The sequence below is a fragment of the Rahnella perminowiae genome (assembly GCF_019049695.1).
Classification (GTDB): Bacteria; Pseudomonadota; Gammaproteobacteria; order Enterobacterales; family Enterobacteriaceae; genus Rahnella; species Rahnella perminowiae.
In genome coordinates this window covers 1-57671 of the sequence record NZ_JAFMOT010000184.1, presented here as the reverse complement: position 1 = coordinate 57671, position 57671 = coordinate 1, and the positions used below count along the sequence as shown (strand labels likewise).

Annotated in this window: 58 protein-coding genes, 1 tRNA gene and 1 other RNA gene (1 of these 60 running past the window's edge); 40 read left to right on the top strand and 20 right to left on the bottom strand. The window is 52.6% G+C overall.

Translation table 11 applies throughout. The features are described from left to right. The 3 genes in view from phrB to J1781_RS18445 are tightly spaced (at most 33 nt apart) and all read left to right on the top strand, a layout consistent with a single transcriptional unit that may run on beyond the window. On the top strand, positions 1-622 hold the 3' end of the coding sequence (phrB, locus tag J1781_RS18455) for a deoxyribodipyrimidine photo-lyase (protein ID WP_217220830.1). The gene continues 809 nt to the left of window position 1, outside the view; 622 of the gene's 1431 nt are visible here — the last part of the coding sequence; the start codon falls outside the window, past its left edge; it ends in the stop codon at positions 620-622. 33 nt (positions 623-655) lie between these two features. Further along, positions 656-1639 carry an MBL fold metallo-hydrolase gene (locus J1781_RS18450; RefSeq protein WP_129952027.1) on the top strand — a complete coding sequence of 328 codons (984 nt, stop codon included), beginning with the start codon at positions 656-658 and terminating at the stop codon, positions 1637-1639. Between the two features lie 26 nt (positions 1640-1665). Further along, positions 1666-2409, top strand: a complete 744-nt coding sequence (locus J1781_RS18445; protein ID WP_129952026.1) for a type 2 GTP cyclohydrolase I — start codon at positions 1666-1668, stop codon at positions 2407-2409. On the opposite strand, the gene J1781_RS18440 is transcribed toward J1781_RS18445, so the two are convergent. Further along, on the bottom strand, positions 2406-3839 hold the full coding sequence (locus tag J1781_RS18440; RefSeq protein WP_129990573.1) for an MFS transporter: 1434 nt from the start codon (positions 3837-3839) through the stop codon (positions 2406-2408). The genes J1781_RS18445 and J1781_RS18440 overlap by 4 nt on opposite strands. Positions 3840-4062: 223 nt before the next feature. On the opposite strand from J1781_RS18440, the gene pxpB reads away from it, so the two are divergent. The 5 genes from pxpB to nei are packed head-to-tail and all read left to right on the top strand — an operon-like array spanning position 4063 to position 7848. After that, entirely contained in the window at positions 4063-4728 is a 666-nt protein-coding gene (gene pxpB / locus J1781_RS18435; protein ID WP_129952024.1) for a 5-oxoprolinase subunit PxpB, read from the top strand. Next, entirely contained in the window at positions 4722-5651 is a 930-nt protein-coding gene (gene pxpC / locus J1781_RS18430; RefSeq protein WP_129952023.1) for a 5-oxoprolinase subunit PxpC, read from the top strand. Before pxpB ends, pxpC begins: the two co-directional genes overlap by 7 nt. Beyond that, entirely contained in the window at positions 5641-6378 is a 738-nt protein-coding gene (gene pxpA, locus J1781_RS18425) for a 5-oxoprolinase subunit PxpA (protein ID WP_129952022.1), read from the top strand. Before pxpC ends, pxpA begins: the two co-directional genes overlap by 11 nt. Positions 6379-6403: 25 nt before the next feature. After that, positions 6404-7054, top strand: a complete 651-nt coding sequence (gene pcp / locus J1781_RS18420) for a pyroglutamyl-peptidase I (RefSeq protein WP_217233993.1) — start codon at positions 6404-6406, stop codon at positions 7052-7054. Continuing rightward, positions 7054-7848, top strand: a complete 795-nt coding sequence (gene nei / locus J1781_RS18415; RefSeq protein ID WP_129952020.1) for an endonuclease VIII — start codon at positions 7054-7056, stop codon at positions 7846-7848. The genes pcp and nei overlap by 1 nt, the downstream gene beginning before the upstream one ends. Positions 7849-7910: 62 nt before the next feature. Here the strand turns inward: nei and J1781_RS18410 are convergent, their stop codons facing one another. Beyond that, on the bottom strand, positions 7911-9194 hold the full coding sequence (locus tag J1781_RS18410) for a citrate synthase (protein ID WP_217233992.1): 1284 nt from the start codon (positions 9192-9194) through the stop codon (positions 7911-7913). Positions 9195-10064: 870 nt separating this feature from the next. Between J1781_RS18410 and sdhC the strand changes: the two genes are divergently transcribed. From sdhC to pnuC, 23 genes are all read left to right on the top strand, one after another. Next, entirely contained in the window at positions 10065-10454 is a 390-nt protein-coding gene (gene sdhC / locus J1781_RS18405; RefSeq protein ID WP_129952017.1) for a succinate dehydrogenase cytochrome b556 subunit, read from the top strand. Beyond that, the gene (sdhD, locus tag J1781_RS18400) at positions 10448-10795 is read left to right on the top strand and encodes a succinate dehydrogenase membrane anchor subunit (RefSeq protein ID WP_129952016.1); all 348 of its coding nucleotides are present in this window, start codon (positions 10448-10450) and stop codon (positions 10793-10795) included. The genes sdhC and sdhD overlap by 7 nt, the downstream gene beginning before the upstream one ends. A gap of 3 nt (positions 10796-10798) precedes the next feature. Then, positions 10799-12565: a succinate dehydrogenase flavoprotein subunit gene (gene sdhA / locus J1781_RS18395; RefSeq protein ID WP_217233991.1), complete on the top strand. Its 1767-nt coding sequence runs from the start codon at positions 10799-10801 to the stop codon at positions 12563-12565. 19 nt (positions 12566-12584) lie between these two features. Continuing rightward, the gene (locus tag J1781_RS18390; RefSeq protein WP_129952014.1) at positions 12585-13301 is read left to right on the top strand and encodes a succinate dehydrogenase iron-sulfur subunit; all 717 of its coding nucleotides are present in this window, start codon (positions 12585-12587) and stop codon (positions 13299-13301) included. 402 nt (positions 13302-13703) lie between these two features. Continuing rightward, positions 13704-16511: a 2-oxoglutarate dehydrogenase E1 component gene (gene sucA, locus J1781_RS18385; protein ID WP_129952013.1), complete on the top strand. Its 2808-nt coding sequence runs from the start codon at positions 13704-13706 to the stop codon at positions 16509-16511. Between the two features lie 46 nt (positions 16512-16557). Continuing rightward, on the top strand, positions 16558-17787 hold the full coding sequence (gene odhB, locus J1781_RS18380; RefSeq protein WP_015698112.1) for a 2-oxoglutarate dehydrogenase complex dihydrolipoyllysine-residue succinyltransferase: 1230 nt from the start codon (positions 16558-16560) through the stop codon (positions 17785-17787). Between the two features lie 100 nt (positions 17788-17887). Further along, on the top strand, positions 17888-19054 hold the full coding sequence (gene sucC, locus J1781_RS18375; protein ID WP_129952011.1) for an ADP-forming succinate--CoA ligase subunit beta: 1167 nt from the start codon (positions 17888-17890) through the stop codon (positions 19052-19054). Then, positions 19054-19926, top strand: coding sequence for a succinate--CoA ligase subunit alpha (gene sucD, locus J1781_RS18370; protein ID WP_013576436.1), 873 nt, complete (start codon positions 19054-19056; stop codon positions 19924-19926). The genes sucC and sucD overlap by 1 nt, the downstream gene beginning before the upstream one ends. Positions 19927-20645: 719 nt before the next feature. After that, positions 20646-22214 (top strand): cytochrome ubiquinol oxidase subunit I, encoded by a 1569-nt coding sequence (cydA, locus tag J1781_RS18365; protein ID WP_129952010.1) that lies wholly within the window; start codon positions 20646-20648, stop codon positions 22212-22214. A 14-nt stretch (positions 22215-22228) separates the two neighbouring features. After that, entirely contained in the window at positions 22229-23368 is a 1140-nt protein-coding gene (gene cydB / locus J1781_RS18360) for a cytochrome d ubiquinol oxidase subunit II (RefSeq protein ID WP_129952009.1), read from the top strand. A 10-nt stretch (positions 23369-23378) separates the two neighbouring features. Next, positions 23379-23492, top strand: coding sequence for a cytochrome bd-I oxidase subunit CydX (gene cydX / locus J1781_RS18355; RefSeq protein ID WP_013576433.1), 114 nt, complete (start codon positions 23379-23381; stop codon positions 23490-23492). 2 nt (positions 23493-23494) lie between these two features. Beyond that, the gene (gene ybgE, locus J1781_RS18350) at positions 23495-23788 is read left to right on the top strand and encodes a cyd operon protein YbgE (RefSeq protein WP_129952008.1); all 294 of its coding nucleotides are present in this window, start codon (positions 23495-23497) and stop codon (positions 23786-23788) included. A 149-nt stretch (positions 23789-23937) separates the two neighbouring features. Then, positions 23938-24342: a tol-pal system-associated acyl-CoA thioesterase gene (gene ybgC / locus J1781_RS18345; protein ID WP_015698108.1), complete on the top strand. Its 405-nt coding sequence runs from the start codon at positions 23938-23940 to the stop codon at positions 24340-24342. Further along, positions 24339-25028: a Tol-Pal system protein TolQ gene (tolQ, locus tag J1781_RS18340; protein ID WP_013576430.1), complete on the top strand. Its 690-nt coding sequence runs from the start codon at positions 24339-24341 to the stop codon at positions 25026-25028. The genes ybgC and tolQ overlap by 4 nt, the downstream gene beginning before the upstream one ends. A gap of 11 nt (positions 25029-25039) precedes the next feature. After that, positions 25040-25471: a colicin uptake protein TolR gene (gene tolR / locus J1781_RS18335; protein ID WP_013576429.1), complete on the top strand. Its 432-nt coding sequence runs from the start codon at positions 25040-25042 to the stop codon at positions 25469-25471. A gap of 113 nt (positions 25472-25584) precedes the next feature. Beyond that, complete coding sequence (gene tolA, locus J1781_RS18330; RefSeq protein WP_129952007.1) at positions 25585-26817, top strand: cell envelope integrity protein TolA; 1233 nt, start codon at positions 25585-25587, stop codon at positions 26815-26817. A 130-nt stretch (positions 26818-26947) separates the two neighbouring features. Next, positions 26948-28240, top strand: coding sequence for a Tol-Pal system beta propeller repeat protein TolB (tolB, locus tag J1781_RS18325; protein WP_013576427.1), 1293 nt, complete (start codon positions 26948-26950; stop codon positions 28238-28240). A gap of 47 nt (positions 28241-28287) precedes the next feature. Continuing rightward, entirely contained in the window at positions 28288-28800 is a 513-nt protein-coding gene (gene pal, locus J1781_RS18320; protein WP_013576426.1) for a peptidoglycan-associated lipoprotein Pal, read from the top strand. A 9-nt stretch (positions 28801-28809) separates the two neighbouring features. Then, the gene (cpoB, locus tag J1781_RS18315; protein WP_129952006.1) at positions 28810-29601 is read left to right on the top strand and encodes a cell division protein CpoB; all 792 of its coding nucleotides are present in this window, start codon (positions 28810-28812) and stop codon (positions 29599-29601) included. A gap of 197 nt (positions 29602-29798) precedes the next feature. Next, a tRNA-Lys gene (locus tag J1781_RS18310) sits at positions 29799-29874 on the top strand. Between the two features lie 14 nt (positions 29875-29888). Next, positions 29889-30008: non-coding RNA, RtT sRNA (locus tag J1781_RS18305), on the top strand. A 393-nt stretch (positions 30009-30401) separates the two neighbouring features. Further along, a complete protein-coding gene (gene nadA / locus J1781_RS18300) occupies positions 30402-31466 on the top strand; it encodes a quinolinate synthase NadA (protein WP_129952005.1) in 1065 nt (354 codons plus the stop codon). Positions 31467-31522: 56 nt separating this feature from the next. Further along, positions 31523-32245 carry a nicotinamide riboside transporter PnuC gene (gene pnuC, locus J1781_RS18295; RefSeq protein ID WP_129952148.1) on the top strand — a complete coding sequence of 241 codons (723 nt, stop codon included), beginning with the start codon at positions 31523-31525 and terminating at the stop codon, positions 32243-32245. 65 nt (positions 32246-32310) lie between these two features. On the opposite strand, the gene zitB is transcribed toward pnuC, so the two are convergent. Both zitB and J1781_RS18285 read right to left on the bottom strand, forming a co-directional pair. Continuing rightward, on the bottom strand, positions 32311-33264 hold the full coding sequence (zitB, locus tag J1781_RS18290) for a CDF family zinc transporter ZitB (protein ID WP_129952004.1): 954 nt from the start codon (positions 33262-33264) through the stop codon (positions 32311-32313). Positions 33265-33398: 134 nt separating this feature from the next. Then, entirely contained in the window at positions 33399-33728 is a 330-nt protein-coding gene (locus tag J1781_RS18285) for a protein YbgS (RefSeq protein WP_129952003.1), read from the bottom strand. Between the two features lie 202 nt (positions 33729-33930). Between J1781_RS18285 and aroG the strand changes: the two genes are divergently transcribed. Continuing rightward, positions 33931-34983 carry a 3-deoxy-7-phosphoheptulonate synthase AroG gene (aroG, locus tag J1781_RS18280; RefSeq protein ID WP_129990570.1) on the top strand — a complete coding sequence of 351 codons (1053 nt, stop codon included), beginning with the start codon at positions 33931-33933 and terminating at the stop codon, positions 34981-34983. 66 nt (positions 34984-35049) lie between these two features. Here aroG and J1781_RS18275 read toward each other — a convergent pair whose 3' ends face one another. The 8 genes from J1781_RS18275 to J1781_RS18240 all read right to left on the bottom strand — a co-directional run bounded on the left by J1781_RS18275 (position 35050) and on the right by J1781_RS18240 (position 42490). Next, on the bottom strand, positions 35050-35523 hold the full coding sequence (locus J1781_RS18275; RefSeq protein WP_129952001.1) for a GNAT family N-acetyltransferase: 474 nt from the start codon (positions 35521-35523) through the stop codon (positions 35050-35052). Between the two features lie 89 nt (positions 35524-35612). Next, positions 35613-36365 carry a 2,3-diphosphoglycerate-dependent phosphoglycerate mutase gene (gpmA, locus tag J1781_RS18270; protein WP_129952000.1) on the bottom strand — a complete coding sequence of 251 codons (753 nt, stop codon included), beginning with the start codon at positions 36363-36365 and terminating at the stop codon, positions 35613-35615. 204 nt (positions 36366-36569) lie between these two features. Then, positions 36570-36905 carry a PsiF family protein gene (locus J1781_RS18265; RefSeq protein ID WP_129951999.1) on the bottom strand — a complete coding sequence of 112 codons (336 nt, stop codon included), beginning with the start codon at positions 36903-36905 and terminating at the stop codon, positions 36570-36572. 162 nt (positions 36906-37067) lie between these two features. Beyond that, positions 37068-38114 carry a galactose-1-epimerase gene (gene galM, locus J1781_RS18260; RefSeq protein WP_129951998.1) on the bottom strand — a complete coding sequence of 349 codons (1047 nt, stop codon included), beginning with the start codon at positions 38112-38114 and terminating at the stop codon, positions 37068-37070. After that, positions 38108-39256: a galactokinase gene (galK, locus tag J1781_RS18255; RefSeq protein ID WP_217219916.1), complete on the bottom strand. Its 1149-nt coding sequence runs from the start codon at positions 39254-39256 to the stop codon at positions 38108-38110. Before galK ends, galM begins: the two co-directional genes overlap by 7 nt. After that, entirely contained in the window at positions 39253-40305 is a 1053-nt protein-coding gene (gene galT / locus J1781_RS18250) for a galactose-1-phosphate uridylyltransferase (protein WP_129990567.1), read from the bottom strand. The genes galK and galT overlap by 4 nt, the downstream gene beginning before the upstream one ends. Positions 40306-40324: 19 nt before the next feature. Continuing rightward, positions 40325-41341, bottom strand: a complete 1017-nt coding sequence (gene galE, locus J1781_RS18245; protein WP_129951995.1) for a UDP-glucose 4-epimerase GalE — start codon at positions 41339-41341, stop codon at positions 40325-40327. Between the two features lie 243 nt (positions 41342-41584). Next, positions 41585-42490, bottom strand: coding sequence for a LysR substrate-binding domain-containing protein (locus J1781_RS18240; RefSeq protein WP_217139308.1), 906 nt, complete (start codon positions 42488-42490; stop codon positions 41585-41587). Positions 42491-42627: 137 nt separating this feature from the next. Here J1781_RS18240 and J1781_RS18235 point away from each other — a divergent pair, with 137 nt between their 5' ends. Next, positions 42628-43458 carry an MFS transporter gene (locus tag J1781_RS18235; RefSeq protein WP_217233990.1) on the top strand — a complete coding sequence of 277 codons (831 nt, stop codon included), beginning with the start codon at positions 42628-42630 and terminating at the stop codon, positions 43456-43458. On the opposite strand, the gene modF is transcribed toward J1781_RS18235, so the two are convergent. Next, positions 43412-44881 carry a molybdate ABC transporter ATP-binding protein ModF gene (gene modF, locus J1781_RS18230; protein ID WP_217219917.1) on the bottom strand — a complete coding sequence of 490 codons (1470 nt, stop codon included), beginning with the start codon at positions 44879-44881 and terminating at the stop codon, positions 43412-43414. The two genes, J1781_RS18235 and modF, sit on opposite strands and share 47 nt — an antisense overlap. A 122-nt stretch (positions 44882-45003) precedes the next feature. Further along, a complete protein-coding gene (gene modE, locus J1781_RS18225) occupies positions 45004-45786 on the bottom strand; it encodes a molybdenum-dependent transcriptional regulator (RefSeq protein WP_129951991.1) in 783 nt (260 codons plus the stop codon). A 189-nt stretch (positions 45787-45975) separates the two neighbouring features. On the opposite strand from modE, the gene J1781_RS18220 reads away from it, so the two are divergent. The 4 genes from J1781_RS18220 (at position 45976) to modC (ending at position 49026) form a co-directional block, all read left to right on the top strand. After that, positions 45976-46131 carry an AcrZ family multidrug efflux pump-associated protein gene (locus J1781_RS18220; RefSeq protein ID WP_129951990.1) on the top strand — a complete coding sequence of 52 codons (156 nt, stop codon included), beginning with the start codon at positions 45976-45978 and terminating at the stop codon, positions 46129-46131. A 191-nt stretch (positions 46132-46322) separates the two neighbouring features. Continuing rightward, positions 46323-47096 carry a molybdate ABC transporter substrate-binding protein gene (gene modA / locus J1781_RS18215; RefSeq protein ID WP_217233989.1) on the top strand — a complete coding sequence of 258 codons (774 nt, stop codon included), beginning with the start codon at positions 46323-46325 and terminating at the stop codon, positions 47094-47096. 177 nt (positions 47097-47273) lie between these two features. Beyond that, positions 47274-47963, top strand: a complete 690-nt coding sequence (gene modB / locus J1781_RS18210; RefSeq protein WP_129951988.1) for a molybdate ABC transporter permease subunit — start codon at positions 47274-47276, stop codon at positions 47961-47963. 1 nt (position 47964) lies between these two features. Further along, positions 47965-49026 carry a molybdenum ABC transporter ATP-binding protein ModC gene (gene modC / locus J1781_RS18205; RefSeq protein WP_217233988.1) on the top strand — a complete coding sequence of 354 codons (1062 nt, stop codon included), beginning with the start codon at positions 47965-47967 and terminating at the stop codon, positions 49024-49026. Positions 49027-49038: 12 nt separating this feature from the next. Here modC and J1781_RS18200 read toward each other — a convergent pair whose 3' ends face one another. Next, positions 49039-49302, bottom strand: a complete 264-nt coding sequence (locus J1781_RS18200; protein ID WP_217139303.1) for a helix-turn-helix transcriptional regulator — start codon at positions 49300-49302, stop codon at positions 49039-49041. 144 nt (positions 49303-49446) lie between these two features. On the opposite strand from J1781_RS18200, the gene J1781_RS18195 reads away from it, so the two are divergent. After that, positions 49447-49719, top strand: a complete 273-nt coding sequence (locus J1781_RS18195; protein ID WP_129951985.1) for a helix-turn-helix domain-containing protein — start codon at positions 49447-49449, stop codon at positions 49717-49719. A gap of 51 nt (positions 49720-49770) precedes the next feature. Here the strand turns inward: J1781_RS18195 and J1781_RS18190 are convergent, their stop codons facing one another. Next, complete coding sequence (locus J1781_RS18190) at positions 49771-50592, bottom strand: pyridoxal phosphatase (RefSeq protein WP_129951984.1); 822 nt, start codon at positions 50590-50592, stop codon at positions 49771-49773. 234 nt (positions 50593-50826) lie between these two features. Between J1781_RS18190 and pgl the strand changes: the two genes are divergently transcribed. Both pgl and J1781_RS18180 read left to right on the top strand, forming a co-directional pair. Continuing rightward, complete coding sequence (pgl, locus tag J1781_RS18185) at positions 50827-51825, top strand: 6-phosphogluconolactonase (RefSeq protein ID WP_129951983.1); 999 nt, start codon at positions 50827-50829, stop codon at positions 51823-51825. 255 nt (positions 51826-52080) lie between these two features. Further along, a complete protein-coding gene (locus J1781_RS18180) occupies positions 52081-53592 on the top strand; it encodes a methyl-accepting chemotaxis protein (protein WP_129951982.1) in 1512 nt (503 codons plus the stop codon). A 79-nt stretch (positions 53593-53671) separates the two neighbouring features. Here the strand turns inward: J1781_RS18180 and J1781_RS18175 are convergent, their stop codons facing one another. From J1781_RS18175 to J1781_RS18160, 4 genes are all read right to left on the bottom strand, one after another. After that, positions 53672-54952, bottom strand: a complete 1281-nt coding sequence (locus tag J1781_RS18175) for a putative acyl-CoA thioester hydrolase (protein WP_217233987.1) — start codon at positions 54950-54952, stop codon at positions 53672-53674. 122 nt (positions 54953-55074) lie between these two features. Continuing rightward, entirely contained in the window at positions 55075-55557 is a 483-nt protein-coding gene (locus J1781_RS18170) for a kinase inhibitor (protein WP_129951980.1), read from the bottom strand. Positions 55558-55594: 37 nt separating this feature from the next. Beyond that, a complete protein-coding gene (locus tag J1781_RS18165; protein WP_129951979.1) occupies positions 55595-56290 on the bottom strand; it encodes a type 1 glutamine amidotransferase domain-containing protein in 696 nt (231 codons plus the stop codon). Positions 56291-56331: 41 nt separating this feature from the next. Next, positions 56332-57369: an NADPH-dependent curcumin/dihydrocurcumin reductase gene (locus tag J1781_RS18160; RefSeq protein WP_217233986.1), complete on the bottom strand. Its 1038-nt coding sequence runs from the start codon at positions 57367-57369 to the stop codon at positions 56332-56334. Positions 57370-57671 lie beyond the last annotated feature (302 nt).

Below are 57671 nucleotides of genomic sequence, written 5' to 3'. Positions count from 1 at the left end.
CGGCGCATTTGGCTGGCTGAATGAACTGGTGTGGCGCGAGTTTTATCGTCATCTGATCGTCGCCTGGCCGAAACTTTGCAAACATCAGCCCTTCCTTGAATGGACGGATAACGTGCGGTGGCGTCACGCCCCGGATGATTTACAGGCGTGGAAAGAAGGAAAAACCGGTTATCCCATTGTGGATGCGGCCATGCGGCAACTGAATACGACGGGCTGGATGCATAACCGTCTGCGGATGATTGTCGCCAGTTTTCTGGTGAAGGATTTACTGATCAACTGGCGCGAAGGCGAGCGCTATTTCATGTCGCAACTGCTGGATGGCGATCTGGCGGCTAACAACGGCGGCTGGCAATGGGGCGCTTCTACCGGCACAGATGCTGCGCCGTATTTCCGTATTTTCAATCCGACAACTCAGGGCGAACGTTTTGACAAAGCCGGACGCTTTATCAAAGCCTGGGTGCCGGAACTGTCGGATGTGCCGGAAAGAGACATTCATCAACCGCATCGCTGGGCGGAAAAATACCGGCGCGTGTTAGACTATCCGCTGCCGGTTATTGATCACGCGCGGGCGAGAAAAGACACGCTTGCAGCCTTTGAGGCGGCAAAAAACCGGTCAGACTGACTTTACTCTCTCACCACGACAAGGAGCGATGTGATGAAAAAATACCTGCTGGCGCTGATGCTGGCATGCTGGACGGGGCAGGCGAGTGCGGGGTTTGATGTCGTGGCGCTGGGTGTGAATGGCGGCGTCGAAGAAGGCAATCTCACCTCGTACCTGATCCGCAGTGATGATCAAAAACTCTATCTCGGTCTGGATGCCGGCTCTGTTTTGCCCGGCATTCGCAAGGCGCTGGAGAAAGGCAGTTTTCCACAGGTGACGGCTGAAAATGCTGCGCCGCTGACCCCGCAGGGCGCGGTTTTCCGCAACCTGATTGGCGGATACTTTATCAGTCACGGCCATCTCGACCACCTGGCGGGGTTGATCATCAGTTCCCCGGAAGACAGCAAAAAACCGATTTACGGCACAGCGGATACCATTGGTACGCTGCGTCAGCATTACTTCAACGGCCGCGTCTGGCCTAACTTCACCGACTCCGGCAGTGGTTTACGCATCGGCACCTATCGCCTGAACCAGCAGCGCCCGGCGCAACGGTTCTCCCTTGGCCTGACCGGCCTGGACGGCAATATTTACCCGCTCAGCCACGGCGGCACACCCTCGGCCATGATTCTGGTGAGCCGTAATAAAGCGTCGTTTGCCTTCTTCGGCGATACCGGCCCGGATGAAGTCGAAAAATCAAAAAATCTCGATACCGTGTGGCGCGTGCTGGGCGATGAGGTGAAAGCTAAACGGCTGAAAGGCATCATCATCGAAACGTCTTATCCGGATGGTGTGCCTGACAGCAAACTGTTCGGACATCTGACGCCGGACTGGTTGCTCAAAGAGCTTGGGCGGTGGCAGGAATATGCCGGAGGCGAAGGGGCGCTGAACGGCATCACGGTGATTATCAGCCACGTTAAACCGAGCCTGAAAGCCGGTGCTGATCCTGAAAAAGAGATCATGGCGCAGCTGGAAAAAGGGAATAATCTGGGCGTGAAGTTTGTGCGGATGGCGCAGGGTGATAAATTAGAGATCAAATAGACCATCCATTAATAACGAGAAACGTCATGAACAACCTCCAGCTTGAAAAGCTGATTAATCAGAAACTGGATATCAGCAATTACAAAGATTACGCACCGAACGGATTGCAGGTCGAAGGACGGCGTGAAGTGCAGCGTGTGGTGACCGGCGTAACGGCGTCACAGGATCTGCTGGATGCCGCGATTGCTGTCGAAGCCGATGCGGTTCTGGTGCATCACGGTTATTTCTGGAAAGACGAACCGGCTGAAATCCGTGGCATGAAACGTAACCGTCTTAAAACATTGCTGGCAACGGATACCAATATGTATGCCTACCATCTGCCGCTGGATGGTCATCCGGAACTGGGGAATAACGCGCAGCTGGCGAAATTGTTCGGTATTAACGTACAGGGCGAAATTGCGGTGCTGTTGCCCTGGGGAGAACTGGAAAAACCGCTGACCGGTGAAGAATTCCGCCAGCGCATTGAAGTCACGCTGGATCGCAACGTGTTGCACAGTTCACAGAATGCACCGGCCGAAATCCGCCGTGTCGCATGGTGCTCCGGGGGTGGTCAGGGTTACATTCAGAAAGCGGCAGAATATGGCGTCGATGCCTTTATCAGCGGCGAAGTGTCCGAGCAGACCATTCACATTGCCCGCGAAATGGGGCTGCATTTCTACGCCGCAGGCCATCACGCCACCGAACGTTATGGCGTGAAAGCACTGGGCGAATGGTTAGCTGCTGAGCATAATCTTGATGTCATGTTTATCGATATCGATAACCCGGCCTAATTTTTCTTTTCGCTAGTCTCTTCAGAAACGCTGTCTTCCAGCAGGGTAAATGCCCGCTGTAATCCGGTATCCACTTCAGGGTCTGCGCCCTGGGGTGGGTACTTGCTTTCCTCTTCTTCCTCTGTGGCTTCGCTTTCGTCAACCACGGGTTCCACCACATTTTCCGGCGCGGGCATGGTTTCCTGAATCATCTGTTCGTCAAACGCCGGGTTCAGGGCAGGCGAGAGCGGGGAACTGCTCAGACTGTCAGGTATGGCGATGTGCGGAACCGGCGCATCGGTGGCCATTTGCATGGCTTCTTCTTTTCTGGAAGTGCGGCTCAGCGCCACAATACCTACACCACACAGCGCGAAAAAGGCGTAAAGAATGTTGCCGCCCAATGGCTGGATCAGCGCACCGACCGCCAGCGGGCCGATACAGGCACCGACGCCAAAAGCCATCAGCAGACAGGCTGAAAGCGAGACACGACGCTCCGGTTCGATCATGTCATTGGCAAGTGCGACAATCAGCGGGTACAGCGTGAACTGCATCAGGCTGACGACAAAACCAATGGCGAGCAACAGCGGGAATGAAATGTGGCTGAACAACGCCAGCGGCAGGGCGGTAATGGCCAGCAGGATGGCGTTTATGCGCATCAGCATGTTGCGGTTATAGCGGTCGGAAAGCCAGCTGAGCGGGAACTGTGCCAGCAGACCGGCGAAAATCGCCAGCGCCATAAACAGACCGGTTTGTTGAGTGGTCAGCGCTTGCTGACTGGTGTAAATCGGTGCCATCCCGTAAAACGAGCCGACGACCATGCCGATAACCAGTGTAATCGCCAGCACCTTGGGGATCGTGCCGATAAAGAATTTAAGCTCCATCGGTGCCGGAGACATATGGCCGACGTTAGTGCGCGTGGTCAGTGCAATCGGCACAAGGCACAGGGCGAAACACAGGGCAATAACGATAAGCGTACTCACGCCTAAATCGCTGTTGAGCATCAGTACGACCTGACCGAGCGCCATCCCGAGATAAGAGGCCACCATATAAAAGCCGAATACCACGCCGCGCTGGTTGGCTTCAGCCTGATCGTTGAGCCAGCTTTCCAGCACCATATATTGCACCATCATGCATAAGCCGATGATCAGACGCAGTACCACCCAGACCGGGATGATGTCAGTCAGGCCATGCCCCAGCACGGCGGCGGTGATGATACCGGAGCAGGAAACGTAGGCACGAATATGACCTACGCGGGCGATCAGGATATGGCCAACCTTGCCGCCGATCACCAGTCCGATGTAGTTAGCCGCGATGATCGCCCCGATCATCGCACCACTGACATGAATGGCGGAAAGACGCAGGGAAATGTAAGTCGTCAGCAGGCCGGAGCCCAATAACATCAGTAATGTCGTGGTATAAAGCGGAAAAAAGAGTGCTAATGGTTTTCTCACAGGCCATCCCTATTGTGTAACGAAGGCGTTATCCAAACGCTAAAAAACAGCAACGTTTCTGAGAGTAGCAGGTGAAGGCGGCGGGCGAAACCTCAGTGTCCCGCACAACAGGGAGATGAGTTGACATCAGTACTCTGTTTCACGCATAACTGATAACAAATCTCACGCTATTGATTCGATGAATAACCCGATGATCCACAACCCTTCTTTAAGGAGTATCTGAGTGCAACGAGCACGATGTTACCTGCTGGGCGAACGCGCGGTAGTGCTGGAACTTGACCCCCCGGTGTCGCTGGCAAGCCAGCAGCGGATCTGGGGACTGACGCAACGTTTACAGGATCGCGCCGTGTATCCGGGCGTGCGTGAAGTCATTCCCGGTATGAATAATCTGACGGTATTACTCACCGAGGCGCAAAGTTCGGCGCTGGATGCAATTGAGCGACTGCAAAACTGGTGGGAAGAAAGCGAAGCCATCGAGCCGGAATCGCGGCTGGTTGAAATTCCTGTGATTTACGGCGGTCTGCAGGGGCCGGATTTAGACAACGTGGCACGCCATACCGGTATGACGCCGGGTCAGGTGGTTGAATGCCATGCGGGTGTTGACTACACCGTTTATTTTCTCGGCTTCCAGCCCGGTTTTCCTTATCTGGGCGGCATGCCATCGAAACTTGCCACGCCACGTCACGGCGAACCGCGTCTGTCGGTGCCTGCGGGCTCTGTTGGCATTGGTGGCAGTCAGACCGGCATTTATCCTCTCTCGACGCCGGGCGGCTGGCAACTGATCGGTCAGACGCCAGTCGCGATGTTTGATCCCCTGCGTGCATCACCGACATTACTGCTGCCGGGTGACAGCGTACGCTTCGTGCCACAGAAGGAGGGCGTATGCTGAAGGTTTTACGCGCCGGGATGTTGACCACGGTGCAGGACTTGGGTCGCAACGGTTACCGCCAGCAGGGCGTGAGTCAGTCGGGTGCGCTGGATGCCCCGGCACTGCGGTCTGCCAATCTGCTGGCCGGCAATGACGAAAATGCGGCGGCGCTGGAAATCACACTCGGCCAGTTCAGTGCTGAATTTTACCGTGAAGGCTGGATAGCGCTGACCGGGGCCGGTTGTCATGCACAGCTTGATGGGAAAGAGGTATGGACCGGCTGGTGTTACAAAGTGAAGCCGGGCCAGATACTGACCCTGAAAATGCCCACCCGTGGTATGCGCAGCTATCTGGCGATTTCCGGCGGCATTGATGTGCCTGAAGTCATGGGATCGCGCAGTACCGATCTGAAAGCCAAATTTGGTGGCTTTCACGGGCGGGCATTGCAAGACGGTGACAGGTTGCCCACCGGCGATTCGTTTGGGCAGCCGAAAAAATCCTGTGGCATTAAACAGCTACTGTTTGGTAACCGTATTCGTGCATTGCCGGGGCCGGAGTATCAGGAGTTCAGCGAGACGTCGCGCGGGGAGTTCTGGCGCGCCGCCTGGCAGCTGAGCCCGCAAAGTAACCGTATGGGATACCGGCTGCACGGTCACACACTGAAACGCGAAACTGACCGTGAAATTCTGTCGCACGGCTTATTGCCGGGTGTAGTTCAGGTGCCGCACGGGGGGCAGCCGATTGTGCTAATGGCTGATGCCCAGACCACCGGCGGCTATCCGCGTATTGCCTGTGTCATTGAGGCGGATTTGTATAATCTGGCGCAAATCCGGCTGGGCGAACCGGTGCATTTCGTCAAATGCACACCGGAAGAGGCGCAGAAAGCCTTGCGTGAGCAATCGCTCTTTATCGAACAGATTAAACGGGGGCTGCATGATCGTTGATCTTAATGCCGATCTAGGCGAAGGCTGTGCACATGATGAGGCACTGTTACAACTCGTCAGTTCGGCCAATATTGCCTGCGGATTTCATGCCGGAGATGCGCAGACCATGCGGCAATCCGTACGCCATGCGCTGAAATACGGTGTGGCAATTGGTGCGCACCCAGGTTTTGCGGATCGCGAAAATTTTGGCCGCACTGCCATGAACGTGCCTGCCGAAACCCTGTATGCCCAGGTGGTGTATCAGTTGGGTGCACTGGCTGCCATCACCCGTGCCGAAGGCGGGCATATGGTGCATGTGAAGCCGCACGGCATGTTGTACAACCAGGCAGCAACCGACCCCGTACTCGCGGATGTTATCGCCCGGGCGGTGCATGCGGTAGATCCGGCATTGCGTCTGGTCGGGCTGGCGGGCAGCGAATTAATTCATGCCGGTGAACGCCTGGGATTGCAAACCCGTCAGGAAGTATTCGCTGACCGGCGTTATCAGAGCAACGGTACGCTGGTGCCACGCAGTCAGCCGGATGCAATGATCGAAAGCGATGAACTGGCGCTGGACCAGACGCTGTCGATGGTACAGCAACAGAAAGTACTCAGCCGTGAAGGCGTCTGGGTGCCGGTTAAAGCTGACACTGTTTGTCTGCATGGTGATGGTGAACATGCACTGACGTTTGCCCGGCGGCTGAGGAATGCGTTTGTTGAACAGGATATTCAGATCAGCGCAGGCTGATTTTGGCAGAATCTGAGGAGCATCTATGCGTAAAGTTTTAGTCACCGGTTTCGAGCCCTTTGGCGGCGAGCGCGTTAATCCGTCATGGGAAGTGGTCAGGCAACTGGGTGACCTGGAATTGTCGGGTGCGCAGATTGTGGTGCGTCAGTTGCCGTGTGTGTTCGGCAAAGCCATTGATGCACTCAATGCGGCCATTGATGAAGTGCTGCCTGAAATGGTGATCTGCGTCGGGCAGGCCGGTGGCCGGAGTGATTTCAGTATCGAACGCGTAGCGATCAATGTCGATGATGCGCGTATTGCCGATAACGAGGGTAACCAGCCGGTGGATGAAACCATCGTCAGCACGGGCCCGGCAGCGTATTTTTCCACCCTGCCGATCAAGACGATTGTCAACGGATTGCGCGAGTCAGGGATCCCGGCATCGGTGTCGCAAACCGCCGGTACTTACGTCTGCAATCATGTGATGTACGGCCTGTTACATCGTCTGGCGCAGCCTGCCTGCAAAGTGGTGAAGGGCGGTTTTATCCATATTCCTTATCTGCCGGAACAGGCCGCACATCATCCGGGTGCGCCAAGTATGTCAGTACATACTGTTCTGAACGCCCTTGAGCTGACTATCGCCATCGCGCTGCATACGGAGCAGGATTTGAAAATTGCCGGGGGTGCAACTCACTGATGCCTGAAGGTCCTGAAATCCGCCGCGCAGCTGATGTGCTGGCTGCTGCGGTAGTGAATAAGCCCCTGACCGATGTCTGGTTTGCGTTTCCGGCACTCAAACCCTATCAGTCAGCGCTCAGGGGCACGAAAATCACGTCAATTGAAACACGCGGAAAAGCACTGCTGACGCACTTTTCCAACGGTCTGACTCTTTATAGTCACAATCAGCTTTACGGGGTCTGGCGGGTAGTGAAGGCCGGCGAAGTCGCCAGGGAAACCAAACGCTCGCTGCGGGTCATGCTGGAAACCACGGAGGCGGCGATCCTGCTGTACAGTGCATCCGAAATCAGTATTTACGATACGGCGGAGATCGAAAATCATCCGTTCCTGCAACGTATCGGCCCGGATGTGCTGGATGAGCGTCTGACTGTCGAGCAGGTACGTGAGCGGTTATTGTCCCCTAAATTTTGCAACCGTCAGTTAGGCGGAATGTTGCTGGATCAGGCCTTTCTGGCGGGATTGGGCAATTATCTGCGGGCGGAAATTCTCTGGCTGGCGAAACTGCTGCCGGATCATAAACCCAAAGAGCTGAACGAAACGGAACTGCAGGCGCTGGCCGATGCCTGTTTATCTGTTGCGCGCTTATCGTATGCCACGCGCGGCACGATGGATGAAAATGTGCATCACGGTGCGCTGTTTCGTTTCAAGGTGTTTGGCCGGACAGGCTTACCCTGCGAACGTTGCGGCGATCCGATTATGAAAACCAGCGTGTCATCGCGACCGTTCTTCTGGTGTCCGGTGTGTCAGGTATAGCAAACGCACCGAAATGAAAAAGGCTCCCCCGGGAGCCTTTTTGTCATCCTTGAAAAGGAAGATTACTTTTTCAGCTGAGAATGGAAATCGCGTTTGTCATAGCCGGTATAAAGCTGGCGCGGACGGGCGATTTTGACGCCTTCCTGATGCATTTCGCTCCAGTGAGCAATCCAGCCGACAGTACGTGCCATCGCGAAGATCACGGTGAACATGGAAGACGGAATACCCATCGCTTTCAGGATGATGCCGGAGTAGAAATCGACGTTCGGGTACAGTTTCTTCTCGATGAAGTAAGGGTCGTTCAGCGCGATATGCTCAAGCTCCATCGCCACTTCCAGCAGGTTGTCTTTCAGATCCAGCTCTTTCAGGACTTCATGACAGGTTTCACGCATCACGGTCGCGCGCGGGTCATAGTTTTTATAAACACGGTGACCAAAGCCCATCAGGCGGAAGGAATCATTTTTATCTTTCGCGCGTTTCACGAATTCAGGAATGTGATCAACGCTGCTGATTTCTTCCAGCATTTTCAGTGCAGCTTCATTCGCGCCGCCGTGGGCCGGTCCCCACAGGGATGCGATACCCGCAGCAATACAGGCAAACGGATTAGCGCCAGAAGAACCGGCGGTACGCACGGTGGATGTAGAGGCGTTTTGCTCGTGGTCAGCGTGCAGGATCAGGATACGATCCATCGCGCGTTCCAGAATCGGGTTCACTTTGTATTCTTCACACGGAGTGGCGAACATCATGTGCAGGAAGTTACCGGCATAGGACAGGTCGTTGCGCGGATATACAAACGGCTGGCCGATAGAATATTTGTAACACATGGCGGCAACGGTCGGCATTTTGGACAGCAGACGGTAAGCAGCGATTTCACGGTGACGTTCGTTTTCTACATCGATCGAGTCGTGATAAAACGCTGCCAGTGCGCCGGTGACACCACACAGAACAGCCATCGGGTGAGAGTCGCGACGGAAGCCGTGGAACAGACGGGTGATTTGCTCATGCACCATCGTGTGACGGGTAACATTGGTTTTGAATTCATCATACTGTTTCTGAGTCGGCACTTCGCCGTTCAGCAGCAGGTAGCTCACTTCAAGGAAAGTGGACTCTTGTGCCAGCTGGTCAATCGGGAAACCACGGTGCAGCAGAACGCCTTCGTCACCATCGATATAGGTGATTTTGGACTCGCAGGATGCAGTAGAGGTGAAGCCGGGGTCATAAGTGAAAAGACCTTTGGAACCGAGGGTGCGGATATCCACTTCATCCTGGCCCAGCGTGCCGGACAGCACATTAAGTTCAATCGGGTCGTGACCTTGTAGGGTAAGTGTCGCTTTCTTATCAGCCATTTACAGTCTCCTTAGCGCCTTATTTTTAAAAATCAGTAACAACAGAAATGCCTGGAAGCGACGCCTTGTAAGGTCATTATTATTGTCAGCCTTAGCTCTGCGATCGAATGGGAAGGGAACGTAGAGCTGAGTCGAAGTGCAGTCTCAGACTGCTCTGTGACAAACAAGCGGCGTTTCATCGTTGTTAACGATTCGGTAAATCATTACTGTTCTGTCACTCAGTACCGGTGAAGAGTATGAGGATTTACACAATCACCACTTTTGCATAACTTGGGCCATCAGGGAAGACCCCGACTTGCGATTGTGTGATCCGCTGATTCTTCAGAAACTTTCACTATTTTGGTGCGTGAAGGCGAAGCCGGTATGTGCTCAGAATCACAGTCCTATTGGAATAGTTCTTTTGTAATAGAAATGTTGATCAAATGTCAAACCAGATAATTTATTTTGTGTCTTTTATGAAAAGTGAGAGATAACTCACTGTTTCGCAGAAATGTGAATAAAGCATTTGTAGGGCAATTGTAATAAGAATGTGATCAACCTATACTCCTACAAGGTCTCCGGACAATCCGAAGTAGGAGCACCCAGCATCATTTTCTTCGCCCTTCACGTTACGGCTACGAAAATACTTTTATCGCGCCTTTTAAGCACACTGGATGTCGTCCTTTGAGCGCGAAAAATGATGAGCTTTTAGCTCAGCTTTCCAAAGTTATTGGTGTTGTGGGAAGGCGGCAAGCAACCGAATCCTTATGAGCTGACACAGGTTAGTGATTAGGGTGAGCGCGCAGCCAACGCACCCACAGCGACAAGAACAAAGGAAAGGGTGCTGTCTGACATACTGCTCCGGACCGGAGGGAAAATAATAAGAGCTGTGTGGGCAAAACCGTGAAAAAACAAAGACCTGTCAATCTGGATCTGCAAACGATCCGATTTCCTGTTACTGCGATAGCGTCCATCTTACACCGAGTCTCTGGCGTAATTACCTTCGTCGCCGTCGGTATCCTCCTCTGGCTGTTAGGCCTGTCTCTCTCTTCTCCTGAAGGGTTTGCACATGCTGCCGCCATCATGAATAGCTTGTTCGTAAAATTCATCTTTTGGGGAATACTCACTGCGCTGGCCTATCACGTTTGCGGTGGCGTCCGCCATTTGCTGATGGATTTTGGCTATATCGAAGAGAGTTTGGCTGCCGGTACCCGTTCTGCCCAGGTGGCAATCGGTCTGACCGTCGTGCTGTCAATTCTGGCTGGAGTCCTCGTATGGTAAGCAACGTTTCTGCGTTAGGGCGTAATGGTGTGCACGACTGGCTGTTACTGCGTGCTTCCGCAATTATCCTCACCTTGTACATCCTCTATATTCTGGGCTTTGTGGTTCTGGCTCAGGAACTGACATTTGATGTCTGGCATGGCTTCTTCTCTTCCTCCATCACCAAAGTATTCACACTGCTGGCGCTGCTCTCAATTCTGATACACGCGTGGATCGGCATGTGGCAGGTGTTAACGGACTATGTGAAATCGCTGGCTGTCCGACTGGTGCTGCAACTGGCTATTGTCGTGGTGTTAGTGGTTTACCTACTTTACGGAACAATTGTTGTTTGGGGAGCGTAGTAAATGAATCTGCCAGTCAGAGAGTTTGATGCTGTCGTTATCGGTGCGGGTGGCGCCGGTATGCGTGCCGCGTTACAAATTTCGCAAATGGGGCTGTCTTGTGCCCTGATTTCAAAAGTCTTCCCGACCCGCTCCCATACGGTGTCAGCGCAGGGCGGTATTACCGTTGCGCTGGGTAACACCCATGAGGATGACTGGGAATGGCATATGTACGACACCGTAAAAGGTTCCGACTATATCGGTGACCAGGACGCCATTGAATATATGTGTAAAACCGGGCCGGAAGCGATTCTGGAACTCGAACACATGGGGCTGCCTTTCTCCCGTCTTGAAGACGGCCGTATTTATCAGCGTCCGTTTGGCGGACAGTCGAAGAACTTCGGCGGCGAACAGGCGGCACGTACCGCCGCCGCAGCCGACCGTACCGGTCACGCCTTGTTGCATACGCTGTATCAGCAAAACCTGAAAAATGGCACCACAATTTTCTCAGAATGGTATTCGCTGGATTTAGTGAAAAACCAGGACGGCGCGATCGTTGGCTGTACCGCAATCTGTATTGAAACCGGTGAAGTGGTGTACTTCAAAGCCAAAGCGACCGTGCTGGCGACCGGTGGTGCAGGCCGTATTTACCAGTCCACCACCAACGCCCACATTAATACCGGCGACGGTGTCGGCATGGCGCTGCGTGCAGGTGTTCCGGTGCAGGATATGGAAATGTGGCAGTTCCACCCGACCGGTATCGCCGGCGCAGGCGTTCTGGTAACAGAAGGCTGTCGTGGTGAAGGCGGTTATCTGCTTAATAAAGACGGCGAGCGTTTCATGGAACGTTATGCGCCGAATGCCAAAGACCTGGCGGGTCGTGACGTGGTGGCGCGTTCCATCATGATCGAAATCCGCGAAGGCCGCGGCTGTGAAGGTCCGTGGGGCCCGCACGCCAAACTGAAACTCGACCATCTGGGTAAAGACGTTCTGGAATCCCGCCTGCCGGGGATCCTTGAACTGTCGCGTACCTTCGCCCACGTTGATCCGGTGAAAGAGCCAATCCCGGTTATTCCGACCTGCCATTACATGATGGGCGGTATTCCGACTAAGGTGACCGGTCAGGCACTGCGTGTTAACGCACAGGGCCAGGACGAAGTGATCCCAGGCCTGTTCGCGGTGGGTGAAATCGCCTGCGTATCGGTACACGGGGCTAACCGCCTTGGCGGTAACTCACTACTGGATCTGGTGGTGTTTGGCCGTGCAGCGGGCATGCATTTGCAGGAATCTATTGCAGAGCAGGGTGACAGCCGTGATGCCTCTCAGGATGACATTGATGTCTCTCTGGAACGTCTGAACCGCTGGAATAACACCCGTTCAGGTGAAGATCCTGTGGCTATCCGTAAAGATCTGCAAGCGTGCATGCAGAACAACTTCTCGGTCTTCCGTGAAGGTGATGCGATGGCGAAAGGGCTGGAAGAACTGAAAGTGATCCGCGAGCGTCTGAAATCTGCCCGTCTGGATGATACGTCCTCAGAATTCAATACCCAGCGCGTTGAGTGCCTGGAACTGGATAATCTGATGGAAACCGCGTTCTCCACTGCCGTCTCTGCAAACTACCGCACCGAAAGCCGTGGCGCACACAGCCGTTTCGACTTCCCTGAGCGTGATGATGCGAACTGGTTGTGCCACACGCTGTATCAGCCGGAAACAGAAAGCATGACCCGCCGTGAGGTGAACATGCAGCCTAAGCTTCGCGCAGCGTTCCCGCCGAAAGCGCGTACATACTAGGGCAGAGCGGAGACAGATTATGAAAATTGAATTTTCGATTTATCGCTATAACCCGGACGTCGATGACGTGCCGTACATGAAAGATTATGTGCTGGAAGCCAAAGAAGGGCGCGACATGATGTTGCTCGACGCGCTGATTTTGCTGAAAGAGCAGGATCCGACGCTGGCTTTCCGCCGCTCATGCCGTGAAGGGGTTTGCGGGTCAGATGGCGTCAACATGAACGGTAAAAACGGTCTGGCGTGTATCACACCCGTCTCGACGCTGCGTAACGGCAACAAGAAAATTGTTATCCGTCCGTTACCAGGGTTACCGGTTGTCCGTGACCTTGTAGTAGACATGGGGCAATTCTATAAGCAGTATGAGAAGATTAAGCCTTACTTGTTGAATGATGGGAAAAATCCTCCGGCGCGTGAACATTTACAGATGCCGGATGATCGTGAAAAGCTGGACGGATTATACGAGTGTATTCTCTGCGCCTGCTGTTCGACGTCCTGTCCGTCTTTCTGGTGGAATCCGGACAAGTTTGTCGGCCCGGCGGGCCTTCTGGCCGCTTACCGTTTCCTGATCGACAGCCGCGATACCGAGACACAATCGCGCCTCGACGATCTGAACGATGCTTTCAGCGTATTCCGCTGCCACAGCATCATGAACTGTGTGAGTGTATGTCCGAAGGGGCTGAATCCGACCAAGGCTATCGGTCATATCAAATCGATGCTGCTACAACGCGGTGCCTGAGAAGATATGCCACGCCACAGCGGGAACTCAGGTTCCCGCTGTTATTTATCCCCAGGTGCGTTGCGCTTTCTTTAGTTACAAATGTTGCAACTGAGGCGTTGATAGCAAATAAGTAAATTTTTAATAACAAAATAGCAACAAGTGCAACAAAGTTGCGCCTTACAGGAGTAAGATAGCCGGGTCAAAATCAGGGTGTTAGAAAACATCTGAAAAGGCAGCACTAAAAAGCAGGGCAACTTCAAAAATCAGTCACGCGCATGGCGGATTTTTGAAGGTTCCTTGAAGAGCCAAATGCTCAACCAACGAACTGTTTTAGTAAGGAAAACCGTTTTACCGCGGTGTATCACGGTCAATATTATTAACCACGGCGAAAACTAAAGCTTCAAAGCTTAAGGGATCACGATGCAGAACGGCGCAATGAAGGCCTGGCTGGATTCCTCCTATCTGGCGGGTGCGAACCAGTCTTACATAGAACAACTCTATGAAGACTACTTAACCGATCCTGGTTCCGTTGACGATAGCTGGCGTTCGATTTTTAAACAGCTACCAACAGTGGGTGTGAAACCAGAGCAACTCCATTCTCAAACACGGGACTACTTCCGCCGCCTGGCGAAAGACGCGTCACGTTACAACTCCTCCATCAGCGATCCGCAAACGGATGCCAAGCAAGTCAAGGTGCTGCAGTTAATCAACGCCTTCCGCTTCCGTGGTCATCAGAACGCGAACCTTGATCCCCTTGGTCTGTGGAAACTGGACGACGTGCCCGATCTGGATCCGGCGTTCCACCATCTGACTGAAGCTGATTTCCAGGAAACCTTCAACGTCGGTTCATTTGCCATTGGCAAGGAAACCATGCAGCTCGGCGAGCTGTATAAAGCCCTGAAGCAAACCTATTGCGGTTCCATTGGTGCAGAATATATGCACATCACCAACACCGAAGAGAAACGCTGGATCCAACAGCGTATCGAATCCGTGGCCGGGCGTGCGAGCTTCACCAATGATGAAAAGAAAACGTTCCTGAAAGAGCTGACCGCAGCAGAAGGTCTGGAGCGTTATCTGGGCGCGAAATTCCCGGGTGCAAAACGCTTTTCACTCGAAGGTGGCGATGCGCTGGTGCCGATGCTTAAAGACATGATCCGTCATGCCGGCAAAAACGGAACCCGTGAAGTGGTGCTGGGTATGGCGCACCGTGGCCGTCTGAACGTACTGATCAACGTGCTGGGCAAAAAGCCGCAGGATTTGTTCGACGAATTCTCCGGCAAGCATAAAGAACATCTGGGTACCGGTGATGTGAAATACCACATGGGCTATTCGTCTGATGTGGAAACCGAAGGCGGTATGGTGCATCTGGCGCTGGCGTTTAACCCGTCGCACCTCGAAATCGTCAGCCCGGTGGTTATCGGTTCTGTTCGTGCCCGTCGTGATCGTCTGGACGAAGCGCGCAGCAACATGGTTCTGCCAATCACCATTCACGGTGATGCGGCGATTACCGGTCAGGGTGTGGTTCAGGAAACCCTGAACATGTCGCTGGCACGTGGTTATGAAGTGGGCGGTACCGTACGTATCGTCATCAATAACCAGGTGGGTTTCACCACCTCGAATCCGAAAGATGCGCGTTCTACCGATTACTGTACCGATATTGCGAAAATGGTGCAGGCACCGATTTTCCACGTCAATGCCGATGACCCTGAAGCGGTGGCTTTCGTAACCCGCCTGGCATTGGATTTCCGTAACACCTTTAAACGTGACGTCATGATCGACCTGGTTTGCTACCGTCGCCACGGCCATAATGAGGCTGACGAACCTAGCGCAACCCAGCCGCTGATGTACAACAAGATTAAGAAACACCCGACGCCACGCAAAATCTACGCTGATGTCCTGACTGAGCAAAACGTGGCCAGCCTCGAAGATGCCACGGAAATGGTCAACCTGTATCGTGATGCGCTGGATGCTGGTGAATGCGTAGTGGAAGAGTGGCGTCAGAATGACATGCACACTTTCACCTGGTCACCGTATCTGAACCATGAGTGGGATGAAGCTTACCCGAACAAGGTTGAGCTGAAACGTCTGCAGGAGCTGGCGCGTCGTGTCAGTCATGTGCCGGATGCGATTGAAATGCAGTCACGCGTGGCCAAGATTTATGCTGACCGTAACGAGATGGCAGAGGGCAATAAGAAATTCGACTGGGGTGGTGCAGAAAACCTGGCCTACGCGACGCTGGTCGATGAAGGTATTCCGATTCGTCTTTCCGGTGAAGATACCGGTCGCGGCACCTTCTTCCACCGCCATGCCGTGGTCCATAACCAGAAAAACGGTTCCGTGTACGTGCCGCTGGCTAATATTCATAACAGCCAGGGCGAGTTCAACGTCTGGGATTCCGTGCTTTCTGAAGAAGCGGTGCTGGCATTTGAATACGGTTATGCCACGGCTGAACCGCGCACCCTGACTATCTGGGAAGCGCAGTTCGGTGATTTCGCCAACGGTGCGCAGGTGGTTATTGACCAGTTCATCAGTTCCGGCGAGCAGAAATGGGGCCGCATGTGTGGTCTGGTGATGTTGTTGCCACACGGCTACGAAGGGCAGGGACCGGAGCACTCCTCCGCGCGCCTGGAACGTTATCTGCAACTTTGCGCTGAGCAAAATATGCAGGTCTGTATCCCGTCTACCCCGGCGCAGGTTTACCACATGATCCGTCGTCAGGCACTGCGCGGTATGCGCCGTCCGCTGATCGTGATGTCACCGAAGTCACTGTTGCGCCATCCTCTTGCGGTTTCTACGCTTGATGAGTTGGCTAACGGCAGCTTCCTGCCTGCGATTGGCGAAGTCGACGAACTGGATCCAAAACAAGTCAAGCGCGTGGTGATGTGCTCCGGTAAGGTTTATTACGACCTGCTGGAACAACGTCGCAAAAACGAGCAAACCGATGTGGCGATCGTCCGCATCGAGCAGCTTTACCCGTTCCCGCACAAGGCAATTCAGGAAGTGCTTGAGAAATTCTCACACGTTCATGATTTCGTCTGGTGCCAGGAAGAGCCATTGAACCAGGGCGCGTGGTATTGCAGCCAGCACAATTTCCGTGAAGTGATTCCTTTCGGGGCTTCTTTACGTTACGCAGGACGCCCGGCCTCTGCCTCTCCGGCAGTGGGCTACATGTCCGTTCACCAGAAGCAACAGCAAGATCTGGTTAACGATGCGCTGAACGTTAAATAACCGCGTTGGCGTCAGTTAACTATATGGAACATAAGAAGGATTGATAATGAGTAGCGTAGATATTCTGGTCCCTGACCTTCCTGAATCCGTTGCGGATGCGACGGTTGCCACCTGGCACAAAAAGCCGGGCGACAGTGTTGAGCGTGACGATGTACTGGTAGAAATTGAAACCGATAAAGTGGTTCTGGAAGTGCCGGCAAGTGAAGCCGGTATTCTGGACAGCATTATCGAAGACGAAGGTGCGACGGTCATTTCCCGTCAGATCCTGGCGCGTATTCGGCCGGGTAACAGCAGCGGCAAGCCAAGCACTGAGAAAAGCTCCGATAAAGAAGCGACTCCTGCGGCACGCCACACAGCAGCACTGGAAGAAGAGAACAACGACGCACTCAGCCCGGCTATCCGTCGTCTGATTGCTGAACATTCTCTGGATGCCAGCGCCATCAAAGGCAGCGGTGTCGGTGGTCGTCTGACCCGTGAAGATATTGAACAGCACCTGGCGAAGGCCAAGGATGCGAAGCCAGCCGCGGCACCTGCAGCGGCACCGGCTGCCACCAGCGCCGCACCGGCTCTGGGTTCACGTAGCGAAAAACGGGTACCGATGACCCGTCTGCGTAAACGTGTTGCTGAGCGTCTGCTTGAAGCCAAAAACAGCACGGCGATGCTGACCACCTTCAACGAAATCAATATGAAGCCCATCATGGATCTGCGTAAGCAGTACGGTGATGGTTTTGAAAAACGTCACGGTGTACGTCTGGGCTTCATGTCTTTCTATCTGAAAGCTGTGGTTGAAGCGCTGAAACGCTATCCGGAAGTGAATGCTTCTATTGATGGCGATGATGTGGTTTACCACAACTATTTTGATGTCAGCATTGCGGTATCCACGCCACGTGGTCTGGTCACACCGGTTCTGCGTGATGTCGATACGCTGGGCATGGCAGATATCGAGAAGCAAATCAAAGAACTGGCCATCAAAGGCCGTGACGGCAAGCTGAAAGTGGAAGAACTGACCGGCGGTAACTTTACCGTGACCAACGGCGGTGTCTTTGGTTCTCTGATGTCCACGCCGATCATCAACCCGCCGCAGAGCGCCATTCTGGGCATGCATGCCATTAAAGATCGCCCGATGGCAGTGAATGGTCAGGTGGTGATTTTGCCAATGATGTATCTGGCACTGTCATATGATCACCGTCTGGTGGATGGCCGCGAGTCTGTCGGTTTCCTGGTGACCATTAAAGAGATGCTGGAAGATCCGGCTCGTCTGCTGCTGGACGTCTAGTCCCGGCACAGCGAAAGATGAGAGATCGAAAAATCTGCGGCACAGTTCGCTGTGCCCTGATAAGCCTTCCTATTTACCGAATAAGAATGGATAGAACATCATGAATTTACACGAGTATCAGGCGAAACAGCTGTTCCTGCGCTACGGCCTGCCAGCACCAACGGGCTTCGCCTGTTCCACCCCGCGTGAAGCGGAAGAGGCTGCATCGAAAATCGGTGCCGGTCCGTGGGTGGTGAAATGTCAGGTTCATGCCGGTGGACGCGGTAAAGCGGGCGGCGTGAAAGTGGTTAAAAGCAAAGAAGAAATCCGTGCTTTTGCTGAGCACTGGCTGGGCAAGCGTCTGGTGACTTACCAGACAGACGCCAGCGGTCAGCCGGTTAACCAGATCCTGGTTGAATCCGCCACTGATATTGATAAAGAACTGTATCTTGGCGCGGTAGTGGATCGCAGCTCCCGTCGCGTGGTGTTCATGGCGTCTACCGAAGGCGGCGTGGAAATCGAGAAAGTGGCGGAAGAAACCCCGCACCTGATCCACAAAGTGGCGCTTGATCCGCTGGCAGGTCCGCAGCCGTATCAGGGCCGCGAGCTGGCTTTCAAACTGGGTCTGAGCGGTAAGCAGGTTCAGCAGTTCACCAAGATCTTCATGGGGCTGGCGAACATTTTCCTTGAGCGCGATCTGGCGCTGATCGAAATCAACCCGCTGGTGGTGACTACCGCAGGTGACCTGATCTGCCTCGATGGCAAACTGGGTGCCGACGGCAACGCCTTGTTCCGTCAGCCGGAATTGCGTGAAATGCGTGATTACAGTCAGGAAGATGCCCGTGAGTCTCAGGCTGCGCAGTGGGAACTGAACTACGTTGCGCTCGACGGCAATATCGGTTGTATGGTGAACGGTGCCGGTCTGGCAATGGGCACCATGGATATCGTGAAACTGCACGGCGGCGAACCGGCTAACTTCCTCGATGTCGGCGGTGGCGCAACCAAAGAACGCGTGACCGAAGCCTTCAAAATCATCCTGTCCGATGAAAAAGTCAAAGCCGTCTTCGTAAACATCTTCGGCGGTATCGTACGTTGCGACCTGATCGCCGACGGTATCATCGGTGCGGTGGAAGAAGTGGGCGTCAGCGTGCCGGTTGTGGTGCGTCTTGAAGGTAACAATGCCGAGCTGGGTGCCAAAAAACTGGCAGACAGCGGTTTGAACATCATTGCAGCGACCAGCCTGACGAATGCGGCTCAACAAGTTGTCGCGGCAGTGGAGGGGAAATAATGTCGATTTTAATCAACAAGAACACCAAAGTTATCTGCCAGGGTTTCACCGGTAGCCAGGGGACTTTCCACTCCGAACAAGCCATCGCATACGGTACAAAAATGGTTGGCGGTGTAACACCGGGCAAAGGTGGCACCGAACATCTGGGTCTGCCTGTGTTCAACACCGTGCGTGAAGCGGTAGAAACCACCGGCGCAACGGCATCTGTGATTTATGTTCCGGCGCCGTTCTGCAAAGACTCCATTCTGGAAGCGCTGGATGCTGGCATTAAACTGATTATCTGTATCACTGAAGGCATTCCGACCCTGGATATGTTGGTGGTTAAAGTGAAACTGGATCAGAGCGATGCGGTGATGATCGGGCCAAACTGTCCGGGGGTGATCACGCCGGGTGAATGCAAAATCGGCATCATGCCGGGCCACATTCATCTGCCAGGTAAAGTGGGTATTGTTTCCCGCTCAGGCACGCTGACATATGAAGCCGTTAAACAGACCACGGATTACGGTTACGGCCAGTCTACCTGTGTCGGTATCGGCGGTGACCCGATCCCTGGCTCTAACTTCATCGATATCCTGAAGTTATTCCAGGAAGATCCGCAGACTGAAGTGATCGTCATGATCGGCGAAATCGGCGGTAACGCCGAAGAAGAAGCCGCAGCGTACATCAAGGCGCACGTGACTAAACCGGTTGTGGGTTACATCGCAGGGGTTACTGCGCCTAAGGGCAAACGTATGGGCCATGCTGGCGCCATCATTGCCGGTGGTAAAGGCACTGCTGATGAGAAATTTGCAGCGCTGGAAGCCGCAGGTGTTAAAACCGTTCGCAGCCTGGCCGATATCGGCGAAGCCGTGAAATCACTGCTTCCGCAATAAGTATTACCCACCCGTATTGGTAAACCGCCGGTACGGGTTAAGTCAATTTTTATAAAAAAGATTCGACATGTTGGCCGCCTTCGGGTGGCCTTTTTTTATTTTAAGCTAAATAATTAACATTCGCCGAATTAAGCTATATTCATTAACACAGCACGATACGTTCATGGGTAATAAAAGGTTAATAATTGGATTTTAGAAGGTAGCAAATTAGATATTTTCAACAACCATAAAAGCACAATTAATTAACATTGAAGCCATCATTAAATCTCATTGAAACCAAAAGTTAACATTTTGAAATATTTTTTTAGAAATTGATGGGGAGCTTATAGAAATAAACAAGGAGATAGGCTTAAATTGCGGCAGATCAATTACAGGGTTTTCCACTGTTTTGTTCTTAAATTGACCTGTACACGGAAATCCGCTTAAGGTCACTAAAAATCCTATTTAATGTGTGGGATTACTGGCGTAACATAATGGTCCTGTAACATCCGTTTTTTGTATGATTATTTTTCCCCGTGATTTTGCCCGTTCATCAGCCTGTTCCAGGCCAGCTGCTCGTGCTTTTTCCGGACTCAGAATGTCTGGTCGATGGCTTTACTCAACCGGGTACTGACATTTTTTCTACACACATTTAAATATTGGTAGTCATGAGGCGTTCCGGCACACGGTTCGTCAAAGATCACAATTTGTGGTCTTCCTCCGAGGAGCAAGGGGTCAAGATGTTTGATATCGTTGAACTGTCGCGTTTACAGTTTGCTTTAACAGCCATGTATCATTTCCTATTTGTCCCATTAACGCTAGGTATGGCGTTTTTGTTGGCAATTATGGAAACGGTTTATGTCCTTTCCGGCAAACAAATCTATAAAGATATGACCAAATTCTGGGGCAAACTCTTTGCAATTAACTTTGCACTGGGCGTTGCCACTGGTTTAACCATGGAATTCCAGTTCGGGACTAACTGGTCATATTTCTCACATTACGTGGGTGATATCTTCGGTGCGCCGCTGGCGATTGAAGGTTTAATGGCATTTTTCCTGGAATCCACTTTAGTGGGCCTGTTCTTCTTCGGATGGGACCGTCTTACTAAAGTTCAGCATATGACTGTGACCTGGTTTGTTGCCCTTGGCTCAAACTTGTCAGCTTTGTGGATCCTGGTGGCGAATGGCTGGATGCAAAACCCGATTGCATCGACTTTCAACTACGAAACCATGCGTATGGAAATGGTCAGCTTCTCCGAGCTGGTGCTGAACCCGGTTGCGCAGGTTAAATTCGTTCACACCGTAGCGTCTGGTTATGTGACTGGCGCGATGTTCATTCTGGCTATCAGCTCTTACTACCTGTTGAAAGGTCGCGATGTCGGTTTCGCGAAGCGTTCATTTGCTATCGCAGCAAGCTTCGGTCTGGCTGCCGTGCTTTCCGTTATCGTACTGGGTGATGAATCCGGTTATGAAATGGGTGACGTACAAAAAACGAAACTGGCTGCTATCGAAGCAGAGTGGGATACCCAACCTGCACCGGCAAGTTTCACGCTGTTCGGCATGCCGAATCAGGACAAAATGGAAAATGAATATTCTGTTCAGATCCCTTACCTGCTCGGCCTGATTGCCACACGTTCTGTTGATACGCCGGTCACCGGTCTGAAAGACCTGATGGCGCAACACGAAGTGCGTATCCGTAACGGTATGAAAGCCTACACCCTGCTGGAAGAACTGCGTTCGGGCAACACTGACCCGAAAGTGCGCAGCGATTTCGAAAGCACCAAGCAGGATCTGGGCTACGGTATGTTGCTCAAACGCTATACCGACAACCCGGCGGCGGCGACTGACGCACAGATTCAGAAAGCGACCAAAGATTCTATCCCGCGCGTTCTGCCACTGTATTTTGCATTCCGTATCATGGTTGCCTGCGGCATCCTGATGTTCGTACTGATTGCGCTGTCCTTCTATACCGTCTTACGTGGCAAAATTGGCCAGAAACGCTGGTTACACCGCGCGGTATTCATCGGCCTGCCGTTGCCGTGGATTGCTGTCGAGGCAGGCTGGTTCGTGGCTGAATATGGCCGCCAGCCTTGGGCGATTGGTGAAGTCTTACCCACTGCGATCGCACACTCTTCACTGACTGTGGGTGATGTACTGACCTCGATGATCCTTATCTGCGGTCTCTACACCCTGTTCCTGGTCGCTGAAATGTTCCTGATGTTCAAATATGCGCGCCTCGGGCCAAGCAGCCTGAAAACCGGCCGTTATCATTATGAACAACCTTCAGCGCCACTTGAGCAAGCTCGGTAATAGGGAGTCCACTTATGTTTGATTATGAAGTTTTACGGTTCATCTGGTGGGTGCTGATTGGCGTGCTGTTTATCGGCTTCGCAGTGACCGATGGATTTGACATGGGCGTTGGTATCCTGGTGCGCATTATCGGTAAAACCGATACGGACCGCCGTGTGATGATCAATGCCATTGCCCCGCACTGGGACGGTAACCAGGTCTGGCTGATCACCGCTGGTGGCGCACTGTTCGCGGCCTGGCCTATGGTGTATGCAGCCGCATTCTCCGGCTTTTATGCGGCGATGGTACTTGTGCTGTGTGCCTTGTTCTTCCGTCCGCTGGGCTTTGACTATCGTTCAAAACTGGAAAGCGCACGCTGGCGTGGCATGTGGGACTGGGGCATTTTCATCGGCAGCTTCGTACCGGCTCTGGTCTTTGGTGTAGCCTTCGGTAACCTTCTGTTAGGCGTACCATTCCATATCGACGGCGACCTGCGTCTGTTCTACACCGGTAATCTGCTGGGCTTGCTGAACCCGTACGGCATTCTGGCCGGTCTGGTCAGCCTGACCATGCTGATCACTCAGGGGGCCACCTATCTGCAAATGCGTACTGTGGGTGAACTGCACCTGCGTACCCGTGCCGCGTCGCAGATTTCTGCGCTGGTGATGATGGTGTGCTTCCTGCTGGCAGGCATCTGGTTAGTGAAAGGGATTGATGGTTTCACCGTGACATCCGTTATGGATCACGCAGGTCCGTCTAACCCGCTGCGCAAAACCGTGTCTCATGAAGCGGGTGCATGGCTGGCTAACTTCAACAAGACACCCGGTTTGTGGGCGATTCCTGCATTGGGTGTGATTTTGCCGTTGCTGACCATTTTGTTCTCACGCATGAATAAAGCGGCGCTGGCATTCATCAGTAACTCACTGACTATCGCCTGTGTAATCCTGACTGCGGGTATCACTATGTTCCCGTTCGTGATGCCGTCAATTACTGAGCCGAATGCCAGCCTGACCATGTGGGATGCCACATCCACACTGTTGACGCTCAGAGTGATGACCGTTGTCGCGTGCATCTTTGTGCCAATCATCCTGATTTACACCTCATGGGCGTATTACAAGATGTTCGGGCGCCTCGATAAACATTACATCGAGAACAACAAGCATTCGTTGTATTAAGGAGAACACCATGTGGTATTTTGCCTGGATCCTCGGCACCTTACTGGCTTGCTCATTCGGTATCATTACCGCGCTGGCGTTTGAACACAGCGAAGCCAATAAAGCGGCTAAAGAAGAGAAGTAATAATGAGTGTGATCGCGGATAAACTTTACGCTGTCACAGACAAGGGCCCGTTAAGGGCCCTTTCGCTTGTGATGTCACTGGTGCTGGCCGGCTGCGTTTTTTGGAAACCCGGCATGTTTGCCTCGTCAACCAGTCAGCTGGAAGTCTGGCACGGGGTCATTTTGATATGGGCCGTTTGCAGTGGTGTTATCCATGGCCTGGGTTTTCGCCCGCATAAATCAATCTGGAAAGCTTTCTTCTCGCCATTGCTGGCGATGATTGCGTTAGCTGCAGGACTTTATTACTTTTTCAGCTGATTTTTTGCGTAAAAAAAAGACAAATTTACAGTAATTTTCTTATGGGCCGCTCTGGCCCATAATTATTTTCATTCCATCAATCCTACCCATTCCCAACCCCAATTCTCTTGCGTATAGTAGTGCCGTCAAATTGCATTACGGGATGTACAGTGAGTAATTCGTTGTTCCGATGGCCGGTTCGTGTCTACTTTGAGGACACAGACGCGGGAGGTGTGGTCTACCATGCCCGATACGTCGCCTTTTATGAAAGGGCTCGCACAGAGATGTTGCGCCAACGCAATTTTCACCAGCAGCAGTTGCTGGGTGAACACGTCGCTTTTGCTGTCCGCCGCATGACGGTCGAATACTTTGCACCAGCTCGCCTAGATGACCTGCTGGATGTCCAGAGTGAGATTACGTCCATTCGCGGAGCTTCTCTTACTTTTGCACAACGAATTCTTGATTCGCATGGAAACCTTCTGAGTTCTGCAGAAGTGTTGATCGCATGCATTGATCCACACCAAATGAAGCCCCGAGCGCTTCCTAAGTCTATTGTCGCGGAGTTTAAGCAGTGACTGACATGAACATTCTTGATTTATTTTTGAAGGCCAGCATCCTGGTTAAGCTGATTATGCTTGTCCTGGTGTGCTTCTCTATCGCGTCCTGGGCGATCATCATTCAACGCACCAAGGTGCTGAATGCCGCCACCCGCGAGGCAGAAGCGTTCGAAGATAAATTCTGGTCCGGTATTGAGCTTTCCCGTCTGTATCAGGAAAGCCAGGGCCGCCGCGAAACCCTGAGCGGGGCAGAGCAAATCTTCCATTCCGGTTTTAAAGAGTTCGCGCGTCTTCATCGTGCCAACAGCCATGCGCCGGAAGCCGTGATTGAAGGTTCTTCACGTGCGATGCGTATTTCTTTTAACCGTGAACTCGAATCACTGGAAACACATATTCCGTTCCTGGGCACCGTGGGTTCTATCAGCCCGTATATCGGTCTGTTCGGTACCGTCTGGGGGATCATGCACGCCTTTATCGGTTTAGGTTCTGTGAAACAGGCAACCTTGCAAATGGTCGCCCCGGGTATCGCAGAAGCACTGATCGCCACTGCGATTGGTCTGTTTGCCGCTATCCCTGCTGTTATGGCGTACAACCGCCTGAACCAGCGTGTGAACAAGCTTGAGCAAAACTACGATAACTTCATGGAAGAATTCACGGCTATCCTGCACCGTCAGGCTTTCTCTCGCGAAACCAGCAGTAACTAAAGGGGGAGAGTATGGCTCGTTCACGAGGTCGTCGTAACCGCCGCGAAGGTAAGTCGGAGATCAACATCGTTCCGCTGCTGGACGTATTGCTGGTTCTGTTACTGATTTTTATGGCAACAGCACCCATCATTACCCAGAGTGTGGAAGTCGATTTGCCTGACGCAACGGATTCTAAAACGGTGTCCAGCGATGATAATCCGCCCGTGATTGTTGAAGTCTCCGGCGTGGGTCAGTACACCATTGTGGTGGATCATCAGCGTATGGAACAATTGCCTGAACAACAGGTTATCGCAGAAGCGACCAGCCGTATTCAGGCCAATCCGAAGACGGTATTCCTGATCGGCGGTGCAAAAGACGTGCCTTATGATGAAATCATCAAGGCGCTGAATATGCTGCATCAGGCTGGCGTGAAATCTGTCGGATTGATGACACAACCTATCTGAGGATAGGTAATTTGTAACACTTATTTGAAACCCGGCATTCTCTGGCTTGTTAAAAGTATGACAGGCAATACAGGAACCCGGGTTTTTAGTAATCCTGTCTTGGGAAATCTATTTTGGTAAAGGCAACTGCAACTGAACAAAACGATAAGCTCAAACGCGCCGTTATTGTTTCGGTCGTTCTGCATATCATCATTATAGCCCTGTTGATTTGGGGATCGCTGGACGAAGATACCAGCATGAGTGGCGGCGGTGGGGGGAGCGATATCTCTGCCGTAATGGTTGATCCCAGTGCCGTGGTCGATCAGTACAATCGTCAGCAACAGCAACAGGCTGATTCCCAACGCGCTGCCGCCGCGCGTCAGAAAAAATCAGAACAACAGGCTGAAGAGCTGCAACAGAAACAGGCCGCAGAACAGCAACGCCTGAAAGAACTTGAGAAAGAGCGTCTGCAAGCGCAGGAAAGTGCGAAGCAGCAGGCTCAGGAACAGGCCCAGCAGCAAAAGCAGGCTGAACAAGCTGCCGAGCAGGCGAAAGAACAGCAAAAACAGGCTGAAGCTGCCGCAGCACAGGCGAAGGCTGAAGCGGCAAAAGCGGCCGCTCAGGCGAAAGCAGATGCCGCGAAAGAAGCGGCTAAAGCACAAGCTGACGCGCAGAAAAAAGCGGCTGCGGATGCTAAAAAACAAGCAGAGGCTGAAGCCGCCGCCGCGGCTGCCGCTGCGAAGAAACAAGCCGAAGCGGATGCTAAAAAAGAAGCGGCCGCAGAAGCCAAAAAACAGGCTGCTGCTGAAGCGAAGGCTCAGGCCGCTGCCGATGCTAAAGCACAAGCTGAGGCTGATGCCAAAGCCGCCGCCGATGCAAAAGCTGCTGCTGCCGCAGAGAAAAAAGCGGAAGCTGCCGCGGCTGCCAAGAAAGCTGCCGCCGATAAAAAAGCTGCTGCTGCCGCCGCTGCCAAAGAAGCCGCTGATGCGAATAACTTATTTGATGGCCTGGCCGACTCTAAAAATGCGCCGAAAGGGGCAACCGGGGGCGGTGCTTCTGCTCCTGCTGGGAAGGGAACTCAGAAAAAGGCGGGCGCATCCGGGGCGGATATTGCGAACTATGGTAGCCAGATTAAAGCTGCCATCGAGAGCAGATTCTATGACGCATCATCTTATGCAGGCAAAACCTGTTCGTTGCGCGTTAAAATGAATCCGGATGGCTCGCTGATCAGCGTGTCGGCTGAAGGTGGGGATCCTGCACTGTGTCAGGCTGCGCTTGCCGCAGCACGACAGGCGAAGTTCCCGAAACCGCCTTCTGAAGCAGTCTATGAAGTGTTTAAAAATGCTCCGATAGATTTTAAACCGTAGGAAGAAGAAAATAATTCCTTTTCAGATTTTTACGATAGATTGCAGGGTGTAATTCTAGTTTTGTGTGCGTTGGTTTGTTAAAATTCTGCTAAATTATCGCGGGCAGATACGTCCAGATAAGGGAGATACAATGAAGCAGGCATTTCGAGTAGCGTTCGGCCTTTTGATGATGTGGGCATCTGTGGTTCATGCAGAAGTTCGCATTGAAATTACCCAAGGGGTAGATACAGCTCGTCCGATTGGCGTTGTGCCATTCAAATGGGCTGGCCCGGGTACACCACCTGAAGATGTGGGTGGTATTGTTGCTGCTGACTTACGTAACAGCGGCAAATTTAATCCTATTGATGCATCACGTATGCCTCAGCAGCCAACCTCCGCCGCAGAAGTTACACCTGCTGCCTGGACCGCGCTGGGTATTGATGCTGTTGTTATCGGTCAGGTTCAGCCTGCCGCCGATGGCAGCTATGTGGTGTCTTACCAACTGGTAGATACCTCTGGCGCACCGGGTACCGTGCTGGCACAAAACCAGTACAAAGTGACCAAACAATGGCTGCGTTATTCCGCGCATACCGCCAGCGACGAAGTATTTGAAAAGCTGACCGGCATTAAAGGTGCATTCCGTACCCGTATTGCTTACATCGTGCAGACCAACGGCGGTAAATTCCCGTATGAGCTGCGTGTAGCCGATTACGACGGTTATAACCAGTTCGTGGTTCACCGTTCACCAGAGCCACTGATGTCTCCTGCCTGGTCTCCTGACGGCAGCAAACTGGCTTACGTGACATTTGAAAGCGGTCGTTCAGCATTGGTGGTACAGACGCTGGCAAACGGTGCAATCAAACAGATTGCTTCTTTCCCTCGTCACAACGGCGCACCTGCTTTCTCGCCTGATGGCAGTAAACTGGCCTTTGCGCTGTCTAAAGACGGCAGCCTGAATCTGTATGTAATGAATCTGTCTTCTGGTCAGATTAGCCAGGTGACAAACGGACGTAGCAACAATACTGAACCAACCTGGTTCCCGGACAGCCAGAATCTGGCGTTCACGTCGGATCAGGGCGGTCGTCCGCAGGTTTATAAAGTGAACATTAATGGCGGTGCGCCTCAGCGTCTGACCTGGGAAGGCTCGCAGAATCAGGACTCTGACGTCAGTACAGATGGCAAGTTCCTGGTTATGGTGAGCAGCGCCAGCGGTACACAGCACATCGCTAAACTGGATCTGGCAACGGGAGCCGTTCAAACATTGACGGACACGTTCCTGGATGAAACGCCTAGCCTCGCACCAAATGGCACCATGGTAATTTACAGCTCCTCTCAGGGACTGGGTTCCGTATTGCAGTTGGTATCGACTGATGGGCGCTTCAAAGCGCGTCTTCCGGCAACTGATGGACAGGTCAAATTTCCTGCCTGGTCGCCGTATCTGTAATGCATAGAATACTATGTATGGCAAAAAATTATAAAAGGATCGAATAGATGCAACTGAACAAAGTGCTGAAAGGGCTGATGCTGGCGTTGCCTGTACTGGCAGTAGCTGCTTGTAGTTCTCACAAGAACGCAGACAACGACCAATCTAATGGTATGGGTCTGAACTCTGGCGCAGGCACTGAAAACGCTAACATGTCTTCAGAAGAGCAAGCTCGTCTGCAGATGCAAGAACTGCAGAAAAACAACATCGTTTACTTTGGCCTGGACAAATACGATGTGTCTTCTGAATTCGCTCAGATGTTGGACGCGCACGCAGCTTTCCTGCGTAGCAACCCGTCTTACAAAGTGACTGTAGAAGGTCATGCTGACGAACGTGGTACGCCAGAGTACAACATCGCCCTGGGCGAACGTCGTGCTACTGCTGTTAAAATGTACCTGCAAGGCAAAGGCGTTTCTGCTGACCAAATCTCTATCGTTTCTTACGGTAAAGAAAAACCAGCTGTACTGGGCCATGACGAAGCGGCATACGCTAAAAACCGTCGTGCCGTACTGGTATACTAAGAGAATAGTATGAGCAGTAACTTCAGAACTCACCTGTTGAGTCTGTCGTTACTGGTTGGCGTAGCGGTCCCATGGGCCGCTACTGCCCAAGCGCCAATCAGTAATGTCGGCTCAGGCTCGATTGAAGATCGGGTCACCTCTCTGGAGCGTATTTCTAACGCTCACAGCCAGCTATTAACTCAACTCCAGCAACAACTTTCTGATACCCAACGTGATATGGATACTCTTCGTGGTCAAATCCAGGAGAATCAATATCAGCTGAGTCAGCTTGGTGATCGCCAGAAGCAGATTTTTAATCAACTCGACAGTTTAAGCCAGGGTTCTGCCGGGGCCGCCAGCACGGGTGCTGCTGCAGCCACAGGTGACGCTGCAGGGTCTTCTGCCACAACACCTGACGCGGGTGCTGCACAAGCTCCTGCAAGTACCGGTGACGTGAACAGCGATTACAATGCTGCGGTTTCACTGGCGCTGGAAAAGAAACAATATGATGAAGCCATTGCGGCTTTTCAGAGTTTCGTAAAAAAATATCCTGATTCAACTTATCAGCCAAACGCCAATTACTGGCTCGGTCAGTTGTATTACAACAAGGGTAAAAAAGACGATGCTGCTTATTATTTTGCAGTTGTGGTCAAAAACTATCCTAAGTCGCCAAAAAGTTCTGACGCAATGTTCAAGGTTGGGGTCATCATGCAGGAGAAAGGTCAGGCTGATAAAGCCAAAGCCGTCTTCGCACAGGTCGTGAAACAGTACCCAAATACCGATGCGGCAAAACAAGCTCAAAAACGCTTATCTGCAAAGTAGTGACTCGTTCAGGCCCGGAAAATGTACATATCGTGCATTTTCTGGGCTTGAGTGTGTGAAACACCATCAGTTAGCACTCTTTCTGAAAATTAAAGTTGCACTGAAAAGTTAAATAAGTAATATATGCCGCCGTTGCCCAGACAACTCCAAACGGCTAACGCTGTCAGAGATTTAGGCAATTTGCAGCAGGTTTAGATGGGCCGTTAGCTCAGTTGGTAGAGCAGTTGACTTTTAATCAATTGGTCGCTGGTTCGAATCCAGCACGGCCCACCACTTTTAAAGTGAAAAATGCAATAAAGCAGTGCAGGATGAGAACCACTGGTTCGAGCCGAGCGAAGCGAGACGACAACGCGTAAGCGTTGCCCGCAGGGCGAGGTGAAACCGAGTCAATCCAGCACGGCCCACCACTTTTCAGTGGAAAATGCAATAAAGCAGTGCAGGACGACAACGCGCAGGCGTTGCCCGTATGGCGAGGTGAAACCGAGTCAATCCAGCACGGCCCACCACTTTTTGTGAAGTCATCTACATTGCAGAATTCAGAGAAAAGCGCCTTTTGGCGCTTTTTTCGCATCTGACCCTCAAAACTTCCTCCTGGCAGATAAATTTTTTCTGCTGACTTTACTTAAAATCTCTCTGATTTTAAGTGCAGTAAACATTTTAAGCCCTGCGTCTATTATATGGACGACTTTCCCTATTTTTTGCGGTATTTTGTTTAGCATACAAAACTAATGATTCCGGGATGGGATCATGGTGGCTTTTGGCTATCCGGGCAAATTGTCTGACTGAATGAGATGACGAGTATGAGCGAAACATTGGATCTGAATGCGGCGGTTTATCCTTTCCCACCGAAACCCGCCGTGCTGACCGCAGATGAAAAGACCTTCTACAAAGAGAAGATCAGAAAACTGCTCAGGGAACGTGATGCGGTGATGGTGGCGCATTATTACACTGATCCTGAAATTCAGGCGCTTGCCGAAGAAACCGGCGGCATTGTCGCCGACTCTCTGGAAATGGCGCGCTTTGGCAGCCAGCATCCAGCTTCCACGTTGCTCGTCGCCGGTGTACGCTTCATGGGAGAAACGGCTAAAATCCTCAGCCCGGAAAAAACTGTGCTGATGCCAACACTCAATGCTGAATGTTCATTGGATCTGGGCTGTCCTGAACAGGCTTTCTCAGATTTCTGCGACCAGCACCCCGACCGCACAGTAGTGGTCTACGCTAATACCTCAGCAGCAGTAAAAGCCAGAGCAGACTGGGTTGTTACCTCAAGCATTGCGGTTGAGCTGATTGAACATCTTGACAGTCTGGGCGAAAAAATAATCTGGGCACCGGACCGTCACCTCGGAAATTACGTCCGTAAGCAGACGGGGGCAGATGTATTGTGCTGGCAGGGTGCCTGTATCGTCCATGACGAGTTTAAAACGCAGGCCCTGACCCGAATGAAAGGTCTATACCCGAACGCCGCTGTTCTGGTGCACCCTGAGTCTCCTCAGGCGATCGTTGATATGGCTGATGCGGTCGGTTCTACCAGTCAGCTCATTCTGGCGGCAAAAACATTGCCCCAGCAGCAACTTATTGTCGCCACGGACCGCGGTATTTTTTACAAAATGCAACAGGCGTGCCCGGACAAAGAATTGTTTGAGGCGCCGACGGCAGGTGAGGGTGCAAGTTGTCGTACCTGCGCGCATTGCCCGTGGATGGCGATGAACGGTCTGAAAGCGATTGCCCAGGGGCTGGAACACGGTGGCACGGAACATGCTATCGAGGTAGACGAGGCGCTGCGTGTAAAATCTCTGATCCCGCTCAACCGCATGCTGGATTTTGCCGCCCAACTGAGATTAAGAACACAGGCTAAAGCGTTGTAAGCATTTTCATGGCTGATAATGATTTATGAGCATCAATAAAAGGAAAGGATGAGATGATGGATTTTTTCAGTACCAGTAACATTCTGGTTCATATTCCGCTTGGAAAGGGGGGATATGACCTGTCGTGGATTGAAGCTGTAGGCACCATTTTTGGGTTGCTCTGCATCTGGTACGCCAGTAAAGAAAAGCTGATCAACTATCCTTTCGGTCTGATCAACGTCACGTTGTTTGCGATCATCTTCTTCCAGATCCAGCTTTACGCCAGCCTGTTGCTGCAAATCTTCTTCTTTGCCGCCAATATCTACGGCTGGTATGCCTGGAGCCGCCAGACAGCGGACCAGGAAGCACAATTGCAGATCCGCTGGTTGCCACGTGGCAAAGCGCTAATATGGGGCGTTGTATGTGTCGCAGGCATTCTGCTGATGACCTTTAACATCGACCGCGTTTTTGCCGCCCTGACACTGTTGGCGGTAAACCTGATGCAGGCGCTGGGGCTCAATGTGCAGGTGCCTGAACTGCAACCTGATGCCTTCCCGTTCTGGGATTCATCAATGATGGTGCTGTCGATTGTGGCAATGTTGCTGATGACCCGAAAGTATGTTGAAAACTGGCTGCTGTGGGTCATCATTGATGTCATCAGCGTCGCGATTTTTGCTTATCAGGGCGTTTATGCGATGGCACTCGAATATGTGCTTCTGACCTTGATTGCGCTGAACGGTTCGTGGCTGTGGATCAAAAGTGCAAAGCAAAACGGTTCACGGCCTTTGCAACCGGCCTGATTTCATCTTCCTGGAAAAACGCCTCTATCACAGAGGCGTTTTATTTTCGGGTTCTTCTCTGAGGATCAGTGATGATGATGTGCATGGCTATGTCCATGATGATCGTGCCCGGCACGGGTTAACGGCATTTCATTCATCTCACAATCCGGAGTTTCACACTGGCCATATTCCATTTGTATCGTGGCATGGCCGATGCGGCATTTCTCCAGCAAATGATGCTGAATGCGGTAAAGCAGTGCGTCGTGATCGTGCGGTGGAACCACGTGTACATGCACGGTCATCAGTCGCTGTTCACCAATTTGCCAGACGTGAACGTGATGCACGTTGCGCACTTCCGGGATACTCAGTGACAAATCCCGTCGCAGTTTATCGATATCGATCTCTTCCGGTGTGCCTTCCAGTAATTCATGAAAACTTTCCCGCAGCAACCGCCAGGCATTATTTAACACCAGGCAGGAAACCAGCACTGATAAAAGCGGATCCACAGGCGTCCAGCCGGTATACATGATGATGAGCGCCGCAGCGACCGCTCCAATCGATCCCAGCAAGTCACCCAAAACGTGCAGCGCGGCGGCACGCACATTGATGTTGGCCTTTTCCTGCCCCTGATGCAGCAGCCAGAAGGCCAGAATATTGGCGAACAGACCGGCAATGGCGATCACCAGCATAGTGGTGCCCATTACGGGCTGCGGATTAAAGAATCTAGCGATGGCTTCCCAGACAATCAGAACGACAATCACCAGCAGCGCAGCGGCATTCACGAAGGCCGCCATGGTGGTCAGGCGCAAATAGCCAAAAGTATGACGGCTGTTAGGCTTACGTTTCGCAAAACGTACGGCAAGCAAGGCAACAAGTAACGCGGCTGCGTCAGTCAGCATGTGCCCGGCATCGGCCAGAAGCGCCAGAGAGCCAGAGACCAGCCCGCCAATCACTTCGGCTACCATAAAAATTACAGTAACAAGGAAAGCCAGCAACAAACGGCGGCTATTTTTATCCTGTGGCAACAGGGAAGAAGGCATAGTTATATTCACAAAAATGATGAACCGAGACAATCACAATAGCGTAAACCTAAGGTGTTGCAAGAAGGGGAATTCAGGGAAGCAGGAGGAAGCAAAGTCCCTCCTGTATGAGCAGGTGAGCAAACGTGACGGAATTAGTTACCGGTTGCTTTTGAAGAAGGTGTATCCGGGGTCTGATTCGGACAACGGCCATCTTTGCACATCGTTTTCTTATGCTCTTTATCTTTACTCATGTGATGGGTGGTGCCATCCGTTTGAGTAGTCGTTTCATTCACGGGTTTATTGGTCGTGTTAATCTGATCATTGTTCACGCTTTTTGGCGCAATTTTCTGTACCGAACCCGGCGAGCCAGACTGATTAGCCTGACCATTGTTGTCGCTTGCCGAGGACTCGCCGGCTGCGTAAGCAGCACCGGTGGTCAGCGCCATGGTTGTGGTCAGTAACATGATTGCGAGCTTTTTCATAATGTCATCTCCATTTTTTCGAGAAAGGTCCGTAGTCGTTTTTCATGTGTCTGGTAAAAGCCTAGCTAAAGAAATTATGTCCTAAATCAAAATGAGACTAATCGTAAGTGTAAAAGCAGGTTTACACCGGGATTCAATACGGCTAGATTGAACGCGGTCAGCGTTTCGCTTTGTCTCTTATGAACACCCGAATGGAACAGTTATGAATTATCAAAACGACGATTTACGCATTAAAGAAATCAAAGAACTTTTACCTCCGGTTGCCCTGCTCGAAAAATTTCCTGCCACTGACAAAGCGGCCAAAACAGTTTCTCAGGCCCGTAATGCGATCCATAAGATACTGAAAGGAAACGATGACCGTTTGCTGGTCGTCATTGGCCCTTGCTCGATCAATGATCCGAAAGCCGCGAAAGAATACGCCACCCGCCTGCTGACAATGCGTGAAGAATTGCAAGGCGAACTGGAAGTGGTGATGCGTGTTTATTTCGAAAAACCACGTACTACAGTGGGCTGGAAAGGGCTGATTAACGACCCGCATATGAATAACAGCTATCAGATTAACGAGGGTTTGCGCATTGCCCGCAAACTGTTACTGGATATTAACGACACGGGTTTACCGGCCGCTGGCGAATTCCTGGATATGATCACGCCACAATATCTGGCGGATTTGATGAGCTGGGGGGCTATCGGCGCACGTACCACTGAATCTCAGGTTCACCGCGAGTTATCTTCCGGTTTATCCTGCCCGGTCGGTTTCAAAAACGGCACAGATGGCACCATTAAAGTGGCGATCGACGCCATCAATGCAGCTGGCGCGCCACACTGTTTCCTGTCTGTGACCAAATGGGGGCATTCCGCTATCGTTAATACCAGCGGAAATAATGATTGTCATATCATTCTGCGCGGTGGCAAAAAGCCAAACTACAGCGCTCAGGATGTGCAGGAAGTGAAAGAAGGCCTGAAAAAAGGCGGCCTGCCAGCGCGTATCATGATCGACTTCAGCCACGCTAACAGCAGTAAGCAATTCAAAAAACAAATGGAAGTGTGTGAAGACGTCTGTGGTCAGATTGCCGGCGGTGAGCAGTCGGTGATGGGCGTGATGGTAGAAAGCCATCTGGTGGAAGGGAATCAGAGCCTCGACAGCGGCGAGCCTCTGGTTTATGGTCAGAGCGTGACCGATGCCTGTATAGGCTGGGAAGACACCGAAGTGCTGCTGCGCAGCCTGGCGGGCGCGGTCAAAGCACGCCGCGGTTAATGTCACCTGCTGGAATACTTGTCTGAGCCCTGCTTTTAGCGGGGCTTTTTATTGCCTGAATATCCCCTACAATTCGCAGCGCATCTCCATACAACGCAAATCAGCATCCGCCATCTCAGAGCGGTAGAGGCTCTCTTTTACCAGACTGAATCCGTTCCTCTTATAAAATTCAAACGCATTCGGCGTAGAAGCCAGCGTAAGTGCTGTGAAACCGCGTGATTTCGCTTCTGCTTTTATGGCAGCAAGAATTTGCGTAGCGAGGCCTTTCCCTTCAAATTCTGGCAATGTAAAAATTGCTTCAACACTGCCATTTTTCAGATCAAGGAATCCTGTTGCCGCCGGTGTGCTCAGCCCCTGTGTCTGTGCGACAAAAAAAGGATTATCAATAATGGCTTTGCGGTATCCGGCAGGCATCTCATCGGGTGTCCATGCCATCACAATCTGTGCATCATAAGCGTTTTTACACCCGTGACGGATTGCCTGATTACGTATGTTCCACAGCGCTTCTGCTTCATCGGGTGTTGCACGTCTGACTGGCATAAATATTTTTCCTTGCGGGTCGGGGATACAAAAAAGGCACGCTTTCGCATGCCTTATCAATCATCGTGCTTCACGCAGAAAACGCGAAATTACTTCGCTTTACCCTGGTTTGCTACGGCCGCGGCTTTCGCTGCGATCTCGTCGGCATTACCCAGATAGTAACGTTTGATTGGTTTGTAGTTTTCGTCGAATTCGTAAACCAGCGGAACACCGGTAGGGATGTTCAGTTCCAGAATTTCGTCTTCGCTCAGGTTATCGAGATATTTAACCAGTGCACGCAGGGAGTTACCGTGTGCAGCGATGATGACGCGCTCTCCGCTGGCGATACGTGGTTTGATGACCTCAGTCCAGTAAGGGATAACGCGTTCGATGGTCAGCGCCAGGCTCTCTGTGGTTGGCAGTTCTGCCTCAGTCAGTTTAGCGTAACGCGGATCGTGGCCCGGGAAACGTTCATCAGCGCGATCCAGTTCTGGTGGCGTGACAGCAAAACCACGACGCCATTGTTTAACTTGCTCGTCACCGTATTTCTGTGCAGTTTCTGCTTTATCCAGACCTTGCAATGCGCCGTAATGGCGTTCGTTCAGTTTCCAGGATTTCTCAACCGGCAGCCATGGCTGGTTCAGTTCGTCCAAAACGCTCCACAGCGTGTGGATGGCACGTTTCAGCACAGAGGTGTAAGCAAAATCGAATTGGAAGCCTTCGTCTTTAAGCAACTGACCTGCAGCTTTTGCTTCAGTGCGACCCTTATCGGACAGTTCAACATCATGCCAACCGGTAAAACGGTTTTCTTTGTTCCACTCACTTTCACCGTGTCTTACCAGCACCAGCTTGGTTACAGCCATAGCTAAACTCCTCAGTTAACTGAATTTTCAATGATAACGGTTATCATTATAGAGGCTTGGCCTCCCCGACAGCAATCTGAAACTTCCTCAGGAAGTCTCTGCGGGACGCCGTTTGTATTAAACATAACGAATTTGCTGCGGCGATGTAAAACAAAACGCGCGTACGGTCTCCCGGACAGCGCGTTTTGTGTAAAAAGTCAGCGATCAGCTGGCTTTTTTCAGGCAGGTACTCATGAAAGTCTTACGTGCATCGCCTTTAAGTTCTTTTTTGGCGGCGTCTGCGTTACAGGTTTTCATTTTCTCCTGCTGAGGCGTCATTTTTGCCATAGCCGGTTTGGTTTCCGCTTTGAGGCACTGACTCATGAATTTTTTGCGGTCATCGCCTTTGAGTGACTGGGTAGTGGCCTGCTGATTACAGTCGGTCATCTTTTGGCGTTGCTCAGTCTGAGCAGGGGAAGGAACTTTAACAGGATCAGCCGCAATAGCGGAACCCGCCGCGCACAGCGTTGCCAGCAGGGATAACACAACAGGTAAACGCATATCGAACTCCTTATTAATCGTCCTTTCGGCAGGACACTCTCTAAGCGTAGATGGGGGAAGAGCCTTTAGCTTAAAATGTGCTGATACAGATGCGCCGTGAGTCACAAATTCGCAGAAGCAGGAAGGAATGAAGACAGGGCCGGGCGACCCTGTCGTGAGACATTACAGTGCAAAGAACTGATACGTCGTCGAAGATTTGTAGATCTGACCTGGTTTAACCCAACAGCTCGGCTGCGGCCAGGTGGCATGATTCGGGCTGTCCGGCAGGAACTCACTTTCCAGTGCGACACCGCTGTAGCTGGCGTATTCGCCGCCGCTACGGTTAGGGGTTCCGCCCAGGAAATTGCCGCTGTAAAGCTGCACTGCTGGCGCAGACGTAAACATCGTCATTTTGACTTTGCCATCAGCAGACCACAAATGCGCCGCCGGATTGCTGCCGGTATTGCAGGTGCGGTTAAGCAGATAAGCGTGGTCATACCCTTTCACGCGTTGCTGGTCACGGTCGGCGAGGAAATCTTTCGCCAGCGTTTTGGCGGCATTAAAATTCATGCCGGTGTTTTCAACCGGGACCGGATCCGCACAAGGAATGCCATCGCTGTCGACCGGCAGGAAGCGATCAGCAAACAGCTGCAGCTTGTGCTGACGCGCATCAGTCCCTTCACCGTCGAGGTTGAAATAGGCATGATTGGTCAGATTGACCGGACACAGTTTGTCAACCGTCGCTTCGTAACGGATTTCCAGCCGGTTATCGTCGGTCAGCTGGTAATACACTTTCGCTGTCATGTTGCCCGGATAACCCTGATCGCCGTCGACAGAAAACAGTTGAAACGTCAGCTTCTGCGCGGTCTGTTCCAGAATGATCCAGCGACGCGCATGGAAGCCTTCCGGCCCGCCGTGCAACTGGTGAACACCCTGATTGGCGACTACCAGATGCGCTTTGCCGTCAATTTCAAACTGCGAGCGGGCGATACGGTTAGCGTAACGTCCGACGGTCGCGCCCAGATACGCACTCTGGTTCATGTATTCCTGCGGCGACTGGCAACCGAGCAGCAGTTCACGCGTGGAGCCATCCGTCAGCGGCAGGGTGAAGGATAACCAGGTCGCGCCCCAGTCCATGAACGTTGCGGTGGCACCCGCTGCATTCTGTAGCGTAACCTGTTCAAACGGCTGACCATCGGGCGCCAGCTGTGTGTTTTCAGGTTTTAGCATATGCCTGCTCCTTGTGAAGCGGTGCAAACATAGAAGGTCTCTTTCAGACCGCTGTGCGCATGATATTGCTGTTCAACGGCATGACGGACTTTTTCCACCATGTCCTCAGGAACCAGCGCCACGATACAACCGCCGAAACCACCGCCGGTCATACGCACACCACCTTTATCGCCAATCACTTCTTTGACGATTTCCACCAGCTTATCGATTTGCGGCACGGTGATTTCAAAGTCATCGCGCATTGAGGCGTGAGATTCCGCCATCAGTTCGCCCATACGTTTCAGGTCGCCGCTGGCCAGTGCATCAGCCGCTGCCAGTGTACGGTCGTTTTCGGTAATCACATGACGCGCACGGCGGGCCACGACCGGATCCAGCTCATCCTGAATGGAGAAGAACAGGGCAGGGTCAACATCACGCAGCGCTTTCACACCGAAGAAACGTGCCGCCACTTCGCATTGCTCGCGACGGGCGTTGTATTCACTGTCAACCAGGCCGCGTTTCACGTTGGAGTTGATAATCACCACCGCCGCGTTTTCCGGCATAGACACCGCACGGGTATCCAGTGAACGGCAGTCAATCAGCAGGGAATGATTTTCCTTGCCGAGTGCAGAAATCAGCTGATCCATAATGCCGCAGTTACAGCCGACAAACTGGTTCTCCGCTTCCTGACCGTTCAGTGCCAGTGCTACGCCGTCCAGCGGCAAGTCATATAATGACTTCAGTGCCTGGCCGACCGCGACTTCCAGCGAAGCTGAAGAGCTCAGGCCCGCGCCCTGTGGCACGTTGCCGCTGATCACCATATCCGCACCGGAGAAATCTTTGTTACGCAACATCAGATGCTTGATCACGCCACGCACGTAATTGGCCCAGGGGTGTGCATCGGTGTGCACAATCGGTTCGTCGAGTGAGAAGCTGTCTTCGTCGTTATCGTAATCGGCGGCGATCACATGGATCGTACGGTCATTGCGCTGCGCGCAGGCGATCACTGTTTCATAATCGATCGCGCACGGCAGCACGAAGCCATCGTTGTAATCGGTATGTTCGCCAATCAGATTCACGCGCCCCGGCGCTTTGATGGTAATGGTCGCAGGGTAGCCAAATTTATCGGCAAAGATTTCCAGGGTTTTGGTCTTCAGTTTCATTCTTTTTCTCCGGCCTCACGATAATGAACATCACTCACCGCCCGCAGACGCTCTGCGGCTTGTTCCGCTGTCAGGTCGCGTTGGGTTTCAGCCAGCATTTCGTAGCCGACCATAAATTTGCGCACCGTGGCTGAACGCAGCAACGGCGGATAGAAATGCGCGTGCAGTTGCCAGTGTTCGTTGTCGCCTTCGGTAAATGGCGCACCGTGCCAGCCCATCGAATACGGGAAAGAGCACCGGAACAAATTGTCGTAGCGGCTGGTCAGCTTTTTCAGCGCCAGAGCCAGATCGCTGCGTTGTGCATCATTAAGCTCAGTAATGCGTTTGACGTGGACTTTCGGCAGCAACAAGGTTTCGAAGGGCCATGCGGCCCAATAAGGCACTACTGCCAGCCAGTGTTCGGTTTCAACCACCGTACGGCTGCCGTCGGCCAGTTCGCGCTGCACGTAATCGACCAGCATCGGCGAACCTTGTTGTTCCAGATAGGCACGTTGCAGACGGTCTTCACGTTCGGCTTCGTTAGGCAGGAAGCTGTTGGCCCAGATCTGGCCGTGCGGATGCGGGTTAGAGCACCCCATTGCCGCGCCTTTGTTTTCGAAAACCTGCACCCACGGATACGTTTTTGCCAGATCCGCACTTTGTTCCTGCCAGGTTCTGACGATCTCCGTCAACGCTTCAACTGAGAGTTGCGGCAGAGTTTTACTGTGATCCGGCGAGAAACAGATCACCCGGCTGGTACCGCGTGCGCTCTGAACGCGCATCAGCGGATCGTCGCTTTCCGGCGCAAAAGGCGTATCCGGCATCAGCGCGGCATAATCATTGGTGAACACAAACGTGCCGGTGTATTTCGGATTCACATCGCCTGTTACGCGGGTATTGCCCGGACAGAGAAAGCAGTCCGGGTCATGCGCAGGCAGTGTTTCCTGAGAAACGGCTTCCTGCTGACCCTGCCACGGACGCTTGGCACGATGCGGGCTGACTAAAATCCACTGATCGGTCAGTGGATTGTAGCGACGATGCGGGTGATCAATCGGGTTAAACGTGGTCATAAACTTTCCTCAGTCCTCCTTAATCCGGATAGCCTTGCGGGTTTTTCGACTGCCATAGCCAGGTATCGTTGGCCATGTCTTCGAGCGTGCGGGTGACTTTCCAGTTCAGCTCTTTCGCTGCTTTGGTCGGATCTGCCCAATACGCCGGTAAGTCGCCATCACGACGTGGTGCAAACTTGTAATTCACCGGTTTGCCGCAGGCTTTGCTGAAGGCGTTAACCACATCCAGCACACTGTGACCGAAGCCGGCGCCCAGGTTATAAACATGTACGCCCGCTTTGTTGTGCAGCGTTTTCATCGCGGCCAGATGTCCGTCTGCCAGGTCGACAACATGAATGTAATCACGTACGCCGGTGCCGTCCGGTGTCGGATAATCGTTGCCGAAAATGGCGACGGACTCACGACGACCTACTGCCACCTGCGCGATAAATGGCATCAGGTTATTCGGTACACCTTGTGGATCTTCCCCCATCAGGCCAGACGGATGAGCACCGACCGGGTTGAAGTAACGCAGCAGCGTGATGCTCCATTCAGGCTCAGCACGCTGCACATCTTCCAGAATTTGCTCGACCATCAGTTTGCTGCGGCCGTACGGACTGGAAGGATTACCGGTCGGAAAATCTTCGACATACGGCGTTTTTGGCTGATCGCCATACACGGTGGCGGAAGAACTGAATATCAGGTTTTTTACGCCGGCGGCACGCATGGCTTCAACCAGCACCAACGTACCGGTGACGTTGTTGTCGTAATACGCCAGCGGTTTTGCCACGGATTCGCCCACGGCTTTCCAGCCGGCGAAATGAATAACGGAATGAACAGGATTTTCACTGAAAATTTTATCGAGAAGGGCGCGGTCGCGAATATCACCTTCGTAGAACAGCGGCGTTTTGCCGGTCAGGGTATGGATACGTTCCAGTACACTCACTTTGCTGTTGTGAAGATTATCAAGAATGATGGGTGTATAGCCTGCATCAATCAATTGCACGCAAGTATGACTGCCGATGTAACCGCTACCACCTGTGACTAAGACGTACATAATAGCTCCCCGATGATTATCTGGATGCAACGATATCACGCTGCAAGGCTGAAAAAGGTGATCCATCCCCAATAAAATGGAATCGCTTACACAAACAGTTTACCACCTTTCAACGTGACTCAACAGGTGCGGCGTGCGGTACGCAAAGCCTTCGGCAACCGGTGATAAGCCAGAAAGGATGGGTTGTGTAATCGGTTACACTAAAATTTATCCGGGGGGTGAATCAGCTTTTCGGACTCATTTTCAGACTCCAGCCGGGGGAAATGCCGACATTTTGTCCACTAACCAGCGGCGGAGTGTCACGATATCTTCGCGCAGTGCTTTCTCTTTGGTGGTCACCAGATAATAGTTTGCGCCGGGCAGGTATTGAGGGAACGGGGTGGTCAGGATGCCTTTTTCAATGAAGTCATGCGCCAGCAAACTGCTGACAATCGCCACACCCTGACCGGCAATCGCCGCCTGAATAGCATGGGTTTCATCCGTAAAACGCAGGCCACTGTCGGTGTTTAATTGCGCCGGACCGAAGTGTTTTTGCCAGTTCTCCCAGTCGGGAGAGGGGCGAGGAATATGACGATTTTCCACATGAAACAACGTTACTGTCGTCAGATCCTCCATCGTTTTCAACGCCAGCGCAGGACTGGCAACCAGCACAAAAGTGTCGTGATAAAGCAGCCTCGAATCAAGATTCTCACCGGCGGATTCGCTGTAACGGATCGCTACATCCACGGTATTACGGGTTAAATCCACCAGCTCAATGCCGGTATGTAAGCGTAAATCCATCTCGGGCGCAGCGGCTTTTAAATCCGCCAGCCGCGGTACCAGCCAGTGTGTCAGGAAATTGGATGTCGTGGTCAGTGTCAGCGCCGCAGGCAACGCGGCGTGATGAATTTCTTCGACGGCTGCCTGTAACCCGGCAAATGCCTGCTGCGTGGCGTGGCGCAGGATTTGCCCCGCGGCGGTAAGCCTGACCTCACGGGCGCTGCGCTCAAACACTGCCGTGCCCAATGACTCTTCAAGCACACGGATCTGATGGCTGATAGCAGTGGCTGTCACGCCGATATCTTCTGCCGCGCGTTTGAAACTCTTCTGCTGCGCCACCGCATCAAATGCTTTGAGCGAACCGAGAGGCGGTAAACGAATCTTCTTCATGATGAGTTATTTTCATCCATGGCTGAAATCTATGACGTTGAATCATCTAAATTAGGCGGTGTAAGCTCTTTTATCAACATGATATGGATGAATAAGATTCATCTTTTGTACTGCGGAATGCTGATAAAGGAACTGTTATGAACGCCAAAAAATCACCTGCGCGGTGGTTGTCACCAGCATCGGGCATATTGTTTGTGCTGCACCTGGTGCTGACGCTGCTGAATGTCGGCTTTAACGGGCTGGATACACCGCTGTCCCACGCGCTGGCGGGAGCCGCCGCACTGTTTTTTGTGTTGTTTATCATCAGCGAGCGTTACCACCCTCAACCCCTGATGCCGCGTCATTTGCGGGCCTCGTTGCCCCTGCAAATAAGTTTTTGGACCGGTATTTTCGTTACGGCAGTCACCTGTGCTGCGTGGTTCCTGCTGGCGGTGACGATGTATCAGATTTACGGATTCGGCGGGCCGGGCATTATTCTCTGCTTTGTTACCTTATTGCTGATGATGGTGTCGGGCAAAGCGTTCGGCGAAAAACTCGGGCGGAATGTCACCTCTGCCAGCCTCTTGCTGTGGGGTTTTATGATTGCGGCGTGCGGGCTGGGGGTGATGGCAATAATGCCTGCTTTCGGGCTGGTGCTGCTGCCGGGTATGTTACTGACCGGATTCGGCGCGGGCATAGCCCGTCAGGCCGCCGCAACAGAAAGGGATCAGCTCACCGGTGATGAATATCATTATGCATCCCGTCTGGGAGGTTGGATTCGGGTAAGCAGCGCCCTGGTGATGCTGGCACTGCTCACACTGTTGCTGAAAAATAATCCCGGCCGGCAGGGCATTGAAAACGGGTATTCATTGCTGGCGGCACTGGCGCTGGCGGGCGTAGTGACTGCACTGATGATCCCCGCAAAGAGGAAGCGAAATAACGTTACAGTATGTCAATCTGATAACGGTAGATTTCACCGTCAGGAATAAAGCTCAGACGATGGGTAATGCATTGCGGCGCATCTTCCGCATGATGCGAAACAAACAGCAACTGAGTTTCACCTTCGCCGATCAGGATATCGACAAAGCGGCGCACCAGCTGACGGTTGATCGGATCCAGCCCCTGTAACGGTTCATCAAGAATTAACAGCGCCGGATGCTTGACCAGTGCGCGGGCAATCAGCGCCAGACGCTGTTGTCCCCAGGATAAACTGTGGAACGGGGTATCACCGGCATCACCTTCCAGCCCGAGCAATTCCAGCCATTGGGAGGTGAGTAATTTCTGCCGGTCGGATACCGCCTGATAAATACCGATCGAATCGAAGAAGCCGGAAGTAATAACATTGCGCACGCTGGTGCTGACGCGGTAATCCAGATGCAGGCTGCTGCTGACATAGCCAATATGACGCTTGATGTCCCAGATGGTTTCACCGCTGCCGCGACGGCGGCCGAACAGCGTCAGGTCATTGCTGTAGCCCTGTGCGTGATCGCCGGTGATAAGGCTCAGTAAGGTGGATTTTCCTGCACCGTTCTGGCCGGTGATCTGCCAGTGCTGGCCGTGATCAACCTGCCAGCTCAGATGGTGCAAAATCGGCTGGTCGTTGTACTGCACTACGCCGTCACGCAGCACGATTAACGGACTGCCGGCAGGCGGGCTGATACGTGCGGTGGGATCTTCTGCTTCCGGCACGGCCATACCGTTCAGGCTTTCACTGTGTGCCAGTTGGGCAACCAGCGCATCAGCCATCACCTGTTCTCGCGGCCCTACAGAGGCCAGCGTGCAGTCAGCCAGCACGCCGACATTTTTCACAAACGCAGGAATGTCGTCAAAGCGGTTAAGCACCAGCACCATCGTCTGGCCTTCGCCGGATAAGGTTTCCAGCAACTGTGCCAGCTGGGCGCGGGCGTTGACGTCGAGGCCGTCGAACGGCTCATCCAGCACCAGCAAATCGGGTTTTTGCATCAGCACCTGACACAGCAGGGTTTTGCGCGTTTCGCCGGTCGATAAATATTTGAAGCGACGGTCAAGCAATTTCTCAATACCAAACTGTGCGGCAAGGGCCGCACAGCGGGCCGGATCACGCACTTCATCCTGAATAATTTCAGCAGTAGTGCGGCCGGTATCGTCTTCACCTTCACTCAGTAAATCAGTGTTGTTACGCTGCCATTCATCGGCGACCAGCTTTTGTAATTGCTCGAATGAAAGGCGAACGATATGCGGGAAACTGTTTTTCCGGGTGCCTTTCAGCAGGGTTAAATCGCCTGCCAGCGCACGTGCCAGTGCGGATTTTCCGCTGCCATTGGAGCCGACAAACGCCCAACTGTCTGTCTGACGAACAGTGAGATCAGAAAGTGTGAGGGTCCGGGTATCGCTGAGGCGGAAAACGCCTTGCGAGATATGCAACGACGACATATTTAATCTCTCATTTTCAAATGATTATAAAACAAGGGATAAGCGCTGCATCTTCGCAAGTCAATTGACAAATCTGCAAAATGAAAACGCTGATTTTGCAAGATCCTGATTAACTTATTTTTTTAGCACAAGGTGGCAAGGATTACTTTGTCGTCATCAAATTGTGCGAAAACGCTCTGGCCGGTTTTCAGGGTCAGTTTGTCGGCTTCGGCATTTGGCACTGTCGCACATAATATTTCACTGCCCGGGAGCTTCATCAGCACTTCGCTGCTGTTTTCACCGCGCTGGATGTGGGTGATATCGCCCTGCAAGGCGTTATGCGGGTGATCAGCCTGCATGCTCAGCGTGATCCACGGCGCTTTGATCAGCACCAGGACTTCTTTACCGGGCGTTAACGCCAGACGGTCGGCGCTTTGTTCAGTGACCGCTGCGCGGATCCTTGTTTTGCCATCAGCCAGCAGGACATCAATATGCTGCTGAACGATGCTGTACCCGCGCTCAATGACATTGCCGAAGAACTGGTTGCGCGCACTGGTTTGCAGGGAGAAACGTGAAATAGCCGCCAGCAAACTGTCGAGAGGGAGCGAATCTTCTTTCAGCACGTCGAAGGCTTTTTGCTGAATTTGTGCCAGTAATTCATAAAGCTGGATCAGACGCTCGCCGTATGCCGTCAGCACTGCGCCACCCCCGCCTTTGCCACCGGTGCTGCGATCGACCAGCGTCTGATCGGCAAGCTGATTCATTTCATTGATGGCATCCCAGGCACTTTTGTAACTGATGTTCGCGAGCCTGGCCCCCTGACTGATTGAACCGGTCTGGCGCACCTGCCGCAGTAATTCAATGCGGCGCGGATCGGCAAACAAACGTTGCTGAAGTTTAAGGGTTAAGAGAATTTCGGCTTGCATCGCAGCTTCCTTGTGAGAATGAGGGCTTATTGTCGCCGCTAAACCAGCAGGCAGGCAAGTTGGCGAAATGCTAAAGTAATTACCGTCCCGTGCTGTTATTATCCGCAACAGTTTGATTTTTCGTTTTTGACTTCATGTACGAAGTTCAACATCGCCTCAGGGCGATTCAGCCAGTTAAGTGAGGCTATCATGTTAGAATTATTAGAAAGTTTGATTTTCGCTGCCGTCATGGTACCGGTTTTCATCGCTGTGATCCTGGGCCTGATCTGGGGGCTTGGCGAAGTATTCAATATCATCTCCCACGTGGGTCACTCTAAAGAATCCCGTGAGAAGCCTCATTACTGATTAATGAGCTTTTTTCCGGAACCCGGCCATCGCGCCGGGTTTTCTTTTTTTTGGGTTTTCTTTTTATCGTTCAGATCAAAAAACCATAGGTTATCCGCCCCTTGCTCCTAAAAATGCATGACATCGTTTCCTGCTGCGTTATATTAAGGATTACATAACGAAACATTTTTTCACAAAGGCGAAGGAAAACGATGACATATCAATGGGGCAAAGTATTCACCGCGACCGTTCTGGTAGCAGGACTTGGTGTTCAGGCTCAGGCAGCAGAGAAAATCACTGTGTTTGCCGCCGCATCACTGACCAACGCATTGCAGGATATTGCAACGCAGTATCAGAAAGAAAAAGGCGTGCAGGTTGTCTCATCTTTCGCCTCATCTTCCACACTGGCCCGTCAGATAGAGCAAGGCGCTCCGGCAGATATGTTTATTTCTGCCGATCAGCAGTGGATGGATTATGCCATCAGCAAACAGCAAATGGTGGATAACACCCGTTATACGTTGCTGGGTAACGAGCTGGTGCTGATTTCGGCGGCCGGCAGCAAAATCAACAAAGTCGACATCTCAGAGAAAACTGAATGGACCAAACTGTTGGGCGACAGCCGCCTGGCGGTGGGGGACCCGGATCATGTCCCGGCCGGGATTTATGCCAAAGAAGCGCTGCAAAAACTGGGAGCCTGGACCACGCTGGAACCTAAACTGGCGCGCGCCAGCGACGTCCGTGCGGCCATGGCGCTGGTAGAACGTGAAGAGGCACCGGTGGGCATTGTGTATGGTTCTGACGCAGTGGCCAGTAAGAAAGTCAAAGTGGTCGGTGTTTTCCCGGCATCGAGCCATAAGCCAGTTGAGTATCCGATGGCCATGGTTAAGGGGCATGAAAATACGACAGTCAGCGGTTTTTATGATTATCTGAAAACGCCGGCAGCGGCTGAAATCTTCAAAAAATACGGTTTCACGCCTCGCGCCTGAGTTCATCGCTGTTGCTGAAAACAGATAAGGCCTTCCCGCACTGCGCAGGCTTTATCTTTTCCTCTCTGTTTCTTTCCCCGTGTGCGATTCTCTATACTTTGATGGGTATTAAAGCCTTCGACATTTTTGCCGATATTTCATCTCTGCGACACATAAATTCAGGATTAAGAAACCGACATGATGTTGAGTGAATATGAGTGGCAGGCGGTACTTCTCAGTCTGAAAGTATCGAGCCTGGCCGTTGTTTGCAGTCTGCCGCTTGGTATTCTGATGGCGTGGATTCTGGCCCGTGGCCGTTTCCCCGGTAAATCCCTGCTCGACAGCATTATTCATTTGCCCCTGGTATTACCGCCGGTGGTGATTGGTTATCTGTTGCTGGTGGTGATGGGGCGTCGTGGTTTTATTGGCCAGCGACTGTACGAATGGTTTGGTTTCAGCTTCAGTTTTAGCTGGCACGGTGCGGTGCTGGCCTCAGCGGTGGTAGCATTTCCGTTGATGGTGCGTGCGATCCGCCAGTCGCTGGAGGCCGTTGACCCTAAACTTGAACTTGCTGCCCGCACGCTCGGCGCGTCACCGTGGCGGGTGTTTTTCACCCTCACACTGCCGCTTTCCACACCAGGTGTCATTGTCGGCATAGTGCTGGCGTTTGCACGTTCGCTGGGCGAATTTGGCGCAACCATCACCTTCGTTTCGAATATTCCGGGTGAGACCCGTACCATTCCTCTGGCAATGTATACCCTGATTGAAACACCGGGTGCGGAAGGGGCTGCCGCGCGGCTGTGTGTGTTGGCGATCCTGCTGTCTCTGGCTGCACTGCTGATTTCTGACTGGCTGGCAAAACGCAGCCGTATCCGGCTGGGAGGCTGACATGCTTGAACTCGATTTCAGCCAGACGCTGGGTAGCCTGAAATTACAGGTGACGCAGACCTTACCGGCGCAGGGAATAACGGCCATTTTCGGCTTGTCAGGTGCGGGGAAAACCTCGCTCATTAATGCCATCGGTGGCCTCACCCGGCCTGACACTGGCCGCATAACGTTGAACGGTCGCGTTTTATCCGACCGGCAAAACAACATTTTCCTGCCGCCCGAAAAACGTCGCATCGGCTATGTTTTTCAGGATGCGCGCCTGTTTCCGCATTACCGCGTGAAAGGTAATCTGCAATATGGCATGGCGCCGTCGATGCGCGGACAATTCGATAACATCGTGCGTTTGCTCGGCATCGCGCCTTTGCTGGATCGCTTCCCGCTTACGCTGTCCGGCGGTGAGAAACAGCGCGTGGCAATCGGCCGGGCGCTGCTGACAGCACCGGAAATTTTGCTGATGGATGAGCCGCTGGCCGCGCTCGATATTCCGCGTAAACGCGAACTGATGCCTTACCTGGAGCGTCTGGCGCAGGAAATCAGCATTCCGATTTTGTATGTGACGCACAGTCTGGATGAGATTTTACGTCTGGCAGAAAAAGTGCTGGTACTCGACAGCGGTAAGGTGCTGGCCATGGGAACGTTGGAAGAGGTGTGGGCAAGCAATGTGATGCGTCCGTGGTTGCCCAAAGAAGAGCAAAGCAGTGTGCTGAATGTCAGCGTGCTTGAACATCATCCGCGCTATGAAATGACGGCGCTGGCGGTTGGCGATCAGCGTTTATGGATCAGTAAAGTCGAAGAAGTACCCGGCACGGCGCTGCGTATACGCGTGAATGCCACGGACGTTTCTCTGGTATTGCAACCGACGGCGAACAACAGCAGTATCCGCAACATTCTGCCGGCAAAAGTGCTGGAATGTCTGGATCTGGGAAATCAGGTGGAGGTCAAACTGGCGATGGCCGATCATATCATCTGGGCGCGGATCACGCCGTGGGCGCGCGACGAACTGATGATCCGCGCAGGACAATGGCTGTATGCGCAGATCAAGAGCGTGTCAGTTAATCGCTAAGCGTACTGCGCCTTACTTTTCTGACGGATTAAAAGCGGCATAAAGCACCAGAACCTGTTCGGCAAACGCGTCATCGAGAATATAAAAGTAACATTCCGGCACGTTAAGCACGCGGGCAAAATGACACATGGTGTCAAAGTTCGGGCTGTACGTGCCGTTTTCATATTGCGATACACGCGAACGCGCCGTGCTCTCATCTATTCCGGCCAAAACACCCAATTTTTCCTGCGTAAGCCTGGCTTTTGCCCGCGCGGATTTCAGTCGATGTGGGATCATTATCAATAACCATAGAAACCGTATTGACGTTATGTTTAGCATCACTTAACATTATTGTTGTTTAGAGTTACTGGACATTGTTATGTGTCAGTGTAATTCACAATTCAGTTAGCTGAACTAACAACAAAGGAAGAAGGATGAAAAATGGAAAATGACTGGCATCCGGCGGATATTATTGCCGCATTACGTAAGAAAAGAACCTCACTGGCGGCGCTCTCAAGGCAAGCCGGTTTAGGTTCGTCGACACTGGCCAATGCACTGGCGCGTCCGTGGCCGAAAGGGGAAATGATCATCGCTCAGGCTCTGGATATACCTCCTTCGGTGATCTGGCCCAGCCGGTATTATGACGAAAACAGGCGATTAATCCCCCGTACCGTCCGGCCGGTCAGGAATAAGACATTGGAAACTGACGGATAAGCCTGCAAAAAACACCTTCCTCTGTAGCAGAGGAAGGTGCACCGGTAACGGTTAATTCAGCACTTTGTTGCGGATAACCTCAGCGATTCCCGGTGTTTCGTGGTCACCAATCACCAGCGCCGCACGTTCTTTGATAGCATCATCTGCATTGCCCATCGCCACGCCAAGACCGACATTTTCCAGCATGCTCAGGTCGTTGTAGTTATCACCGAACGCCACCACATCCTGCATGGTCATGCCCTGAGATTCGACCCATTCCTGCAAGCGGCGGCCTTTGCTGTTGCCTCCTTTTGCAACATCAACCTGATCATGCCATGACCATTCACAGGCCAGACCCAGCTCATTTTCTACCTGTGCGGCAAAGGTGTGCAGGGTATCGAGATCCTGATGCGATGTGGCAAATTTCCAGACTGACTGTGCGTTGTCAGCGGCTTCGCGCAGGCTGTTAACCTGAATAATGTTCGGACGCTGATGTTCCGGCAGGGTTTGCCCCCAGGCAATGGAACGGCTGACGTGGCCGCTCGGCTGCTGATACAGCATGGCGTCATCAACATATAACAGACCGTGGATGCCGTGATATTCCAGCAAGTCGATCACTTTTTTGGCTTTGACCGGATCCAGCGGATCGGAGGTTAAAACCTTACGTGCCTGATAATCATATAAATACGTGCCGTTACAGCAGATAGCAGGTGTATCGAGCTGCAATGCCTGATAAAAGGGATGGATGGCCACATGATGGCGTCCGGTCACGACGACGACTTTGACCCCTTGTGCACGGGCATCTGCCAGCGCGGCAAGGGATTCAGGAAGGATACGTTTTTGGCGGTCCAGCAGCGTCCCGTCGAGGTCGAGCGCAATAATGCGATAAGTCATGAGCAGTCCATCGTAAGTGAGGGGGAATCGGGGGAATTATCGCCATGTTACCTTTTTTAGCCTGCTAATTAAACTGCGTATCCGGCACCAAAGGGGGCGCCGTATCGTGGTAACCTGAGCTACGCTTTAATACCCGGCATATTTCAAGTTGCAGATAGGTTGGTTGCGCTTGTCTTCCTGCAACTCGAACTATTTTGGGTATTACAACTATTTGATTCTTAATAAGGAGATGTGATGAAGCAAGTCGTCTACGTTGCCAGCCCTGAGAGCCAGCAAATCCACGCTTTTCGTCTGGCAGACAAGGGTGAACTGAGCCTGCTACAAACGGTGGAAGTTCCGGGACAGGTTCAGCCGATGGTGATTCATCCTGACGGCCATCGTCTGTATGTTGGCGTGCGCCCTGAGTTTGGTGTGCTGACCTACCGCATTGACCATGAAGGTAAACTGGAAGAAGCTGCGATGGCCCCATTGCCGGGCAGTCCGACGCATCTGGGGATCGACCTTCAGGGACGTTTTGTGTTCTCCGCGTCCTACAGTTTTAATAATGTCAGCATTCATCCGCTGGATGAAAAAGGGCTCGCGCTTGCGCCTGTACAGGTGCTGGAAAATATCCAGGCTCCGCACTCCGCCAATATCGACCCGACCAATCAGGTACTGATGATCCCTGCGCTGAAAGAAGATCGCATCCGCCAGTTCGACTTCAGTGCCAACGGCGAAGCGACGCCGCACGCCGCGCCGGAGCTGAAAACTGCAGCGGGTGCGGGCCCGCGTCATATGGCATTCCACCCGAATCATCATTTTGCCTACTGTGTAAATGAACTGAACAGCAGCGTGGACGTGTACCAGAAAGACGTCACCAGCGGCGAATACCGTCAGGTGCAGACGCTGGGGATTATGCCCGCTGATTTCACCGGCACCTGCTGGGCTGCTGATTTGCACATCACGCCGGATGGCAAATTCCTCTACGCCTCAGACCGGACTGCCAGCCTGATTTCTGTGCTGACGGTCTCAGAAGATGGCAGCGTGCTTGAGCTGGTCGGGCATCACACCACCCAGACACAGCCTCGCGGTTTCAATATCGATCACACTGGCCGGTATGTGATTACCGCAGGACAGAAATCGGACGCGATTGAAGTGGCGAAAATCGATCCACAAAACGGTCAGCTGACCACCCTGAAAACTTACCCTGTGGGCAAAGGCCCGATGTGGGTAAGCATTCTGGAAATTAATTAATCACAATAGGTTACTTGTTAGTTTTGTTAATGTTATATTTTTAACTAACCAATAATACCGCCGTGAAATAATGATCAAGCTCCTGTAATAAGGGGCTTTTTTATTGCCTGTGCCAGACGTGCTATTGATTAGAAATATTTTAATGTCTCTATAAATGTTGAACAGCGCTGGTCGATAACTCTCCCGTTATTCACTCATTCTGCGGTGGCGCTGCCACTTAAGAATCAGTCCTTTTTGGTTATCAGGGAGAAGTAAATGAATGTACTTTCAGGGATCACTGGCCGGGTTCGCCATGCCACAATCGCTAACAAGCTCGGTGCAGGATTTGCGCTGGTATTGCTTCTGGGCTCCTTTATTGCTGTGTCCGGTATCTACCATCTGACCAGCATCAATCAACGCGCTGAAAAAGCGACTTTGCTCAAAACCGTTAACGATCTGCTGAGCGATGCCAAATTTACCCGGCTTTCCTATATGGCCAGCAAAGACCCTAAATTTGTTGAAGAAAACCGCCAGGCGCTGGATAAACTGGAAACCCGCCTGGGAGAAGTGGCGGCGTATGCCTGGGAGCCGGAAGATCAGCGCCTGGTAGAGACTATGCCGGCAAATATTCAACGCTACCGTGAAAGCTGGCAGCAGACGCTGAATCCTCCGGCAGGCAGTGATCCAAAACACATCACCGCCCGGTTGGCTGAAGCCGGGCTGGCACTGACCTCCGCGTCTAACACGCTGCTCGATCATGAGATGAACAGTCTTCACCAGGAAGTATCGCGCACCATTTCCGAAATGCTGGTGATCATTGTGGCAGCCATAGTCACTGGTGTGCTGATTTCATGGCGCATGACCCGGCAGCTGACGCTCCCGTTGCGTCACACGCTGCAAATTGCACAACGTATCGCTGCCGGTGATCTTTCGACACACACCACCAGCCACAGCTTTGACGAAGTGGGGCAACTGAGCCGCGCAATTGAAACCATGAACCAGAATCTGCACGGCATCATCGGTGATATCCGTGAGGGCGTAACGCAGGTGACCCGTGCCTCGGGTGAAATTGCCGCAGGCAACATCGACCTGTCAGCCCGTACCGAAGAGCAGGCTGCGGCGCTTGGGCAAACAGCGGCCAGCATGGAACAACTGACCTCAACGGTGAAACAGAACGCCGACAATGCCGCGCAGGCCAGTCAGCTGGCTTCCGATGCTGCCAGCACGGCGGCGCGGGGCGGTAAACTGGTGGCGGATGTCGTGGGTGTGATGAAAGAGATCACTGTCAGTTCGAAGCAGATTTCGGAAATTACCACTGTCATCAACAGCATCGCTTTCCAGACTAATATTCTGGCGCTTAACGCTGCGGTTGAAGCGGCGCGGGCAGGGGAACAGGGCCGTGGTTTTGCGGTGGTCGCCAGCGAAGTGCGCAGTCTGGCGCAGCGCAGCGGGCAGGCGGCGAAAGAGATTGAAGGGCTGATCGATAAATCGGTGATTAATGTCAATAACGGTTCGCAGCTGGTGGCGAAAGCCGGTGACACCATGGAAGAAATCGTCGGCTCGGTGCGTCATGTGACGCAAATCATTCATGAGATTGCGTCGGCGTCTGACGAGCAAAGTCGCGGCATCAGTCAGATTGCGCTGGCCGTGGCAGAGATGGATACCGTGACTCAGCAAAACTCGGCACTGGTTCAGCAGTCAGCCAGTGCAGCGGCTTCGCTCGATGAGCAGGCGGTGAATCTGGAACGCACCGTGTCAGTATTCCGCCTCGGTAATGAAACCCGCTAAAAGACGGGCAGAAGAAGGCTGAACGAAAAAAAACCGCCGGAGGCCCACCCCGGCGGTTTTTTCATGGCATCAGACTGAATTACTTCGCAGGCTGAGTCAGTACATTGTTGTACTGCCACAGGCGGTTGAAGTTAGTGTCATTCACGTTTCGCTGCTGTTTTTCATCTTTCGGCACATTGCCAACAAACGGGTGACCGGAGAAGACGGAAGCGCCCCACGGATTCATCTGGTCATAGCTGTTGTCGAAGCTGCTGTCACGGATCACCAGCTGGCTGCTGGCGCCCTCAGCATCCCATGCACGGCCCATTTTGGCTTTCGCTGCCTGCTCGAAGCCACGGTCACCGGTCAGGTTGCTGTCGATCACCAGGAAGCCGTAAGGCGCGGCGGCTGGCGTGTTTGGCGCGAAGATGGACGCCTGTTTCACGCCACGGCTGCTGACAGTGTGGAACTCAACGTGATCGAATACTGCATTAGCGCGGCCAAATACGTAATCCACATCACCGACGATCAGGCTGTTATGCACGTAAGCACGGCTGTAACGGTTGTTGTCAGTCTGGTTGTGGATGTTGGCGGTATTGACCATAAAGGTATTCTGGCGGCCAATCAGACGCACGTTATCCAGAATCACATTGTCACCATCGGTACGCAGCGCAACGGCAGAATGATCACCGGCATCCACGGTATCGAGCAGGGCGTTACCAATAGTCAGGTTCTGTATCTGAACACCGTTGCTTTGTGACCAGACGGTCGCGGTACAGCCAGTGCCGATGGTTTCAGTGGTCAGGGTGGCACAGTTCCGGAACATATAGTACGCGCGATCGCCTGGCAGGAACTGGCCGTTAGGGCTGACGGTTGAACGGTATGTTGCCGGAGCGGCGGACGCTTCGAGACCCTGTGCGAGGGTAACATCAGAAGCGCTATTGCCCGCACCGAATAAGGTCACTGGCGGTGCACCAGCCGGGATGTAAACCGCACCGTTATACGTGCCTGGCAGAATTTTAATGAAGATACGTTCGCCGTGGTTACGCACAGCCAGTGCCGCGTTTACCGCCATCTGAACGTTGGAGTATTGCGCGCCATCTGTGCCTAACTGCGGGCCCACCACGAAACTGGTTTTCACACCGTCAGTGCTTGCCAGTTTAGGGAACCAGCCCTGTTGCTGAACCTGCAAAGAAGGGCCGCCAAAGGCGAGATAATTTTTCGTGGTAAAATTGGCCGCTTCGTCCGCTGATAACACGGGCAGTGACGCGGTGCCCGGAGCAACCTGGCTGGATAAGCCTTGATGGCTGCTGCTACATGCCGCCAGGATAAGACTGGCAGACAATACAGCGCACGCGCGCGACAGGGTGGAAATTTTCACTGTGACTGACTCCTTGATGAAGAAGATTATTCTTTTTTTCAATGTTGCAGCAAACGCCGCAATAAAAAAACGGTGGCCAGTAAAAACTGACCACCTTTTCTGCGTCTTTTATACCACAGGAATCAGCTGTATATCACTGTCAGTGATGCTTTGCCGAGAGTATGGAAGTGCACGTTGAAGCCGAGATATGCGCCGCTGGCATTCTCATCGACTTCCAGCGTTTCTGTATCGATGGCGTAGACGGTGAAATGATAGTGATGGTGTTCGCCCTGCGGAGGGGCTGCGCCGCCATAACCGGCCTTACCAAAGTCAGTGCGGGTTTGTACCGCACCTGCGGGTAAACCGCCTTTGCCGGAGCCTGCACCTTGTGGCAATTCGGTCACGTCAGCCGGAATATTGGCGACGCCCCAATGCCACCAGCCGGAACCCGTCGGGGCATCCGGATCATAGCAGGTGATAACAAAACTTTTGGTGCCCTCAGGCGCGCCGGACCAGGTCAGATGCGGCGACAGGTTGTCACCGTTGTAGCCCATGCCGTTAAAAACCTGCGTTTCCGGCATTTTTTCGCCATCGCGCAGATCATTACTGGTCAGTGTAAATGCCATAAAACCCTCTTCAGATGATGAAATAGTCACGGTCAGATTACTTGCCGGCCCCGCCGCCGCCCAGCAATTTCAGCAATGCCTGTGCGACCGCTCTGGAAGAGGCCGGATTCTGCCCGGTGATCAGGTTTCCGTCGGTAATGGAATAAGGCCGCCAGTCTGCCGCCTTACTGTAGTCACCGCCATGTTTTTTCAGCTCGTCCTCGACCAAAAAAGGCACGATATCGGTCAGCCCGACCGCGTCTTCTTCGCTGTTACTAAAGCCCGTCACGCGCTTGTCTTTCAGCAGCGGCGTGCCGTCCTCCACCAGTACATTGCGCAAAACCCCCGGTGCGTGGCAGACCGCAGAGACCGGTTTGCCCGCAGCCCAGAATGCCTGGATCAGCGCGATAGAGTGCGGGTCTTCAGCCAGATCCCACAACGGGCCGTGACCGCCCGGATAAAAAATGGCATCGAAGTCATCAGCGTTAACATCAGCAAGTTTGTGCGTGTTCGCCAGCACCTTCTGTGCATCTTTATCATTACGGAAACGTTCGGTGGTTTCGGTCTGCGCATCCGGCTCATCGCTTTTCGGATCGAGCGGTGGCTGTCCGCCTTTCGGCGAAGCCAGCGTCAGTTCGGCACCGGCATCCAGAAATTCGTAATAAGGCGCAGTAAATTCTTCCAGCCAGAAACCGGTTTTCTTACCGGTTTCACCGAGTTTATCGTGTGATGTCAATACCATCAGTAATTTCATGTAACCTCCTGTGGACGTTGCCGGCTGACGTTAAGAATAAATCAGTCCTGACCGACACGGACGACCAGTTTGCCAAAGTTTTTACCCTCAAGCAGACCAAAGAACGCCTGCGGAGCATTCTCTAATCCTTCCACGATATCTTCACGGAATTTGACTTTCCCCTGTTCAAACCATTCACTCATCTGTTTTGCAAATTCCGGATAGCGATGGCCGTAATCATCAAAAATAATAAAGCCTTGCATACGCATGCGTTTCTTCAGGATGGTGCCGGTCAGCAAGGAAAGGCGGTCCTGACCATCTTTCAGACCGGTTGCATTATATTGAGAAACCAGCCCGCACAGCGGGATACGTGCTTTGGTATTGAGCAGCGGCAACACGGCATCAAACACCGCGCCACCGACATTTTCAAAATACACATCAATGCCTTCCGGGCAGGCCGCTTTCAGACGTTTATCCAGATCCGGCGCGCGGTGATCCAGGCATTCATCGAAACCGAAATGCTCAACCGCATAGCGGCATTTTTCTTCGCCACCGGCAATCCCGATTACACGGCAGCCTTTGATCTTACCAATCTGTCCGACCAGCGAACCGACAGGCCCCGTCGCGGCAGCCACGACCAGCGTTTCGCCCGGTTTGGGTTCACCGATATCCAGCAGGCCCATAAAAGCGGTAAAACCCGGCATGCCCAATACACCCAGTGCGAGGGACGGTTGTTTGAGTGCTGCCCCTTCCAGTTTCTTGACGTCCTGGCCATCGGCAACGCAATAATCCTGCCAGCCGGTTCTGCCGACCACTAAATCGCCGGGTCTGAAATCCGGATTTTTCGATTCCACCACGCGGGAAACTGCACCACCGGTCATCACCTCACCGATTTGCACCGGTGCGGCGTAGGAAGGCGCGTCGCTCATGCGTCCGCGCATGTACGGATCAAGTGACAACCAGACGGTGCGCAGCAATAACTGGCCGTCTTTGGCTTGCGGTAACGGGGCTTTTTCCAGACGAAAGTTATCATCGACAGGTTTACCGTGAGGACGTGAAGCCAGCACGATGCGGCGGTTTTCAGATTGTGACTGAGGCATATCAGTTCCTTCCTTTTTTCTTATAAGGGGATTCAAAGTCAACGTAATTGGGAATAAGTATAGGACGCTAAACAGTCATCGGACGAAGCGGTTTATGCCATGTTGGAATAAATCGTGGGGTTTTTCCCTGAAATAAGAGTAAACCTGAAAACGCAACAGTTCACTGCCGTACAGGCTGCTTAGAAAGCTTTCTGCGTGTTTCCAACTCAAGACCAGAAATCATTGCCACAAGCCGGTGCGTTTGGCGAAGAAGTCATTGGGAATTCTGAGTATTCTCCCCTGCGAAGGGGAGGGTTGGGGTG

Bases quoted from the DNA above. Each gene is read 5' to 3' on its own strand.
- J1781_RS18410 (WP_217233992.1), bottom strand. From the start codon at position 9,194: ATGGCTGATAAGAAAGCGACACTTACCCTACAAGGTCACGACCCGATT.
- J1781_RS18190 (WP_129951984.1), bottom strand. From the start codon at position 50,592: ATGACTTATCGCATTATTGCGCTCGACCTCGACGGGACGCTGCTGGAC.
- modF (WP_217219917.1), bottom strand. From the start codon at position 44,881: ATGTCGTCGTTGCATATCTCGCAAGGCGTTTTCCGCCTCAGCGATACC.
- cydX (WP_013576433.1), top strand. From the start codon at position 23,379: ATGTGGTATTTTGCCTGGATCCTCGGCACCTTACTGGCTTGCTCATTC.
- sucA (WP_129952013.1), top strand. From the start codon at position 13,704: ATGCAGAACGGCGCAATGAAGGCCTGGCTGGATTCCTCCTATCTGGCG.
- J1781_RS18285 (WP_129952003.1), bottom strand. From the start codon at position 33,728: ATGAAAAAGCTCGCAATCATGTTACTGACCACAACCATGGCGCTGACC.
- sdhA (WP_217233991.1), top strand. From the start codon at position 10,799: ATGAATCTGCCAGTCAGAGAGTTTGATGCTGTCGTTATCGGTGCGGGT.
- galT (WP_129990567.1), bottom strand. From the start codon at position 40,305: ATGACCACGTTTAACCCGATTGATCACCCGCATCGTCGCTACAATCCA.
- pnuC (WP_129952148.1), top strand. From the start codon at position 31,523: ATGGATTTTTTCAGTACCAGTAACATTCTGGTTCATATTCCGCTTGGA.
- J1781_RS18180 (WP_129951982.1), top strand. From the start codon at position 52,081: ATGAATGTACTTTCAGGGATCACTGGCCGGGTTCGCCATGCCACAATC.
- modA (WP_217233989.1), top strand. From the start codon at position 46,323: ATGACATATCAATGGGGCAAAGTATTCACCGCGACCGTTCTGGTAGCA.
- cpoB (WP_129952006.1), top strand. From the start codon at position 28,810: ATGAGCAGTAACTTCAGAACTCACCTGTTGAGTCTGTCGTTACTGGTT.
- J1781_RS18445 (WP_129952026.1), top strand. From the start codon at position 1,666: ATGAACAACCTCCAGCTTGAAAAGCTGATTAATCAGAAACTGGATATC.
- aroG (WP_129990570.1), top strand. From the start codon at position 33,931: ATGAATTATCAAAACGACGATTTACGCATTAAAGAAATCAAAGAACTT.
- J1781_RS18450 (WP_129952027.1), top strand. From the start codon at position 656: ATGAAAAAATACCTGCTGGCGCTGATGCTGGCATGCTGGACGGGGCAG.
- J1781_RS18220 (WP_129951990.1), top strand. From the start codon at position 45,976: ATGTTAGAATTATTAGAAAGTTTGATTTTCGCTGCCGTCATGGTACCG.
- J1781_RS18240 (WP_217139308.1), bottom strand. From the start codon at position 42,490: ATGAAGAAGATTCGTTTACCGCCTCTCGGTTCGCTCAAAGCATTTGAT.
- odhB (WP_015698112.1), top strand. From the start codon at position 16,558: ATGAGTAGCGTAGATATTCTGGTCCCTGACCTTCCTGAATCCGTTGCG.
- J1781_RS18195 (WP_129951985.1), top strand. From the start codon at position 49,447: ATGGAAAATGACTGGCATCCGGCGGATATTATTGCCGCATTACGTAAG.
- gpmA (WP_129952000.1), bottom strand. From the start codon at position 36,365: ATGGCTGTAACCAAGCTGGTGCTGGTAAGACACGGTGAAAGTGAGTGG.
- sdhD (WP_129952016.1), top strand. From the start codon at position 10,448: ATGGTAAGCAACGTTTCTGCGTTAGGGCGTAATGGTGTGCACGACTGG.
- J1781_RS18390 (WP_129952014.1), top strand. From the start codon at position 12,585: ATGAAAATTGAATTTTCGATTTATCGCTATAACCCGGACGTCGATGAC.
- J1781_RS18160 (WP_217233986.1), bottom strand. From the start codon at position 57,369: ATGCCTCAGTCACAATCTGAAAACCGCCGCATCGTGCTGGCTTCACGT.
- ybgE (WP_129952008.1), top strand. From the start codon at position 23,495: ATGAGTGTGATCGCGGATAAACTTTACGCTGTCACAGACAAGGGCCCG.
- J1781_RS18200 (WP_217139303.1), bottom strand. From the start codon at position 49,302: ATGATCCCACATCGACTGAAATCCGCGCGGGCAAAAGCCAGGCTTACG.
- galK (WP_217219916.1), bottom strand. From the start codon at position 39,256: ATGAAACTGAAGACCAAAACCCTGGAAATCTTTGCCGATAAATTTGGC.
- pxpC (WP_129952023.1), top strand. From the start codon at position 4,722: ATGCTGAAGGTTTTACGCGCCGGGATGTTGACCACGGTGCAGGACTTG.
- J1781_RS18265 (WP_129951999.1), bottom strand. From the start codon at position 36,905: ATGCGTTTACCTGTTGTGTTATCCCTGCTGGCAACGCTGTGCGCGGCG.
- J1781_RS18165 (WP_129951979.1), bottom strand. From the start codon at position 56,290: ATGAAATTACTGATGGTATTGACATCACACGATAAACTCGGTGAAACC.
- sucD (WP_013576436.1), top strand. From the start codon at position 19,054: ATGTCGATTTTAATCAACAAGAACACCAAAGTTATCTGCCAGGGTTTC.
- modE (WP_129951991.1), bottom strand. From the start codon at position 45,786: ATGCAAGCCGAAATTCTCTTAACCCTTAAACTTCAGCAACGTTTGTTT.
- nei (WP_129952020.1), top strand. From the start codon at position 7,054: ATGCCTGAAGGTCCTGAAATCCGCCGCGCAGCTGATGTGCTGGCTGCT.
- tolB (WP_013576427.1), top strand. From the start codon at position 26,948: ATGAAGCAGGCATTTCGAGTAGCGTTCGGCCTTTTGATGATGTGGGCA.
- galE (WP_129951995.1), bottom strand. From the start codon at position 41,341: ATGTACGTCTTAGTCACAGGTGGTAGCGGTTACATCGGCAGTCATACT.
- modC (WP_217233988.1), top strand. From the start codon at position 47,965: ATGCTTGAACTCGATTTCAGCCAGACGCTGGGTAGCCTGAAATTACAG.
- pal (WP_013576426.1), top strand. From the start codon at position 28,288: ATGCAACTGAACAAAGTGCTGAAAGGGCTGATGCTGGCGTTGCCTGTA.
- nadA (WP_129952005.1), top strand. From the start codon at position 30,402: ATGAGCGAAACATTGGATCTGAATGCGGCGGTTTATCCTTTCCCACCG.
- galM (WP_129951998.1), bottom strand. From the start codon at position 38,114: ATGCTAAAACCTGAAAACACACAGCTGGCGCCCGATGGTCAGCCGTTT.
- pgl (WP_129951983.1), top strand. From the start codon at position 50,827: ATGAAGCAAGTCGTCTACGTTGCCAGCCCTGAGAGCCAGCAAATCCAC.
- cydA (WP_129952010.1), top strand. From the start codon at position 20,646: ATGTTTGATATCGTTGAACTGTCGCGTTTACAGTTTGCTTTAACAGCC.
- pxpA (WP_129952022.1), top strand. From the start codon at position 5,641: ATGATCGTTGATCTTAATGCCGATCTAGGCGAAGGCTGTGCACATGAT.
- cydB (WP_129952009.1), top strand. From the start codon at position 22,229: ATGTTTGATTATGAAGTTTTACGGTTCATCTGGTGGGTGCTGATTGGC.
- pcp (WP_217233993.1), top strand. From the start codon at position 6,404: ATGCGTAAAGTTTTAGTCACCGGTTTCGAGCCCTTTGGCGGCGAGCGC.
- J1781_RS18235 (WP_217233990.1), top strand. From the start codon at position 42,628: ATGAACGCCAAAAAATCACCTGCGCGGTGGTTGTCACCAGCATCGGGC.
- tolR (WP_013576429.1), top strand. From the start codon at position 25,040: ATGGCTCGTTCACGAGGTCGTCGTAACCGCCGCGAAGGTAAGTCGGAG.
- J1781_RS18170 (WP_129951980.1), bottom strand. From the start codon at position 55,557: ATGGCATTTACACTGACCAGTAATGATCTGCGCGATGGCGAAAAAATG.
- modB (WP_129951988.1), top strand. From the start codon at position 47,274: ATGATGTTGAGTGAATATGAGTGGCAGGCGGTACTTCTCAGTCTGAAA.
- zitB (WP_129952004.1), bottom strand. From the start codon at position 33,264: ATGCCTTCTTCCCTGTTGCCACAGGATAAAAATAGCCGCCGTTTGTTG.
- sucC (WP_129952011.1), top strand. From the start codon at position 17,888: ATGAATTTACACGAGTATCAGGCGAAACAGCTGTTCCTGCGCTACGGC.
- J1781_RS18275 (WP_129952001.1), bottom strand. From the start codon at position 35,523: ATGCCAGTCAGACGTGCAACACCCGATGAAGCAGAAGCGCTGTGGAAC.